Origin of the sequence: Streptomyces sp. NPDC002734, assembly GCF_040295685.1 — a bacterium.
GTDB lineage: Bacteria > Actinomycetota > Actinomycetes > Streptomycetales > Streptomycetaceae > Streptomyces.
In genome coordinates this window covers 1-56,911 of the sequence record NZ_JBEOVU010000032.1, presented here as the reverse complement: position 1 = coordinate 56,911, position 56,911 = coordinate 1, and the positions used below count along the sequence as shown (strand labels likewise).

The following is a 56,911-nucleotide window of genomic DNA, read 5'->3' as shown; positions in this document are numbered from 1 at the left end:
TGACGTGGTCGATGCGCAGCGCCCCCGCGTGCCGGAAGCAGGCCCGCAGCAGGTCCCGCAGCGGGGCGTAGCCGGTCTCGGCGAGCCGGTCGGGCCGCCAGGGCGGCAGCCCCCAGTCCTGTCCGTGGGCGTTGAACGCGTCGGGCGGGGCGCCCACCGACATGCCGGCGGCGAAGCAGTCCCGCAACGCCCAGGTGTCCGCTCCGCCGGGGTGGACGCCGACGGCGAGGTCGTGGATCAGGCCCACGCCCATGCCGGCCTCGTGGGCGGCGCGCCGGGCGGCGGCGAGCTGTTCGTCGGTGAGCCAGGTCAGCCAGCGGTGGAGGTCGACGCGGTCGGCGAGCTCGAGCCGCGCCCGGGAGGTCTCCGGGGACCGTGGGTCGCGCAGCCGCTCGGGCCAGCGGTGCCAGTCGGGTCCGTGCACCTCGGCGAGGGCGTACCAGGTCGCGTGGTCGTCCAGCGCGCGCCCCTCCCGGGCCACGAACGCGGCGTACGCGGCGCGGCGGCCCGGCGCGAGGGGCACCGCGCGCACCAGTTCCAGGGCGCGGCGCTTCAGGTCCCAGACGGCGTCGCGGTCGATCGACGCGTCCTTCTCCAGCACGCCCTCGCGCAGCCGGGCGGCCTGCTCGGCCAGGGCGCGCAGCGCGGGGCGTTCCTCCTCGGCGACGTGGGCGAACTCGGGGACGTCCTCGACCCGCAGGTAGAGGGGGTCGGGAAAGCGACGGGAGGACGGCCGGTATGGGGAGGGGTCCACGGGCGGGCCGGGCACGCTCGCGTGCAGCGGGTTGAGCTGCACGAAGCCGACGTCCAGGGCGCGCCCCGCCCAGCCGGCCAGGTCGGCGAGGTCGCCCAGGTCGCCCATGCCCCAGGAGCGGTGCGAGAGCAGCGAGTAGAGCTGGACCAGCAGTCCGCGGTGCCGCCCCTCCACGCCGGGCGCGCGGTCGGGGGCGACGATCAGGTGGGCCTCGCCCGCGCGGCCGTCGGGCGCGGTGACGGCGAGCCGGTGGACGCCGTACGGCAGGTCCTCGAGCGCCGCGGGACCGGTGCGGGTCTCCCCGTCCTCGGTGACCACGCGGACCTCGGCGCCCTCGGGCAGCTCGGGCACCCGCCCGGGGCGGAGCACCACGGTGGGCGGCAGCAGCCGCTCGGCCAGTTCGCGCTCCCTGGTCGCCAGCGCGGCGGCGGGGTCGGCCGTGTCCACACCCAGCGCGGCGAGCGCCGCGGTCACCGCCTCCTGGGGCACGGCCACCGCGCGGTCCGGCGCCGGCCGGTACTCGGTGGCCACCCCGTACGACTGCGCGAGCCGCGCCAGCGGCTCTCCTGGTACCGGTCCGGCCACGGTTCCTCCTCGTCGAGGTCGAGCACGCCCGCACAAGTGGCTACCCACCGGACGCCGGACCAGACATGCCCTCCCCCGAACGGGTGCCCCCGCGGCCGCGGGGGCACGGGGGCGGGCAGCCTGCGGCGGAGGGCGCCGGGTGCGCGAAGGCCCGGATCGGTGGCAGGTGTCAGGCGGACACGCCGTCGATCCGGGCCAGGGCCTCGTCCGCGCCGTAGGGCCGCAGGTACGGCAGCCAGCGCGGGTCCCGGTGGCCGGTGCCGATGATGCGCCAGGCCAGGCCGGTGGGCGGGGCCGGTTTGTGGCGCAGTCTCCAGCCCAGCTCCATGAGGTGGCGGTCGGCCTTGGTGTGGTTGCAGCGACGGCAGGAGGCCACCACGTTGTCCCAGACGTGCTGCCCGCCGCGGCTGCGGGGGATCACGTGGTCGACGCTGGTGGCGACGCCGCCGCAGTACACGCAGCGGCCGCCGTCCCGGGCGAAGAGCGCCCGTCGGGTGAGAGGCACCGGCCCCCGGTAGGGGACGTGGACGAACCGCTTGAGCCGGACCACGCTGGGGGCCGGCAGGGAGAGAGTCGCGCTGTGCAGGTGGGCGCCGGACTCCTCGAGGCAGACTGCCTTGTTCTCGAGGACGAGGACGAGCGCGCGGCGGAGCGGTACGACGCCGAGCGGCTCGTACGACGCGTTGAGGACCAGGACGTGCGGCACGGTGCCTCCTTGTACGCCGGCGGCGCGTGGCTCGCGCCGGGACGATCTGCAGTCAGTTTCCCCTCTGCCCTGGTCGCGGCGCCACCACGTGGCAACAACAGGGTGGCCGCCCGCGGAGTGGTCCTGACCACAGCGGGACCACTCCGGCCCCGCCCGGCGCAGGGTGTCCCACGGCGCACGAGGTCACCCCTTATCCCTTCCTCATCCTCTGGTGAGGCCCGTCTCTCTTCCCCGGGAAGCGGCGAAGCCACCCGGTTTGCCCCGTTAGTGTGGTCGGGCTGCCCCTTCGGCCTCCGTGGCCGTCGCCGTGCCCCCGCCGGGGCAGCCACCGCACCTGGAGGTATCCCACCGTGTCCCCCGTGTCCCTGTCCGCCGCCTTCCCGGCCGCCGGCCCGGACCCGTCCACGACCGCCCCCGCCTCGTCGACCACCCCCGCCCCGACCCCGACCATGCCGTCCCTGGAGGAGGCGCACGCGCGTGCCTCCGAGGCGGCGGGCTGGTTCCAGGAGAACTGGGCGTCGTGGCTGGCCGTGGGCCTGCGGATCGTGCTGATCGTCGCGGTCGCGCTGGTCCTGCGGATGCTGGTCCGCCGCGCGATCACCCGCCTGATCGACCGGATGAACCGCAACACCTCCGCCACCGAGGGCAGCACCCTGGGCGGCCTGCTGGTCAACGCCGAGCGGCGGCGTCAGCGCTCGCAGGCCATCGGTTCGGTGCTGCGGTCGGTGGCGTCCTTCGTCATCCTCGGCACGGCCTTCCTGATGGTGCTCGGCGCCTTCCAGATCAACCTGGCGCCGCTGCTCGCCTCGGCGGGTGTGGCCGGTGTCGCCATCGGTTTCGGCGCGCGCAACCTGGTCACCGACTTCCTCTCCGGCGTCTTCATGATCCTCGAGGACCAGTACGGCGTCGGCGACACCATCGACGCGGGCGTGGCCACCGGCGAGGTCATCGAGGTCGGCCTGCGGGTCACCAAGCTGCGCGGCGACAACGGCGAGATCTGGTACGTCCGCAACGGCGAGATCAAGCGGATCGGCAACGCCTCCCAGGGCTGGGCCACGGCCGGCGTGAACGTGACCGTGCGGCCCGAGGAGGACCTGGACCGGGTGAAGTCGGTGCTGGGCGAGGTCGCCGAGCGGATCGCCAAGGAGGATCCGTGGAACGAGATCCTGTGGGGTCCCGTGGAGGTGCTGGGTCTGGACGACGTGCTGCTGGACTCCATGGTGATCCGGGTGACCGCGAAGACCATGCCCGGCAAGGCGGTCACCGTGGAGCGGGAGCTGCGCTGGCGGATGAAGCGGGCGCTGGACGCGGCGGGCATCCGGATGCTCGGCGTCCCGGAGCAGGCGACCGTGGAGCCGCTGGTGGACCCGACGGCGGGCATGGCCGCGCCGTCCGCGTTCGCCAGCAGCAGCTCGCCGCAGTCGGTGGCGGCGTCGCCGATCCCCCCGAAGGGGCTGTAGCGGCGCCTGCACGTCGAGGGGGCGGCGCCCGGATCTCTCCGGGCGCCGCCCCCTCCCCCGTTCCCCCGTTCCCCCGTTCGGCAGTGGCTCAGGCGTGCCGCAGCTCCGACGGCCGGACCGTGCGGCGCAGCAGCGGGATGCCGGTCGCCGCGGCGAGCAGGGCGACGGCGTAGATCACGAAGGGGAGCGGCAGCGCGGCCCAGGGGAAGGCGGACACCCCGGCGTTGGCGGCCTCCGCGTACCAGGCCCCCAGCGCCGTCCCGAGGATCCCGGTCAGCAGGACGGCCGGCGCCAGCGGGAGCGCCGTCTCCAGGATCAGCGCCTTGGCGAGGACCTTCCGCGGCACCCCGGCCGCCACCTGGGCGGCGAGCCCGTCCCGCCGGCTCGCGACGGACTCCGCCGTGCCGACGGCGAGCGAGGCGAGGACGAACAGCAGGCCCAGGACGATCGCCGCGGCGGTGAGGGCGAAGCCGGTGCGGTAGAAGTCCATGTCGTACCCGCCCGGGTACCGGCTCTCCTGCAGGGCCACGACGTCCAGCACCGTGCGGCGGATGCCGACGTAGGCGGTGGCGACGGCGGTGAGCACCATGACGGCGGCGTGGGTGCGGGCGGTGGCCCAGGGGTCGTCCACCAGCCGCTCCCCGGCGATCAGCGACGCGGGGTCGTCCGTGCGGGCGGCCATCCGGCGGCCCATCCGGCGTGCGCAGACCCCGCTCAGCCACACCGTGCCGACGGACACGAGCACCAGCAGGCCCAGGACGAGCATCGGCCCGGTCATCGCGTAGTCGCGGTGCGCCTGGGCCGGGACGGACACCAGCGCCAGCGCACCGGCGATCAGCACCGCGGCCACCAGCAGCGTCAGGACCGTGCCGCGCCCCGGCCCCTGGGGACGCGCACGCCGCACCTCGCCGAGCGGGGAGGCGATCACCCGGCGCAGAGCCAGTACTCCGCAGGCCGCTCCGAGGCCAGGAACCAGTACCGCCACCAGTGCCATCGCCGGCCAGGCCAGCACGTGCGGCTGCCCGTAGGAGAGCACGGTCGGCACGACGACAGCCGTCGCGACCAGGGACCCCAGCAGACAGGCGAGTCCGGTCTCCAGGCCGGCGACGCGTCGGGTGCGGGAGGGCGAGGCGCCGGCCAGCCGCAGCCCCGCGAGCCGCTTGTCCCGGTGCACCGCCCCGATGCGCGTGCACTGGCCGAGGAAGCCGAGCACCGCCAACAGCAGAAGCAGCAGGGTCATGACAGCTCCGGTGCGCTCCCCCGGCTGGTTGAGCAGCCCTGCCGCGACCGACATGCTGTGCTGCCCCCGCAGCGACCCGATCACCACCGCCGCCATGGCCAGTCCCGTCGCCGCGATCGCCCCCAGCGCCGTCAGCCCGAACCGCCACCACTCCCGCCGGTCGGACCCCTGGGTGAACAGCCAGGCCAGCTTCACGTCCTCGGTCATATCGCGCCTTCCATCGCTGCGGCACGGCCGTCGGCCAGCCGGATCTCGCGGTCCGCGTACGCGGCCACCTGGGCGTCGTGCGTGATCAGAAGTACCGCCGCGCCCGAGGCGCGGGCGGCGGAGACGAGCTCCGCCATGACCTGTTCGCCGGCCAGGGAGTCCAGCGCCCCGGTCGGCTCGTCGGCGAAGACGACGCGCGGTCCGGTGACCAGCGCGCGGGCCAGCGCGCCCCGCTGGGCCTGGCCGCCGCTGAGCTCACCGGGCCGGGCGTCCCCCCGGTCACCGACGCCGAAGCGCTCCAGCCACTCGCCGGCCCGGGCGCGGGCCTCGCGCCGGGAGGTGCCGGCGAGCATCAGCGGCAGGGCCACGTTGTCGGTGAGCGTGAGCTCGGGGATCAGCTGCCCGAACTGGAACACCACGCCGAAGTCGGTGCGGCGCAGCGCGCTCAGCCGGTCCTCCGCGCAGGTGTCGAGCCGCAGTCCTTCGTAGTGGACGCTGCCGCCGTCGGGGCGGACGATCCCGGCCATGCAGTGCAGCAGGGTGGACTTGCCGCTGCCGCTGGGGCCGGTGACGGCGAGGATCTCTCCCGCGTGGAGTTCGGCCGAGGCGCCGCGCAGGGCGTCGGTGCGGCCGTGGGTCTTGACGAGGTCTCGGGCCGCGAGCAGCGGGCCGGTGGTGATGCTCATCGTGCGGTGACCTCCGCGGTCAGGGTGGCGAGCCGGTCCGCTGTGGTGCTCATCCAGCGGAGGTCGGCGTCCAGGTGGCTGAGGGCGTAGTCGGCCGAGAGGACGGTCGCGAGGTCGGCCCCGGGAGTGGTCTTGACCTTGGTGAGCTCCCGCATCCGCGCCATGTGGGCGGCGCGCTGGTCGCGCAGATAGGCGGCCGGGTCGCCGCCGGCCAGGATGGCGACGACGACCTTGGCGAAGATCTCGTTGGCGACGAACGGCGCGGGCGGGGCCGTCTCCGCGGCCCAGCGGGCGAGTTCACGCTCGCCGTCGTCGGTGGCGCGGTACATGGTCCGCTCCGGACCGCCGTCGGAGTCGGTCCCCTCGACCTTGGCCAGTCCGTCGCGCACCAGCCGCTGCAGCGTCGTGTACACCTGCCCGTACGCCAGGGGGCGGGCCTGCGGGAACCTCTCGTCGTGCCTCCTCTTCAGGTCGTAGCCATGGCTCGGCCCGGTGGAGAGGAGGCCCAGCAGGATGTGACGGGTGCTCATGTCCGTCAGTATGCACCACGTACATGTACTGAGTGAATAGTCGATCGGCGCTCGTGTGGTGTTGAGCCGGGCGGGGCGACGTGGAAGCGTGATCGCAGCCGACCGGACCGGGAGAAGGGTGACTTTCGTGCTCATCGACCTCAACGCCGACCTCGCCGAGGGCTTCGGCCGGTGGGAGCTCGGTGACGACGACGCGCTGCTGACCGTGGTGACCAGCGCGAACGTGGCGTGCGGGTTCCACGCGGGTGACCCTTCGGTGATCCGCCGGGCCTGCGAACGGGCCGCCGCCGAGGGCGTCGCCGTGGGCGCGCAGGTGGGGTACCGAGACCTGGCCGGGTTCGGGCGGCGCTTCATCGACATGGAGCCGCGGGCCCTGGCCGACGACGTGCTCTACCAGATCGGCGCGCTGGACGCCCTGGCCCGCGCCTCCGGCACGCGGGTGCGGTACGTGAAGCCGCATGGGGCGCTCTACAACGCGATCGTGCGGCACGAGGAGCAGGCCGCCGCGGTGGTCTCGGCGGTGCGGGACTGGGACCCGGCCTGCGCGGTGCTGGGCCTGCCGGGGTCGCGGTGGCTGGCGCTGGCCGCGGAGGCGGGACTGCGGGTGTTCCGGGAGGCGTTCGCGGACCGGGCGTACACCCCGGAGGGGACGCTGGTGCCGCGGCGCGAGGCGGGCGCGGTGCTGCACGAGGCGCGGGAGATCGCCGAACGGTGCGCGCGGATCGCCCTCGGCGAGCCGGTGGCGGCGGTGGACGGCACGCCGTTGCGGATCGAGGCGGACTCGCTGTGCGTGCACGGGGACAGCCCCGGCGCGGTCGCGGTGGCCCGGGCGGTGCGGGAGCGGCTGGCGGAGGCGGGCGTGACGCTGCGGGCGTTCGCCACGGGCGGGGAGGACTGAGTGCGCGTCCTGCCGTGTGGGGACCAGGGCCTGCTGGTGGAGACGGACTCGCTGGAGGAGGCGCTGGGCCTGTACCGCTCCCTGGAGCGCGCCTCGCCGCCCGGCGTGACGGACCTGGTCCCGGCCGCCCGCACGGTCCTGCTGCTCCTGACCCCGGAGGCGGACCCCGCCCTGGTCGAACGTGAGGTGCGGAAACGGGACTTGACGGGAGCCGAGCGTGAACGGGGCCCGCTGGTCCGCGTTCCGGTGCACTACGACGGTGAAGACCTGCGTGAGGTGGCGGACTTGACCGGCCTGTCGGTGCGGGAGGTGGTGCGGTTGCACACCGGCTGTGAATGGACCGTCGCCTTCGGCGGGTTCGCGCCCGGCTTCGCGTATCTGACGGGCGGGCCGCGGGAGTTGCGGGTCCCTCGCCGGGCCGAGTCGCGGACCCGGGTGCCGGCCGGCGCGGTGGGGCTGGCCGGGGAGTTCAGCGGGGTCTACCCGCGCAGTTCGCCGGGCGGCTGGCAGCTCGTCGGGCGGACGGAGCTGGCGATGTGGCGTGAGGACCGCGATCCGCCGGCCCTCCTGCGGCCGGGGGCGCGCGTGCGGTTCGAGGAGGTGCGGCCCGGGTGACGGCGGCGCTGGAGGTGCTGGCGACCGGTCCGCTGGCCACCGTGCAGGACCTGGGGCGGCCGGGGCTCGCCGCGGTGGGCGTGGGGCTCTCCGGCGCGGCCGACCGGGGCTCCCTGCGGCTGGCCAACCGGCTGGTGGGCAACGAGGAGGGCGCGGCGGGGGTGGAGGTCACCTTCGGCGGCCTGTCCGTCCGGGCGCTGCGGCCGGTGACGGTGGCCGTGACCGGTGCGGTGGGTCCGGTGGACGGTGGCGCGGTGAACGCGGTGACGCACCTGGCCGCGGGCAGCCGGCTCACGCTGGGGACGCCGGCGGAGGGGCTGCGCAGCTACCTCGCCGTCCGGGGCGGGATCACGGTGCCCGAGGTGCTGGGGTCGCGGTCGCGGGACGTGCTCGCGGGGCTCGGGCCGGAACCGCTCGCGGTGGGCGACGTGCTCCCTGCAGGTCCCGCGTCGGGCCCGCCGCCCTGCGTGGACCTGGCGCCGGTGGCCGCGCCGACCGCCGGCGAGGTGGTGCTGCGGGTGTGGCCGGGGCCGCGGGACGACTGGTTCTCGCCCGCCGCCGTACGGGAGTTGCTGTCGGCGACGTGGACGGTGGGAGCGGCTTCCGACCGCGTGGGCATGCGGCTCGACGGGCCCGCGCTGGAGCGGGTGCGGGAGGGCGAGCTGCCCAGCGAGGGGATGGTCCCGGGCGCGCTGCAGGTTCCGCCCGGGGGACGCCCGGTCCTCTTCCTCGCCGACCACCCCGTGACCGGCGGCTACCCCGTGCTCGCCGTCGTCCTGCGCCGTGACCTCGACCGCGCCGCCCAGGCCCGGCCGGGCCAGCCCCTCCGCTTCGTCCTCCCGGCGGGCCGTCCCCCCGACGCCTGAACACCGCGAGCGGCGCGCCGCCGCCCCGGGACCTCCGCCGTGCCGGCCGCCGGCGGTGCGCAGGAACCGTGCGGCAGGCCGGGGGCGTGTGGTGTCGTGGCGGGGCAAGCCGCAGGATCCCGCAACGACCGTGCGTCATCGCCCTGTCACGGCGATACTTGCGGCGACACGATGACCTAGGGGGAGGTCTCATGACGTATCCACAGGCGCCCGGCGCCGTCCCGCCGCCGCCCGCGGCCCCACCGCCCCCGCCACCGGTCCCGGCTCCCGCCCCGTCGGCCCCGCCGCCCCGGCGGACCACCGCCGTGGCGGAGACCGCCACCCGGGTGCGGGCCGCCGCGACCACCGAACCGGGCCGGCTGCGGATCCTCGGCGCGGTCCTCGCGCTGTTGGTGGTCGCCTTCGGCGCCGTCGCCACCTGGCAGACCTCCGCCCGCAGTTCGGCCGCCGACGACGTGCTGCACCACAGCGGCCCGCTGAGCTCGGCCGCCGCCGACGTCTACCGGGCGCTCGCCGGGGCCAACACCGCGGCCTCCGACGGCCTCCTGGCCGGCGGCAACGAGACCCCCGACAGCCGTGAGCGCTACGAGCGGGACATCCGGACCGCGGCCTCGGGCCTCGCCACCGCCGCCGCCAGCTCCGACCCGGACTCGGCGTCCGGCCGCACCGTGGCGCGGCTCAACGAACTGCTGCCCCGCTACAAGGGTCTGGTGGAGCGCGCCCGCGCCAACAACCGGATGGGCTACCCGCTGGCCGGGGCCTACCTGCGGTACGCCGACGACCTGATGCAGGACAAGATGCTCCCGGCCGCCGAGGACCTCTACCACCAGGAGAACCAGCGCCTCACCGAGGACTACGCCGACGCCACGCCCTACCCGTGGTTCGCCCTGGGGCTCGGCGCCGTGGCGCTCGTCGCGCTGGGCCTGGCCCAGCGGCGCGAGTACCGGCGCACCAACCGGGTGCTCAGCCCCGGCCTGGTGACCGCCACCGCGGCCACCGCCGTGGTGCTGCTGTGGCTGCTGGCCGGGCACTCGCTGGCCCGGGCCGGGCTGAACGACTCCTACGAGCACGGCGTGAAGTCGCTGAACGTCCTGAACGACACCCGGGCCGCCTCCCTCCAGGCCCGCGGCGCGGAGAACCTGACGCTGATCAGCCGGGGCGCGGAGACGGTGCGGGTGTCCGACACCGTCCGGCGCGACAAGTTCGAGGTGGCGTTCGAGAAGTCCATGACGGGCCTGTCCCGCGGCCTTCAGGCGGCCGGTCACCTGGCCGACGACCCGCAGGGCGCCGAGCCGGTCGACAAGGCGCACAGCAGCATGCTCGAGTGGCGCAAGCGTCACAAGGAGGCCCGGGCGGCCGACGACGCGGGCGACTACCAGGAGGCCCTCGACCGGATCATCGGACCGGACGAGAAGTCGCCCACCCGGGTCTGCTTCGACAACGTCGACCGGTCCCTCCGGCAGGCGCTGGAGCACGAGGAGAAGGAGTTCGAGCAGGCCGCGTCCGACGGACGCGCCGCGCTGACCGGCCTGCCCGTCGGCGCCGCCGCCCTGGCCGTGCTGGCCGCGGCGGCCGGGCTGCTGGGCATCGGCCGCAGGCTTTCGGAGTACCGGTGAACGGGGGAACGGCGATGCGGCGTCATCAGGGGAACGGGGACGAGGGCGGCGCCCGTGCGCGGCGGCGCCTTACGCGGCGGGGCCGGCGGGTCGCGGGCGTCCTGGCCGGCGTCTGCGCCCTCGCCGCGGCCGGGGCCCTGCTCCTCCCCCGGCTCCCGGGCGCCGGAGCGGACGCCGACGCGGGCCGCACCACGGGCTCGCGCGCGACCGACGGCACCCGCGGCCCAGGCGACGGCACGGAGGGCGGCAGCGGGAGCGGCACCGGCCGCGGCCGCTTCGCCGCCGACGAGAAGTGCGAGCGCCCCGAGGCCCGCAGCCCCGCCCCGTCCAGGGACGAGAGCGGAGAAACGATCCGCGGGATCAAGGAACGCGGCTACCTGCGCGTCGGGGTGGACCAGAACAGCTACGGCTGGGGCTACCGCGACCCCAACAGCACGCAGGAGCGGGTGGAGCTCTCCGGCTTCGACATCGACCTGGCCCACCGGATCGCCGACGCGATCCTCGGCCACCGCGCGCCCGGCGAGCCGTCCAACATCCGCTTCGCCGCCGTCCCGACCAGTGAGCGCATCCCGGCCGTGCAGGACGGCCGGGTCGACATGGTGGTGCGCACCATGACCATCACCTGCGACCGGCTGGACCAGGTCGCCTTCTCCGCGCCCTACTTCACCACCGGCCAGCAGGTCCTCGCCCCGGCGCACTCCGGCATCACGGGCTACGACCGCTCCCTGGCCGGGAAGCGGATCTGCACCGCGGAGGGCTCCACGGCCCGTCTGCGGCTGGAGCGGGACAAGGCGGCGGGGAAGCCGGCGGTCGCGAAGGCGGACATCGGCCCCGTCGTCCCCAACCAGCTGGACTGCCTGGTGCGGCTCCAGCTCGGCGAGGTCGACGCGGTGGTCACCGACAGCGCGCTGGCCGCCAGCCAGGCGGCCCAGGACCCGTCGGTGACGCTGATGGGCGAGGAGTTCACCGAGGAGTACTACGGCGTCGCGATGTCGCTCGAGTCGGAGGACCTGGTCCGCCGGGTGAACGCCGTGCTGCGCGACTACGTCGCGGACGGAGGCTGGAAGCGGGCCTACGACGAGTGGCTGGAGGCGACCATGAAGAAGCCCGCCGACCCGCCTCCCGCCGTCTACCGCGACTGACCCCTGCCCGCCCTGGGCAGGGTCCGAACGGCGCGGGCCGACGGAGCCCCGGGCCGACCGACCGCACGCACCGACTGCGCACTGAGAGGTGATCGATGGGCGACACGGGACACGCCCCGGGTCCGGTGATGGACCGGGACGAGGTGGACCGTGCGCTGGCGCGGCTCGGCGCGGAGCACGAGGCCATGGAGTCCTCGCTTCTCGCGCTGCAGGACCACGCGGGGCGCAGACTGCTCGAAGGGGCCGAGCTCACCGGAGCCACGGAGGAACGCTGGAAACGGGCGGAGGCGTCGATCACCCTCCTGTGGACCTGGTTCGACGCCTACACGGACACCCTGCGCACCGCCCGTGAGCTGCGGGCCCGCCGCCGCTGGGCCGGGCGCGAGGACCTGGTGGCGCTCACCGAACTGCTGCGCGGCCCGAGCGTCACGGTGGCCGGCGCCGCCACCGTGGAGACCGGCGCGCTCGCCGGGACCTCGGCCGTGCGCCTCAGCCGCCGCTACACGCTGGCCGCGCTGGTCGACCGGATGAACGGCCTGTACGCCGCCGCGCTGGACATGGTGGTGGCCGCCGACGCGGTCTGGTCGGCGCTGCCCGCGCGGATCGACATGCTCTCCGCCGAGCTGCGCCGCACCCGGGAGCTGGCCCGCTCGGTGGGCGTGCGTCCCGGCGAGCACCCGGCCGGCGACGACCTGGAGCGGATCACGCGGGCCCTGACCCGGCTGCGCGGGACGGTGATCTCCGACCCGCTGTCCTTCTGGACGCCGGACCGGGGCAGCTCGGCGCCCGGCGCGGGCCGCCCGGACACCACCGTCTACGACCGGTACGCACGCGAACTCGAGGACGTGCGGCGGGAGATCGAGGCGGTGCTGACGGTCCGGCAGGACGCGGAGTCGCGGCTGATGCGGCTGCGGGACGTGCTCAGCCGCGCGGACCGCACACTGGCCGAGGCGCGGCTGGCGCGCGGCGAGGTGCTGGCGAAGATCGCCGCCACCGAGGTGCCCGCGGTGAGCGGGCCGCCGACCGCGCTCCAGGAGGAGCTGTCGACGGCGGCGGAGTACCGGCGCCAGGGCCTGTGGCACCGGCTGTCGCCGCTGCTGGAGGACCTGGAGCGCCGGGCGGAGGAGGAACTGCTGCGCGCCCGCGAGTCGTTGACCGCGGTGACCGCGCCGCTGGCGATCCGCGCCGAGCTGCGCGGACGGCTGGACGCCTACCGGGCGAAGGTGGCCCGGCACGGGCTGGCGGAGGACCCGCTGCTGGTCGAGCGGTACGACATCGCGCGGCGGATGCTGTGGAGCGCCCCCTGCGACCTGCGGGTGGCCGAACAGGCGGTGCTGCGCTACCAGCACACGGCGGTCGAACTGCTGCGGCCCGTGATGCCCACCCAGGACGGGGCGGGGCGGCCGCGGGAGGCCCAGACGTGAGCGCCGACGGAGGGGGAGTTGTGCGGAGGTACGGGGCGTGAGTGACGTGAAGTGCCAGCGGCCGGGCTGCGAGGGGGCCTACGAGGACGTCGGCGGCGGCGAGTTGTACTGCGACCACTGCGGGCTGGCGCCGGTGGTCGCGCCGGACGGCATGGTCGGCGCGGCGCCCACGGGCATCACGGGCCGCATGCCGGGGAGTTCGGGTCGGCCCCCCGGCCCGGGCGACCCGTCGGCCGGCCAGGCGCCGGCCGGCCAGGACCCGGCCCCCACGGCGCCCTCGAACGGCCCCGTCGGCCCGGGCGATGCGGGCGGCACCGCCGGCCCGGGCGGTGCGGCCGGCTCGACGGGGTCCGTGCCGTCGTCGCGGTCGTCACGTTCCTCGTCCCGTTCCCGCCGGTCGGTCTCCGGCCGGCTGTCGGGAACGCTCGGCGGCGCCGCCACGGTCGGCGCGGTGTCGGTGCGCAGCTCCGGCGCCCAGTCGGGCGGTTCGCGCCGCGGGCGGCTGGGCGCGGGCCTGGTCGACGTGCCCGCCGTGCCGCGGCCCGACCCCCGGGCCATGGTGCTGGAGGACCCGCGGGTGCCCGAGCGCAAACGGTTCTGTTCCCGCTCCGACTGCGGCGCGCCCGTGGGCCGCGCCCGCGGCGACCGCCCGGGCCGCACCGAGGGGTTCTGCACCAAGTGCGGCCACCCCTACTCCTTCGTGCCCAAGCTGCGCGGCGGCGACGTGGTGCACGGCCAGTACCAGGTGGTGGGCTGCCTGGCGCACGGCGGACTCGGCTGGATCTACCTCGCCGTGGACCGCGCGGTCTCCGACCGGTGGGTCGTCCTCAAGGGCCTGCTGGACACCGGCGACCAGGACGCGATGGCCGCCGCGATCTCCGAGCGGCGCTTCCTCGCCGAGATCGAGCACGCCAACATCGTGCGGATCTACAACTTCGTCGAGCACCTCGACCAGCGGACCGGGTCCCTCGACGGCTACATCGTCATGGAGTACGTCGGCGGCAAGTCGCTGAAGGACATCGCCAACGGCCGCCGCACGACGGAAGGCAGGCGCGACCCGCTGCCGGTGGAGCAGGCCTGCGCCTACGGCATCGAGGCGCTGGAGGCCCTGGGCCACCTGCACAGCCGCAACCTGCTGTACTGCGACTTCAAGGTCGACAACGCGATACAGACCGAGGACCAGCTGAAGCTGATCGACATGGGCGCGGTGCGCCGCATGGACGACTACGAGTCGGCCATCTACGGCACCATCGGCTACCAGGCGCCCGAGGTCTCCACGCTGGGCCCCTCCGTCGCCTCCGACCTGTACACCGTCGCCCGCACCCTGGCCGTGCTCAGCTTCGACTTCCACGGCTACACCACCGTGTACGCCGACTCGCTGCCCGACCCGGACGACATCGAGGTGTTCCGGCGGTACGAGTCCTTCTACCGCCTGCTGGTGCGGGCCACCGACCCGGACCCGGCGCGCCGCTTCTCCTCCGCCCAGGAGATGGCGGAGCAGCTCACCGGCGTGCTGCGCGAGGTGGTCTCGCTGCGCACGGGACGGCCACGGCCCGCGCTGTCCACCCTGTTCGGCCCGGAACTGCGGGTCACCGACAGCCAGTTGTTCGACGCCGTCGATCCGGTGGTCTCCCGCCTGGGCGTCCGCGCCGACCCGCCGGGCGGACTGCTCGCCCGGCGCCGCCGCACCGCGGCCCCGCTGCCCGCCTCCGCGCCGGTCTTCCCGGCCCAGCGCGGTCCGGTCCTCGCGCCCCCGCCCGACGCGCCGCCGGCACCCCCGGTGTCACCCGGACCGGTGAAACCGGTGGACGCCGCGGCCGCCGCGCTGGCCCTCCCGGTGCCCCTGGTGAACCCCGACGACCCCAACTCCGGCTTCCTGGCCGCGCTGACGACCGCCGCTCCCCAGGAGCTGATCGCCGCCCTCGCCGCGGCGCCCACGCCCTCCCCCGAGTCCCGGCTGCGGCTGGTGCGCGCCCGGCTGGAGGCGGGCGAGGCGGCGGCGGCCGTGGAGGAGCTCACCGGTGTGGCCGCCGAGGAGCCCGACGACTGGCGGGTGGTCTGGTACCGGGGCGTGACGTCCCTGGTCACCGGCGAGTACGTGGCCTCCGCCCTGGCCTTCGACGCCCTCTACGACGCCTTCCCCGGCGAGCCCGCGCCGAAGTTGGCACTGGGTTTGTGCGCCGAGGTGCTGGGGCAGTTGGACAACGCGGCCGAGTACTACCGCCTGGTCTGGTCGACCGATCCGAGCTACGTGAGCGCGGCGTTCGCACTGGCCCGGGTACGGCTCGCGTCGGGCGACCGGGAGGGCTCGGTGGCCGCACTGGAGTCCGTGCCGGAGGCGTCGATCCACTACACCGCGGCCCGGGTCGCCGCCGTCCGGGCGCGTCTTCGGGGGCGTACGGTGGTGGGCGCCGACACGCGGTTCCTCGACGATCTGACCGCCGCCGCCGCGCAGGTGGAGGCGCTGGACGGATACGGCCTGGACGCCGTGCGGCGCGAGCGGCTCTCCGCGGAGGTGCTGGGCTGCGCGCTCGACTGGGTACTCTCCGGAGGCCGGGGCTCCGCACCGGCGGCGTCCGGACGCGGGGTACTCGGCGAAGTACTGGACGAGCGGGGACTCCGTCTCGGCCTGGAACGTTCGTACCGCACGCTGGCCCGTCTCGCGGACGGCGGCGAGGAGAGGATCGACCTGGTGGAACGCGCCAACCGTTACCGTCCCCGGACGTGGGTGTAGTGGTGCCTCCGATGACTGCCGACAAGCACCGTCTGTCCGCCTGTCCGGGCTGCACCGAGCCGGTGGAGCCGGCCGACCTCTTCTGCGGCGCCTGCGGCATGGACCTGTCCGCGGCGGCGGCCCCGGCGGCCGACACGCCGACGGTCGCCCTGCAGACGCGCGACGACACGCCGTCCGCGCCGCACGCCGCCCCCTCGGCCGCCGCCCCGCCGGCCGCCGCCGATCCCGGGACCGACAGCTTCACCCTGCAGCCGCCCGCCCCGCGCTCCGCGGACCCGCGGGAGGCCGTGGCGGCCGCCCCCGGCGCGGGGCAGGCCTGCGTGGCGTGCCGGGCCGGCCGGGTCGACCGGGACGGATACTGCGAGAACTGCGGCCACGCCCAGCCGCGCGAACGGGACCACATGGAGCAGGAGTCCGGGCCCGTCGCCGCGGTCAGCGACCGCGGGCTGCGCCACCACCGCAACGAGGACGCGTTCGCGCTGGCCGTCGCCGCCCTCCCGGACGGCACCCCGGCCTCGGTGGCCGTGGTCTGCGACGGGGTCTCCTCGGCCACCCGGCCCGACGAGGCCTCCGCGGCCGCCTCCCGCACCGCGGCCGACACGCTGCGCGAGGCGCTTCCCCGCGGCACCCACCCGCAGACCGCGATGCACGAGGCCATCCTGGCCGCCGCCCGCGCGGTCGACGCGCTGGCCGGCGAGCCGTCCGAGGCCCGCGAGCACGCGGTCCAGCAGAACGCCCCCGCCTGCACCCTGGTCTCCGCGGTCGTCACCGACGGCCTGCTGGTGGTCGGCTGGGTCGGCGACAGCCGCGCCTACTGGATGCCCGACGACCGCTCGGCCCCGGCCCGGCTCACCGAGGACGACTCCTGGGCCGCGCAGATGGTGGCGGCCAACCTGATGAGCGAGGCGCAGGCGTACGCCGACGAGCGCGCCCACGCGATCACCGGCTGGCTGGGCGCCGACTCCTACGAACTGGACCCGCACACCGCCTCGTTCAAGCCGGACCGGCCCGGTGTGGTGGTGGTCTGCACGGACGGCCTGTGGAACTACGCCGAGGCCGCCGGGCAGATGGCCGAGATCCTCCCCGCCGACGCCGCGACCCGCCCGCTGCACAGCGCCCGGGTCCTGGTCGGTCACGCCCTGGACGGAGGGGGCCACGACAACGTAACAGTGGCGGTGGTGCCGTTCCCCGGGCCCGCCAAGGGGGCAGGATCCGGCTGAGGCGTGCCTGGCCGAGGGAGCCGCGGGCGCGCGAGGGGGCGAAACACGCATGGCGATTCTCTCGAAACCCGACGTGCCACGGTTCTCCGTGGACGTCTACCAGAACGAGTACCTGCCGGAGGGGGCCGGCGAGGTCAACGCGGTGGTGACCGTCACGGCGAGCGGCGGGGGAACCCTCACGGGCCCCGCCTTCGCCGGCGGTCCCGGGGGTCACGGCGGTCCGGGCGGGGGGCCGGACGCCGCCGTGGTGATCATGGTGGACTGCTCCGGCTCGATGGACTACCCGCCGGCCAAGATGCGCGGCGCCCGGGAGGCCACCGCCGCCGCGGTGGACACGCTCCGCGACGGGGTGCGGTTCGCGGTGGTCGGCGGCACGCACGTCGCCCAGGAGGTCTACCCCGGCGAGGGGCGGCTCGCGGTCGCAGGACCGGAGACCCGTGAACAGGCCAAGCAGGCGCTGCGCCGGCTCACCGCGGGCGGCGGCACCGCCATCGGCACCTGGCTGCGGCTGACGGACAGCCTGCTGTCGTCCGCCGACGTGACGATCCGGCACGGCATCCTGCTCACCGACGGCCGCAACGAGCACGAGACCCCCGAGGCCCTGACGTCGGCGCTGGAGCACTGCGCCGGGCGCTTCACCTGCGACGCGCGGGGTGTGGGCACCGACTGGGAGGTCAAGGAGGTGACCGCGATCGCCTCCGCGCTGCTGGGCACCGCCGACATCGTCGCCGACCCGCAGAACCTCGCGGCCGACTTCACCTCGATGATGGAGACGGTGATGGGCAAGGGCGTCGCCGACGTCGCGCTGCGCCTGTGGACCCCGGCGGGCGCGCGGCTGCGCTTCGTCAAGCAGGTCGCGCCCTCGGTCGAGGACCTGACGGACCGCCGCAGCGAGGCCGGACCGCGGGCCGGGGACTACCCGACCGGGTCATGGGGCGACGAATCGCGCGACTACCACGTCTGTGTGGAGGTGCCGCCCGCCGAGATCGGCCGGGAGATGCTCGCCGCCCGCGTCTCGCTGGTGGTGCCGCGCCCCGACGGCGGCGCCGACAGCCTGGGCGCGCAGGGCCTGGTGCGGGCGGTGTGGACCGACGACCTGGCGGCCTCCACCTCCATCGATCCGCAGGTGGCGCACTACACCGGACAGGCCGAACTGGCCGCGGCCATCCAGCAGGGACTGGAGGCCCGCAAGGCGGGCGACGCGGACGCCGCGACCGCCAAACTCGGGCGGGCCGTGCAGCTGGCCGGACTGTCGGGAAACGCCGATACGGCGAAACTGCTTTCGAAGGTGGTGGACGTGGTCGACGAAGCGGCAGGTACTGTGCGACTGAAGACGAAGGTCGCGGAAGCCGACGAGATGACACTGGAGACCCGGTCCACCAAGACCGTACGGGTCACACAGCGACCGCACGAGAGTTGAGAGAGCCGGCCACCGAGCGGCCGGGGGGAGAGGGGGAAGCGCCGACATGCCGACCTGCCCGAACGGACACCAGTCGGGTTCCGACGACTGGTGCGAGGTCTGCGGTCACCGCATGGCGGGTGCCGTGCCCCCGCCGCCTCCGCCGACCGCCGGCGGATACGGTTTCCCGCCGCCGGGCGGCGGCCAGGGGGGCCGCGCCCCGGAGCTCTGCCCGCAGTGCCGCACGCCCCGCGAGGGGATGGCGCCGTTCTGCGAGGAGTGCCGGTGGAACTTTCTCACCAACACGGCGACCTCCTACACGCCGCCGCCCCCGTCCTACGGCGGGGGCCCGGGCGGTCCGGGTGGTCCCGGCGGCCAGGCGCCGCCGCCTCCCGGGGGGAGGGCGTACCAGCCCGACCCGTCGGAGTACCAGGCCTCGCGGCCCTCGCAGCTGAACCGTCCCGCCGAGCCGCTGGGCGGCGAGGCCGGGGGCGCGCCGGCCTCCTTCCAGCAGGGGCGTCCGGGCGCGGGCGGGCCGCCGCCGTCCTTCTACGAACCCGGGCGTGGTCCCGGGGCCCCGGCGGGCGACGACTGGACGCTGCCGCCGCCTGGGGGTCCGGGCGGTCCCGGCCCCGGCGGTCCGGGTGCGCCGGGCGGCTACGGGAACCCTGGTGGTCCCGGCCCGGGCGGTCCGGGTGATCGTGGCGGTTACGGAGGCCCTGGCGGTCCCGGTGGGCCGGGGAGCGGTCCTGGCGGCTTCGGCGGCCCTGGTGGCCCCGGTGGCCCGGGTGAGCGCGGCGGCTTCGGTGGGCCCGGCAACGGTCCCGGTGGCCCGGGCGGCCCTGCGGACCCGTTCGGTCCCGGTGGGCCTGGTGGCCCCGGTGGCCCCGGTGGCCCCGGTGGCCCCGGCAACCCGTTCGGTCCCGGCGGCCCGGGCGGCCCTGGTGGCGGCCCCGGTGGTCCTGCGCACCCGTTCGGCGACCCGGACGGCCCCGGCGGCCCCGGCAACCCGTTCGGCCAGGGTGGACCGGGCGCGCCCGGCGGCCCCGGGGGTCAGGGCGGTCCCGGTGGGCGTGACGCCGCCTTCGGCGGTCCCGGCGCGGGTCCCGCGACCCACCCCGGTCCCCCGCCGTGGCCCGGTGCACCCGGCCAGGGTCAGCCCGGTCCCGGCCCCTCGCACGGTCCGGGCCCCGGTGCTCCGGGCGGTCCCGGTGGCGGGTACGGCTACCCGCAGCCCGGTCCGCCGCAGCAGGCGACCTGGACGGCGACCGTCGGACCGGACCGCGCCTACTTCATGGCGATGATGCAGCGCTCCGGACCGGAGGCCGCCGGGCTCAACCTGCCCGCGTACTCCCCGGAGCAGCACCTGACCCTCACCGGTCCGCAGGTCACCGTCGGACGCCGCCGGCACTCCACCGGCGACACCCCCGACATCGACCTGGCCGTGCCGCCGGAGGACCCGGGCGTCTCGCACCAGCACGCGGTGCTGGTGCAGCAGGCCGACGGGACCTGGGCGGTCATCGACCAGAACTCCACCAACGGCACCACGGTGAACGGCGCGGAGGAACCCATCCAGCCGTTCGTCCCCGTCCCCCTGCGGGACGGCGACCGTGTCCACGTCGGCGCCTGGACGACCATCACCGTCCACCGCGGCTGACAGACCGCCCGCACCCGGTCCCCGCGCCCTTCGGACCTTCGTCCACAGGGCCTGGGGACCGGGTGCGGCCGTCTGAGACGATGGAAGGGTGAAAGAGATTCGGCGCGGCACACTGCAGACGGAGTCCTTCTACGAGCAGGTCGGCGGTGAGGAGACCTTCACCCGTCTGGTCCGCCGCTTCTACGAGGGGGTCGCCGAGGACCCGGAACTGCGGGCCATGTACCCGGAGGAGGACCTGGGCCCGGCCGAGGAGCGGCTGCGGCTCTTCCTCATCCAGTACTGGGGCGGTCCCACGACGTACAGCGAGCAGCGCGGTCATCCCCGGCTGCGGATGCGGCACGCCCCGTTCACGGTGGACCGCGCGGCACACGACGCCTGGCTGCGGCACATGCGCGCGGCCGTCGACGACCTGGATCTCACCGAGGAGCAGGAGCACACGCTCTGGAGCTACCTGACCTACGCGGCCGCCTCCATGGTGAACACCGCCGAGACGGACTGACCCCCGCCTCCCTCGTGGGGGCCGGTCAGAGGACGCCGACGCCCAGGCCGCCCAGGCGGCCGGCCCGGCGCACGGCCACGGAGCCGTAGGGGGTGCGCAGCCTCAGCCAGGAGCCGCAGGACAGGATCTGCGGGTCCGGCCCGGGGCGCAGGAAGCCCAGGGACTGCGCGGCGTGCACGGCCCGGACGGGGAGACCGGTGCCGTCGACGGTGCGGGACCATATGCGGCGCCCGGTGCCGTCCAGTGCGGAGCGGGTGCGTTCCTGAGGGGGGATCTGCTCGACCAACGCGCGGAACTCGGCGACCGCCGCGGCGACCAGCCCCCGCAGCGCCTCCCCGGTCGGCGCGCTCTCGGTGCGCCAGCCGCCGCGCGGCGGCAGCAGCCCGGCCCACGCCGGACCGGTGACGGCGGCCGGGACGACGACCGCGGCCGCCCCCTCGTCCACCGCCTCCAGCAGCTCGCCCGCGGAGACGGTCACGTCCAGGGGCCCGGCCGACTCGGCGAGCCGCACCGCCCGCACCGCGAGGACCTCGAAGGACGCGGGGCTGCCGTAGACGGCCAGCGCCTCCCCGGCGCCCTGGAGCCGCACCGCCGCGGCGCGGTCGTAGTGGAGCAGCCGGGTGAGGAACGCGCAGAGGTCCGCGGCCTCGCCCTCGTCGGCGAACCGGAGCTTCGTCATGAACCGGCGGCCTCGTCGTCCTGGTACTTCTCCAGGAAGTACCGCTCGCCCTCCGTCAGCCGGCGCGGCTGCTGGAGCGCGAAGTCGAAGGGCACCATCACCGTCGACGCCCTGGCGTACACCAGGTCCGGCTCCTCGCCGGACCCGGTGTCCTTGACCTCGTAGGCGAGGGTGAACGAGGCCGCGCGGACCTTCGTCACCCACACCTCGACGTCCACCGGATCGTGCCGGTGGACCAACTGCCGCTTGTAGTCGATCTCGTGCCGGGCCACCACCGTCCCGCGCGCGAAGGCATGGTCCTGGTCCGGGTGGAACAGCATGTCCACCCGGGCTTCCTCCAGGTAGCGCAGGAACACGACGTTGTTGACGTGTCCGTACGCGTCCATGTCGCTCCAGCGCAGGGGACAGCGGTAGACGTGGCGCACGAGTCGATCAGTCCCGGGTCAGCTTCTTGTAGGTGGCACGGTGCGGACGCGCCGCGTCCGGGCCGAGCCGCTCGACCTTGTTCTTCTCGTAGGACTCGAAGTTGCCCTCGAACCAGAACCACTTGGACTCGCCCTCGTAGGCGAGGATGTGCGTCGCCACGCGGTCCAGGAACCACCGGTCGTGGGAGACGACCACGGCGCAGCCCGGGAACTCGAGCAGCGCGTTCTCCAGCGAGGACAGGGTCTCGACGTCGAGGTCGTTGGTCGGCTCGTCGAGGAGCAGCAGGTTGCCGCCCTGCTTCAGGGTGAGCGCCAGGTTCAGGCGGTTGCGCTCACCGCCGGAGAGCACGCCGGCCGGCTTCTGCTGGTCCGGGCCCTTGAAGCCGAACGCGGAGACGTAGGCGCGCGAGGGCATCTCGACCTGGCCGACGTTGATGTAGTCGAGGCCGTCGGAGACGACCTCCCACAGCGTCTTCTTGGCGTCGATGTTGGCGCGGCTCTGGTCGACGTAGCTGATCTTGACCGTCTCGCCGACCTTGATGTCGCCGGAGTCGGGCTCCTCGATGCCCTGGATCATCTTGAACAGCGTGGTCTTGCCCGCGCCGTTCGGACCGATGATGCCCACGATGCCGTTGCGCGGCAGCGTGAAGGACAGGTCGTCGATCAGGACCTTCTCACCGAAGGCCTTGCGGAGGTTCTGCACCTCGACGACCACATTGCCCAGGCGCGGGCCCGGCGGGATCTGGATCTCCTCGAAGTCCAGCTTCCGCATCTTGTCCGCCTCGGCGGCCATCTCCTCGTAGCGCGCCAGACGCGCCTTGGACTTGGCCTGCCGCCCCTTGGCGTTGGAGCGGACCCACTCCAGCTCCTCCTTGAGGCGCTTGGCGCGCTTGGCGTCCTTCTGGCCCTCGACCTTCAGGCGGGTGGCCTTGGTCTCGAGGTACTTGGAGTAGTTGCCCTCGTAGCCGTGCAGACGGCCGCGGTCGACCTCGCAGATCCAGCCCGCGACGTTGTCCAGGAAGTACCGGTCGTGGGTCACGGCGACGACGGTGCCGGCGTACTGGGCGAGGTGCTGCTCCAGCCAGTTCACCGACTCGGCGTCGAGGTGGTTGGTGGGCTCGTCGAGGAGCAGCAGGTCGGGCGCCTCGAGCAGCAGCTTGCACAGCGCGACGCGGCGGCGCTCACCACCGGAGAGGTTGCTGACCGGCCAGTCGCCGGGCGGGCAGCCCAGGGCGTCCATGGCCTGCTCCAGCTGGGCGTCCAGGTCCCACGCGTTGGCGTGGTCCAGGTCGTCCTGGAGCTTGCCCATCTCCGCCATGAGCTCGTCGGAGTAGTCGGTCGCCATGAGCTCGGCGATCTCGTTGAACCGGTCGAGCTTGCCCTTGATCTCGGAGACGCCCTCCTGCACGTTCTCCAGGACCGTCTTGTCCTCGCTCAGCGGCGGCTCCTGCAGCAGGATGCCGACGGTGTAGCCGGGGGTCAGGAACGCGTCGCCGTTGGAGGGCTGCTCCAGACCGGCCATGATCTTGAGGACGGTCGACTTTCCGGCGCCGTTCGGGCCGACGACGCCGATCTTCGCCCCGGGGAGGAAGGAAAGGGTGACGTCGTCGAGGATCACCTTGTCGCCGTGCGCTTTGCGCGCCTTGCGCATGGTGTAAATGAACTCAGCCAAGAGAAACCGTCCGGCAGCTCGAAACTCGCGGTGGGCAGATACACCCCATCTTGCCGTACCGCCACCCCAGGACGAAAACGGCCCGTCCGGGCGACGCCGCGCGGCGAGCGCGCGCAGCGTCGCCGGTCCGTCACTCGGGGTGGGCGTCCTCGCGGGGGCGGCGGGCGACGCTGAGGACCGCGGCGCCGACGACGAGGAGGCCCGCGCCGATCGAGATGAACAGTTCGGTGCCGTCGCCTCCGCCGGTGGTGGCGAGGTCCTCGCCTGCCGGGGGTGCGGCGGTGGGCAGCGGGCTGGGCGCCCCGGAAGCCGTCCGGGTCCGCACCGAGGCCGCCGCGGCGCTCTCGGTGAGGCAGTCGAGGACGCCGCCGAAGACGACCGGGCGCATCGTCGCGCCGTCCGCCGCCTCCACGCCGACGGTGTACGCCTGGTCCTCGGCCAGCGGCTGGGAGACCGTGCGCCGCTCGCCCGGGGCCAGCACGTAGTCGGCGCCGGCCACCCGGTAGGCGAGGTCCTCGTCGCCCCGGTTGAGCAGGGTGACGTCGAGGCCGGACGCCTTGCCGGACCCCTCCGCCTCGCAGCGCTCGCGCCCCCACACGGCGGGCACGGCGCCGCCGCGGCGCCACGCCGCGGTGGCGGTGGCGCGCACGGTGGTCTCACTGGAGGCGGCGACCACCTGGGCCTGGCTGCGGCTGTCGGAGGTGAGGGCCCGCCCGACCGGCACGGTGGTGGTGGCCTCGACGGTGAGCGTCGCCGCTCCGTCGTCGGCCTCGGCCGGGACGTCGACGTACAGCTTGTCGCCGTCGTCCACCGTCTCGAGGGTTCCGCCGTCCCTGTCGGTGATCCACGCCGGGCTGTTGTCGGCGGGCGGCAGCACCGTCACGTCGTCGGCGCCGGTGCGGACGGTGAGCGGCCCCATGAGGCCGCCGGGCCGCCCGGCGGCCGCGGGCGGGTCGAGCCGGAGGGAGGCGCGGGGCTCCTTCTGCGTGCGGGCGTTCTTCACCAGGTAGTCGGCGAGCCGCTCGGCCTGCGGGTCGGCGGCCGTCACGTCGGCGCCGTCGGAGAGGCGCCAGACGGCGACCTGCGTGCCGGCCGCGGCGTCCTGCTCGGTCAGCCCCTTGGCGCGGGCCCGCTCGGCGAGGTCGGCGAGGTCGTCGACCTGCGGGTAGGAGTGCCGCAGCACCCAGACGATCCGTCCGGCGTCGCGGTTGCCCGCGAGCGAGGTGCCCCGCCAGTCGCTCTCCTGATAGACGACGCCCGGCTGGGTGGTGCGCTCGATGTCGACGCCGTAGGTCTGCAGGGTTCCGCCGCCGTCCACGGAGAGCTCGAACAGCCCGGCCGGGACCTCCCGGTCGCCGTCCTCGCCGTGGATCACCGCTGTGCCGAACGCGCGCAGGTCGCCGGCGACGGCCGAGGCCCCGCCCGCGTTCCACTGCGGCGTCGTGGGACCGCCCGCATCACCGGTGGCGGCGACCGCGACGGCCGCGCCCTGAACGGCGAGCAGGCCGGACAGCAACGACACCACGGCGCCACGGACCGCGCCGGACCGGCGCGCGCGCCCCGTCTGCGACGACGACGAACTCACGGAACTCCCCTCCGGTCAGGGCCTGGTGACGCGGGCCTCGGGAGCCGTACGCGGCGTCATCGACCCATGACCCACTCCGGCATCCTAGGGAAGCCCCGGCGGCGTCCCGCGGGAAGCCTGGTACGGGAGAGGTTCCGACTCGCAATTGTTACCGCCCGAAGCGGGACCAACCGGAGCCAACCCGGACGACCTCCGGTGACGTCATGTCAACAGGGCCGCGCCCGTCGACGCTTGTACGCCCCACGGATCGTCCGGCACGCCGGGAGGCGCACCCGGCCGGGTCCACGCGGCCGCCTGTCGCGCCCCCGGGGCCTGCCGGGTCGCGCCTGCCCCGGCGTCGTGCGGCGGGGCCTGGGCCGGCGCCTCGGTCCGGGTGGTGCGACGGAACGCCGAGGTGCCGCGGGCCAGGTCGTGTCCCACCGCGGCCGCCTCGATGTCCGCGTCAATGCGGCTTTGGCCGTCGCGCGTCTCGGTGCGCACCTTGAGCCTGCCGTGGACCACCACCGGGTCCCCCACCGACAGCGAGGCGGCCACGTTCGCCGCCAGGGAGCGGCGGGTCCACACCGTGAAGAAGTTGGTGTGCCCGTCCACCCACATGGCCTTCTCCCGGTCCCAGTAGCGGGGTGTGGCGGCCAGCCGGAAGCGGGCGACGTGACCCCGCTCGTCCTCCCGGTGGACCGGTTGCGTCGCCACGTTCCCCACCGCGCAGATCACCGTCTCGTTCATGGCTCGTCCCTTTCGCCCAGGACGCCGACGGGCCCGTCCCGTTCGGCTTCCCCACCAGGGTGCGGCCGAAGGGACGGGCCCGTCGCGGGCTGTGGACTCAGAGCGAGACTGTGGACAACTCCCCCACCCGGGAGGGTGAACGGCTGCCGCCGAGGCCGCCGGCGCCCACCGGCACGGCCCCGCTGACCACCCCGTACTGCTCGCGCACCTCGCGGTGGCGGGCGACCTCGTCGGCGATCGGCTCCAGCACCTTGATCCGGCCGCACTCCTCGGCCGCCTCGCGCAGCAGCAGTTCGGCCTCCAGTCCGTAGCGCCGCGCGGGGGCCCGCGCGGCCGCCCGGCAGGCCCACTCGACCGCCGGCCCGCCCACGATGCCGATCACCATCAGCAGGACCGGGACGCCCAGTTCGGCGCCGAGCACGCCGACGATCTGTCCCAGCAGCCAGAGTCCGCCGACGACCTGGACCAGCGTCATCGCCGCCTGCACCAGCACCGCCGCGGGCCACCAGAAGGGCCTCGGCGTGCGTCCGGGCGGCGCCGACCTCCGGGACAGTTCGTCCAGTTCCTCGGGCAGCCCCTCGGCGGCCCGCAGCGCGGCCTCGCGCACCGCCTGCGCCCAGGGTTCGGGCATGCCCCGGCAGGCGCGTTCGGTCACCGTGCGCACCGCCTGTTCCACCCGCTGCCGGGCCGTCGCCTCGTCGTCGGCGGGCTGGCTCACGGCGAACCGCCGGGTGGTGAGCGGGGCGCGCCGCCCCTGGTACCAGCGCCACAGCCGCAGCCACGGCGTGCCGCAGGCCTGGTTGGCGCCGCGCATCCAGGCGCGTTCGGCGGCCTCGCCGGCGGCCCGGGAGCCCACCGCCGCGGCCAGTCCGTCGGCGAACTCGTCCTGCGCCTCCTCGCTGAGCCCGGCTCGCGCGCCCGTGGTGTAGGCGGGCCGCAGCCGGGCCGCCGCGGCGTCCACGTCGGCGGCGATGCGCCGGGCGGCGGCGCCCCGTTCGCGCACGAACCGGCCGAGGGCGTCCTTCAGGTCGTCCACGCCGTCGCCGGTCAGCGCGGACAGCGCCAGCACGGTCGCGCCGGGCTCCCCGTGCTCGCTGAGGGCGATGCCGTCCTCGTCGAGCAGCCGTCGCAGGTCGTCGAGGACCTGGTCGGCGGCCTCCCCGGACAGCCGGTCGACCTGGTTGAGCACGACGAAGGTGATCTCCGCGTGCCCGGCCATCGGCCGCAGGTACCGCTCGTGGAGAACCGCGTCGGCGTACTTCTCCGGGTCGACCACCCAGATCACCGCGTCGACCAGCTTCAGCAGCCGGTCGACCTGCTCGCGGTGCTGGACGGCGGCCGAGTCGTGGTCCGGCAGGTCGACCAGGACCAGACCGTTCAGCCGCTGCTCGTCCTCCGCGTTCTGCAGCGGGCGGCGGCGCAGGCGTCCGGGGATGCCGAGGCGGTCGATCAGCGGGGCCGCGCCGTCGCTCCAGCTGCAGGTCAGCGCGGCGGCGGTGGTGGGGCGCCGGACGCCGGTCTCCGAGATGGCGACCCCGGCCAGGGCGTTGAACAGCTGCGACTTGCCGCTGCCGCTGGCGCCCGCGATGGCGACGACGGTGTGCCGGCCGGAGAGCGCGCCGCGCTCCGCGGCCCGGTCCAGGACCTGACCGGCCTCGGCGAGGACCCGGCTGTCCAGGCGCGCCCTGGACATGCCGATCAGCTCACGCAACGCCTCGAGCCGGCCCCGGAGCTGGCTCCCGTAGACCGGTTCGGCCGCCTGCGGCGTGGAGGCGGCGGGGGCGGACGGCGTCACCCGGGAGATCAGCGGCGGGGAGCCGGGTGGCCGCGGGGCGGTGGTGGCGAGGCCGGCACGGCGGACGAGCGACCCGCCGGGGCCGGGGAATCCGGGTGCGGCGGCGCCCCTGCGGACCCCGAAGCGGTCCTCGGCCCGGACCCCGCCGCCGGCTGCGTCGACCCTGGGGCGGACCGTTCCTGGCGTCTCGACCCGGACCCTGCGCACGTGCGTCCCGGGAACCCCGCCCGGGTCCTCCTCAGTCTCCTGCGCCTCACGTTCCTCACGCGTCACGTGCCCCTCGCGCGTCCCGGGTTCCTCCGGCGCCACACGCGTCTCGTGGGTCCCCCGCTCCTCGCGCGCCTCTCGCGGGTCGGCGTCACGGCCGCCGCCCTCCGGGCGGCTACCGCCGGGCGTCCCGTCGTCGTTCCGCGGCGTGTCACGGCGGGCGGAGGTCCGCCGGCGCGAGGCGTCACGCCCGAACGCGCCGCCGTCGCCCGCGCCGTCGCCCGCGTCGGAGTTCACGTGCGGGTTCACGTCGGAGTCCGTCCCGTGGCCGGCGGCCGGGTCCGCCTCCTCGTCGGCGTGGGCGCTCTCCCGGCTCCCCCGTCCGTCGGGTTCCCGGCCGGGGTCGCCCCCCTCGCCGGGACGGTCGGGTCGGTCGGGGCGGTCCGTCGGGTCGTGGTCAGTGACGGCGGTCACCGGTCACCTCTCCTTCTGCAGTACGGACAGCGCGGCGATCAGTTCGGCCTGCGGTTCTGCGTGCACGTCGAGGGCCTCCAGCGGCGACAGCCGGCGTTCGCGTTCGGCGCCGATCACGCGGTCCACCAGGGAGGTGAGCAGCCGCGATCCTCGGTCACGCAGCCTCAGCGCCCCGTGCGGGCCGATCCGTTCGGCCAGCCGTTCGCCGGAGGAGCGGGCGCGGCGGCCGCCCAGCAGGGCGGTGACCGCCAGCGCGGCCACCGCCTCCGGGTCCGGCGCGGCTGCGCGTTCCAGTTCGCGCACCTCATCCTCGGCGTACTCCTCGATCTCCCGCCGCCAGCGCCGCACGGCCATCCCGATGCGGTGCTCCGCGCTCTCGCCGCCGTCCGGCGGGGCGTCACCGAGCAGGCCGGGCGCTCCGGCCGCCGGCTCCCGCCGCCAGGTCTCGTCGGCGCGTTCGTCGGCGGCGGTCACGGCGCACAGCAGCAGCTCGGTCAGGCTGTCGCAGAGCGCGTCGAGCAGCTCCGCGGGGTCGCAGTCGAGGGGGTAGGCCCGCCACCGCTTGAGCGCGTCCCCGGCGAGAACGGCGCCGGCCTGGATGCGGCCGCGGACCCGGGTGTGCTCGGCCTCGTACGCCTTGTCCACGGCGTTGGTGAGCCGCAGCGCGGCGGCGTATTGCGCGGCCGCGGCTCCGGCCAGCTCCGGCATGCGGGTCCGCAGCGAGTCCAGCACGCCCCGGGCGGTGCGGGTCACGGCGTGGCCGCGGGCCGCCGGGTCCTCGGCGAGCCCGGTCAGCCACTCGCGCAGCGGCGCAACGGCGGTGGCCGGCAGCAGGCCCCCGCCGGAGGCCGACTCGGGCAGCTCCGGCACCGTGAAGCGGGGCACGTCGCCCAGTCCGGCCTTGGTGAGCAGCGCCGCGTACTGGCGCGACACCTCGTTCACCACCTGGTGCGGCACCCGATCGAGGACGGTGACCAGCGTGACGTCGTACTGCTTGGCGGCGCGCAGCATGTTCCAGGGCACCGCGTCGGCGTACCGGGAGGCGGTGGTCACCATGATCCAGACGTCGGCGGCGCAGACCAGTTCGGCGGCCAGCACCCGGTTCTCGGCGACCAGGGAGTCCACGTCCGGGGCGTCGATCAGGGCGAGCCCGCGCGGGAGCGTCTCGGCCGTCTCGATCCGCAGCGCCCGCTGCGTCGCGGCGCCGCCCTTGCGTTCGCCCCGTCCGGTCCGGGTCACGCGCAGGCCTCCGCGCCGGCCCGGCACCGGATCCTCGGCCGGGTCGTCTCCCCTGACCCGGGCGAGCCGGGGCAGCACCCGCATGCCGCTGAACCAGTGGCAGTCCTCCGGGTGACAGACCAGCACCGGGGTGCGGGTGGTCGGCCGGAGCACCCCGGCCTCGCTGACCTGCCGGCCCACCAGGGAGTTGACCAGGGTCGACTTCCCCGCACCGGTCGAACCGCCGATCACCGCGAGCAGCGGAGCCTCCGGATCCCGCAGGCGCGGCACCAGGTAGTCGTCGAGCTGGGCGAGCAACTCGTCCCGGTTGGCCCGGGCCCGTGGGGCGCCCGCCAGCGGCAGCGGGAAGCGTGCGGCGGCGACGCGGTCCCGCAGGGCGGAAAGAGCGTCGAGCAGCTGAGGCCGTACGTCCAAGGTCACCACATGTGAAGAATGCCCAACTTTACGGACTTTCTGAAGCATATGGGCATGTCTGCGTGCCGCCGTCTCCGGATACCGAAGGGACGACCGGGTCGCATGCATAACGAGTGCACAACACCCGGCGCGTCAGGCGCGAAAAGCGCTGCGCGAACCGGTACTGCCTGGGATCATCAGGACCGCTTCACCGAACCTCCACAAGGAGCCACGGAGGCGAGGCGATGGGGACGCGCAGGATGGGACGCCTATCCTTGTCCCCGGCAACGTCACGGACATGCCCGGACCCGGGCACCACGACAGAGGCCGGCACACCGGCCCCCGTAGCTCAGTGGATAGAGCAGGCGCCTTCTAAGCGCTTGGCCGCAGGTTCGAGTCCTGCCGGGGGCGCTCACACCTCCTGACCAGCGGAAACGCTGGTCATTCTTTTTTCCGGCCCCGATCGCCGCAGCGCTGGGCCAAGCGCCTTGCCGGGCATCGACCCGGCGGCGCGATCACGCCGGCTGCTCCAGGGTGATCACGACCATCACCGGCAGGTCGCCGTCGTGCTGGACGGCGCCGGCGGTGAGGGCGCGGCCCTCCAGGTTCCATCCGCGCAGCGCGATGTACTCGTCCTCGCCGGTCGCCTTCCGCCCGGTCGGGGTGAGGCGTCCCGCGAGCGAGGATCGCTCGATCAGCGGTACCACCGCGGCCAGCACCCGTTCGCTCTCCTCGTGGACGGCGTCCACGTCGTCGAAGTAGCCCGAGGCGTCGACGTCGCGGATCCAGACGGCGAACGAGACCTCGATCGCCCCGTCGTCGAACGGCAGGATCCACGCCCGGACGCCGTCCTTGTCCCAGCCCGTCGGGACGCCGTCCCCGGAACGGGACCGGCCGCCCGGCGTCCACCCGTTCGCCGCGAAGCACCGCGCGGCGCCGGCGACCGTGAGCGGCAGAAGCCCGCGGAGTTCCTCCAGCACGCCGGTCGCCGCGGCCACGCCGTGGGCGACGGTCACGGCACCCGGCTCTCCCCCGCCGTCACTCCGGCCTCCGCACGACGAGCGTCTGCCACCACACCTCGGCCCGGCCCAGCCCGTCCGTGTGGTTCTCCGTGAGGCGCGCGAGCTCCAGCCCCTGCTCGGCGGCGTGGGCGGCCGCCTCCTCGGCGGGGACGTCGAACATCACCCTGTCCCGCGGCGGGGCGCCGCGGCGCAGGGAGAGGACCAGCAGGCCACGCGGGGCGAGGAGTTCGGCCAGACGGGCCATGGCGGCGGACCGCTGCCCGGACGTGAGGTGCATCCACACCGCCGTCGCCATGATCAGGTCGAACCGGCCGGTCAGCCGTTCCAGGCGGGGAAGGGAGTCCTCGACCCAGGTCACTCCGGGGGCCGGGTGCCGCAGCCGGGCCACCTCGCGCATCTCGCGGACCGGCTCCACCGCCACCACCTCGTGGCCGCGCGCCGCCAGCGCCTGGGCGTCGCGCCCCGTGCCCGCGCCGATGTCGGCCACCCGGGCCGGTGCGGGCGGGAGCAGGTCCAGCACGTCGGCGTGGATCTTCTCGAAGGGCACGCCCCCGTACCGCTCACCGAGGTCGGCCGCGTTGCTCGCGTAGTAGGGCTGGACGCCCGTGTCCTGGGTCATGGCGTCACGGTAGGCGAGCCCTCGGACACCCGGGCGGATCTTCACGGATCTCCGGAATCGCGACCGGCGAACCGCCCGGACGTTTCTCTCCGGAGGCATGATTCACCCGTCCGGCGGTGGTGTTCCGCCTGTTCGGAGGCATGGTTCGTCCATCGGTGACGCCCTCCTGTTCAAAACGGGTGATTGCCTCGAACCATGCCGTTACCAGGACGACCGAGGCGCGTTGAAGGGGGAGTGCGGCGGCGTTGACCTGCTGCCGACCTCACCGAGTAAGAAGGAGTACGTGATGTCTCGCATCGCGAAGGCTGCCGTTGTCGCTCTGGGCACGGGTGCTGTGGTTCTGGGTGGCGCCGGCATGGCGCTGGCGGACGCCGAGGCCGAGGGCCAGGCCGTCGGTTCCCCGGGTGTCATCTCGGGCAACGTGATCCAGGTTCCGATCAACGTCCCGATCAACCTGTGCGGCAACACCATCAACGTCATCGGCCTGCTGAACCCGTCCGCGGGCAACGTCTGCGCGATCGACAGCGAGTTCGAGAAGGACCATGGCAAGAAGGACCACCACAACAAGAGCCACGGCTACGGTCGCTGACCAAGCCGCTCCGCTCTTGCGGTAATGCGAAGAGGGCCTCGACGGTTTCCCCGTCGGGGCCCTCCCGCGCGTCCGGACCGCGCTGAGCGCCCGTGGTGCCCCGGAGCCCCGAGGCCCGCGAGGGGCCACGGGGCACGGGCACGGGGCACGGGCACGGGGCACGGGCGGGAGGCCGTCGTCAGGCGTAGACGTAGATCTCCGCGACGTTCTCCATCTCGGCCGGGGTGAACTCCCAGGGCGGGACCGGCTCCGAGCGCGCGACGATGCGGCCGAACTGGCTGTCGCGCCGCCCCGGCGGCCGGGCCGGCAGGTACCGGGAGCGGCGGTGCCGCTGCTGCCAGCGGGTCCACAACAGGTCGACGTAGGCGTGGTGGAGCCAGAACGCCGGGTCGTTGACGGACGCGGCCCCCAGCATCGTGCCGCCGATCCAGCGGTGCACCCGGTTGTGGTTGCGCCAGGAGGCCGAGCCCGCGCCGCGGCCCCAGCCCTCGATCTTGTTGCGGAAGCCGCGCGTCGCGGTCGAGTCCCAGGGCGCGGCGTCGTACACCGGGTCCTGCAGCGCCGAGGCGACGTCGCGCGCCGTGGGCAGCGCGATCGGATCGTGCGACCGGCCGAGGTCACGGGTGAGGTAGTCGGTGTCGGTGACGTTCACGTCGAGGACCCAGCCCTCGCGGCGGGCGAACGGCCCGGTGGTCACCTGGCGGTCGGAGCGTCGGCCGTTGCCGCCCAGCAGGTCCTCGGTCCACGGCGTCCCGGCGGCGCTGCGGTTCCTGGTCCAGTCCCAGTAGGGCAGCGTCACGGCGGAGTCGATCCGCTGCAGCGCCTCCTCGAACTCCAGCAGGAAGAGACGGTGCCAGGGCAGGAACGACGGGGTCATGTGGGCGGCGCGCAGACCGCTCTCCCCGTCGGGGGCGAAGTGCTCGATGTGCGTCAGCACGAACCGGTCGTACTCACCCCGGCGTTTGAGCTCCAGGACCGCCCCGACGAACCGGCGGCGCTCCCCGGTGGTGAGTCTGCCGACGTTCTTACGCGTGTACACCATGCCCGTGCCCCTCCCCCGTGGCCCCGCCGGTCCTGGGAACGCCCGCGCCGCCCGCGGAACCGTGGGAGAGGCCGCTGAGCCGTTCCCCGGGCCGCAGTTGGTCCACGGCGGCGCGGGCCGCCTCCCTGGGGGTGGGGTAGGAGCCGTAGTGGTCGACCATGCTCAGGTACGAGCCGTCGGCACGGCGCATCAGGTGCAGCGGCTGGTCGTCCAGCGTGACGTGCCAGTCCGTGCCGGTCCCGGAGGAGGCGACGCGGGTGCGGCTGCGGAAGCCGTGGATCCGGCGGCCCCGGTAGACCTCGTCGAAGACGGCTTCGGCGGCGGCGCCGGGCGCCCCGGGCGCTCCCCGGTGGTGCCGGTCCGCGCGCGGCCCGCCCCCGGCCGGGGAGGGAGCCGGGGAGTGGGCGGTCTGCGGCCGGGAGGCGGCCGCGGCGACGACCGGTGCGGTCACGGCGGCGAACGCCGTCGCCAGCAGGAGACGCAGTGCGCCCCGCCGGCTCCTCAGGACGGGCATCGTGGTTCTCCAGCAGATCCGTCGGTGGTGACGTGCGAAGACTCCCGGCCGGGCGGGCGGCACGGGAGGACGGGCGGCGGCGGGGGAACAGGCGTGGGCCGGCTCCGCCCTTCCGGCGGAACCGGCCCGGCCGGCGAGCTCCCGGCAGGCGTCAGCCGCCGGCGGGAAGACCGCCGAGCAGTCCGCCGCCGTTCTTGTTCAGCTGCTCCGTCATGCCGTTGACCGCGTTGAGCGGGGAGCCCTCGGACTCGGTGTCGAGGAGGTTCCCACCTTCCTGGTGCTGGATCGGCATCAGCGGACCCGCGAGCTCGGTGACCGAGCCCAGCGCGGAGCCGGGCTCCTCGGCGGCGGAGGCGGTCCCGGAGACACCGGCCGCGGCGGCCAGCGAACCGACGAGGACGGCGGCTGCCTTCAGAGACTTCATCGTGTTCCTTTCATGCCGTGGCGGACCGGCGACGCGTGCCGCCACGACGGGCTTTCGACTCTCCGTGCCCAACGAGCCACATCGCTCGGGGAAACCCCACCGGCGCGCACCCGGCCGAAAGGGGCCCCCTACGCGGACCGGCCGCCCCTCCGCGGGAATGACGGAAGGGCGGCCGGTGGCGAGCCGTGGGGCAGGTCAGCAGGCGCCGACGCGTCCGCGGCGGTACAGCAGGGCGCCACCGCCGATGAGCGCGGCGGCCGCGGCGGCCGCCGCGGCGGTCCCGGCGGCGCCGGTCTCGGCCAGCTGCGGGCCGTCGTGGCCGTGCGGCACCGGGGCGGGCGGCACCGAGCGGTCGTCGGCCGGAGGCTTCTGGTCGTCGGTGGGCGGGTTCTCCTGGCCGGGGGCCGGAGGCTTCTCGTTGTCGCCCGGAGGGTTCTCCTGGCCGCCGCCCGGAGGCTCCTCGTGGCCGTAGCCGGGCGGGTTGTCCGGGTGGTGCGGGTGGTGGCCGCCACCCGGGTTCCCGCGGCCGTCGTCGTCGTCCGCCTCGACGTCGGTCAGGCAGGTGTTGCCGACCGCGGGGTTGAGGAGGGCGATGACGTCGATCGTGTTGCCGCAGACGTTGATCGGCACGTTGACCGGCACCTGGATCACGTTGCCGGACACGACACCGGGGGAGTTGGCGGCCTGCGCCTCCGCCTCGGAGTCGGCGAAGGCCGGGGCGCCGTAGGCGGCGAGGAGGCCGGTTGCGGCGGCGGCCATGACCGCGCCCCTGCTCAGAGACTGTCGCACTACTGATGATCTTCCTGCTCGGAGAATCGGGGAGGGCCGGCTCCGGCATACCCCGAGGGCACGTTGGAGCCGGCCCGGGTACTGCCGAGTGGCCGGTACGTCAGTTGATGCTGCAGAAGTTGCCGATGGCGGGGTTCAGCAGGCCGATGACGTTGATCGTGTTGCCGCACAGGTTCAGCGCGACCTCGACCGGCACCTGGATGACGTTGCCGGAGAGCACACCCGGGGAACCGACGGCCTGGCCCTCGGCCTCGGCGTCGGCGAAGGCCGGGGCGGCGATGGAAGCCGCCATCAGGGCGCCCGCAACGACTGCAATGCTCTTCTTCATGAAGTTTCCCTTCTCAACGGTCATGCCCCTGTGTCGGCCTGAACCGAGTGTGTCGGCCTGAACCGAGCGAGCTCACGAGCGGCTCGCACCATGACCTGCCGAGAAGTAGAACGAGGTGACCGCCAGGAGGAAACTCCGCAGAGCACCCGAACCGGGAATTCACCCGAATGCCAGGTGTAGTGTGACAAATCATCAGCCCCTCAGGGCGTCCTGCGGTACAGCTCCTCGATCTGCTCCTTGTACGCCTCCGCGACCGCGTGCCGCTTGACCTTGAGGGACGGCGTGAGCAGCCCGTTCTCCTCGTTCCACTCCCCCTCGACGAGGACGAAGGAGCGCACCGACTCCGCCCGGGAGACCGCCCGGTTGGCGTGGTCGACGGCCTTCTGCACCTCGGCCCGGATCCGCTCGTCCCGGACCACCTCGGACATCGGGGTGTCGGCCGGCCTGCCCCGCACCTGGAGCCAGTGGGCGACGGCCTCCGGGTCCAGGGTGACCAGCGCGCCCACGAACGGGCGGTTGTCGCCGACCACCATGCACTGGCCGACCGGCGACCGGCTGCGCATCCGGTCCTCCAGCACCGCCGGGGCCACGTTCTTGCCGCCGGAGGTGACGATCAGGTCCTTCTTGCGGCCGGTGATGGTCAGGTAGCCGTCCTCGTCCAGCGCGCCGAGGTCACCGGTGGCGAACCACCCGTCGCGCAGCACGGCGTCGGTCGCCTCCGGGTTGTTCCAGTACGAGCCGAAGACGATGCCGCCCTCGACCAGCACCTCGCCGTCCTCGGCGATCCGGACCGCCGTGCCGGGGACGGGGCGTCCGACGGTGCCCGGGCGCGGTTCGAGCGGCGGGACCACGGTGGCGGCGGCGGTGGTCTCGGTGAGGCCGTACCCCTCGTAGACCAGGACGCCGGCCGCGTAGAAGAACAGGTTGAGCTCGCGGTCGAGCGGGGAGCCGCCGCTGATGGCGTACCGCAGCCGGCCGCCCAGTTCCTTGCGGATGCGGCGGTAGACCAGCAGGTCGTAGAGCGCCCAGCCGGCCCGCAGGGCGAGGCCGGGACCTTCGCCCTGCCCGAGGAAGCGGCGCAGGTGGGCCTCGGCGAATCGGACACCGAGGCGTTCGGCGCGGTCGAAGGAGGCGCCGCGGCCGATCTTCTCGGCGGTGGCCCGGCCGGTGTCGCGGATCTTCTCGAACAGGTATGGCACGCCGACCAGGAAGGTGGGCCGGAACTCCCGGAACAGGGGCCGCAGTTCGTCGGGCTTGATGCTGGGGCAGTGGCCCAGTTCGATACGGGCCATCTGGCAGGCGATCTGGATGGTCCGCCCGAGGATGTGGGCCAGCGGCAGGAAGAGCAGGGTGGAGGCGGCCCGGCCGGTGGCGGCCTTGAACACCGGGTGGAGCAACTCGACGGTGTTGGCGGCCTCGGCGTGCAGGTTGGCGTGGGTGAGGACGCAGCCCTTGGGGCGCCCGGTGGTGCCCGAGGTGTAGCAGAGGGTGGCGACGCTGTCCGGGCCGAGGCCGGCGCGGCGTTCGGCCACCGCGGCGTCGGGTATCCGTCTGCCGAGGGCGACGAGTTCGGCGACGCCGCCCCCGTCCAGCTCCCACAGCCGCGGGGGCGCGGCCTGCGTCCCCTGGAGCACGACGGCGGCGAGTTCGGCGCTCTCCACGACGACGAAGCGGGCGCCGGAGTCCTCGAGGATCCACTCCACCTGCTCCGGGGCCGAGGTCGGGTAGACCGGGACGGTGCGCCCGCCGGCCGCCCAGACCGCGAAGTCCAGCAGGGTCCACTCGTAGCGGGTCCGCGACATCACGGCGACGCCGCCGCCGGGTTCCAGGCCCGCCGCGATCAGCCCCTTGGCGACGGCGGTCACCTCGCGGGCGAACTCCTCGGCCGTCACCGGCGTCCAGGTCCCGTCGTCGCCGCGGCGGCGGAGCACCACGGCGTCCGGGGCCTCGGCGGCGTTGGTGAACGGCAGGTCGGCGATGCTGCCGCGTTCGGACGGCGCGGCCAGGGCGGGGGTGCGCGCCTCGCGCACGACACCCTGCTCGTCCCGGACGGTCTCCACGGCGGCGGCGCGGCCGCCCATGCTCCGCCGTGCCCGCTTCATCTCGCTGCGTACGCCCATGTGCGCTCCCCGGTCCGGCGTTTCGGGTGTCGGGCCGCCAACTTACTCGTGCGTAAAGAAGAGTCAACGGGTCCGGCGTGAAGGCGTCGGGAAGATGCGGGGTGGCGAAAAACCGACTGCGGGCCTGTCGGTGGTGGCGGTTAGAGTCGTGGGAAGGGTTCGGCGGCACCGGGGGCGAGGCGGGCCGGCCCGAATGACCGTCCGTCGGTTCTGGGTTCGCCGGTTCGTCCGGTCGTCGTGAGGTGGGGCGCATGAAGCTGCGGTACACCGCGGCGTGGGTGGGGTGCACGGTCGCCGCGCTGATGGTCACGTACGCGGCGGGAGTCGCGCCGGACGGCGCGGGCCCCGCGGAGGCGGAGATTCCGGGCGTCAGTTCCGAGGGCCCGAGGGGCCAGGGCGCCGCCCTCCCCCTCCCGTCCCCGACGGCCGCGGCGCACTGACCGGCGCACCCCCGCCCTCCCGGGAGAGGGACGGGGGCGAGCCGGGGACGGCGGGCCGGGTCAGTGGTTGCGGGGGAAGCCGAGGTCCACGCCGGGCGGCGTGTCGGCCGGGTCGGGCCAGCGGGTGGTGACGACCTTGCCGCGGGTGTAGAAGCGCGTGCCGTCGTTGCCGTAGATGTGGTGGTCGCCGAAGAGCGAGTCCTTCCACCCGCCGAACGAGTGGTACCCCACCGGCACCGGGATCGGGACGTTGACGCCCACCATCCCGGCCTCGACCTCCATCTGGAACCGGCGCGCCGCCCCGCCGTCACGGGTGAAGATCGCCGCGCCGTTGCCGAACGGTGAGGCGTTGACGAGCGCCAGCCCCTCCTCGTAGGTCTCGGCCCGCAGCACGCACAGCACCGGGCCGAAGATCTCGTCGCGGTACGCGTCGGCGGTGACCGGCACCCGGTCCAGCAGCGAGATGCCGATCCAGTGCCCGTCCTCGTACCCCTCGACGGTGAAGCCGGTGCCGTCCAGGACCACCTCGGCACCCTGCGCGGCGGCGCCCCGCACGTACGAGGCCACCTTGTCGCGGTGGGCGCGGGTGATCAGCGGACCCATCTCGGAGACCGGGTCGTGGCCGGGGCCGATCACGACCTTCTCGGCGCGTTCGCGGATCCGGCGCACCAGCTCGTCGCCGATCGCACCGACGGTGACCACCGCCGAGATCGCCATGCACCGCTCCCCCGCCGAGCCGTAGGCGGCGGAGACCGCGGCGTCGGCGGCGGCGTCCAGGTCGGCGTCGGGCAGCACCAGCATGTGGTTCTTGGCGCCGCCGAGCGCCTGGACGCGTTTGCCGTGGGCCGCGGCGGTGGTGTGGATGTGCCGGGCGACGGGCGTGGAGCCCACGAAGGAGACCGCCCGCACGTCCGGGTGCTCCAGCAGCCGGTCGACGGCGACCCGGTCGCCGTGCACGACGTTGAACACCCCGTCCGGCAGGCCGGCCTCCGCGAGCAGCGAGGCGAGCAGGTTCGCGGCCGAGGGGTCCTTCTCGGAGGGCTTGAGCACGAAGGTGTTCCCGCAGGCGACGGCCAGCGGGAACATCCACAGCGGCACCATGGCGGGGAAGTTGAACGGCGTGATGCCGGCGACCACGCCCAGCGGCCGGCGGATCGCGGCCACGTCCACCCGGTTCGCCACCTCGGTGGACAGCTCGCCCTTGAGCTGGACGGGGATGCCGCAGGCCAGGTCGATGATCTCCAGGCCGCGGGCGACCTCGCCGAGGGCGTCGGAGTGCACCTTGCCGTGCTCGGCGGTGATCAGCCGGGCGATCTCGTCGCGGTGGGCGTCCACCAGGGCGCGGAACCTGAACAGGATCGTGGTGCGGGCGGCCAGCGAGGAGCGGCCCCAGTCGGCGAACGCCGCCTCGGCGGCGGCGACGGCCGCGTCCACCTCCTCCGCGGTGGCGAAGGCGACCTGCGTGGTGACGGCGCCGGTGGCGGGGTCGGTGACCGGGCCGAACCTCCCGGACGTCCCCTCGACGGTCCTGCCGCCGATCCAGTGGTGGAGGGTCTGGAGGGTCTTCGTCATGCGGGACTCCTTCGCAGTCGACAGCTCGCCGGACCGTCCATCACACCAGGACCGGGCCGGGGAACGCTCCCGACACAGTGTGTGCCTCCACAGCCCGGCGCCGACACCCCGCGCCCGGCGGGTCCTGGCGGGCCCGTGGCCGTTGTGGCACCCCGCGCCGGGCGGGCCCCCGGCCGTCGGCGCGCCCTGCCGGCCTCCTTCTTTGGCGTATACCCCCTGGGGGTATAGTCTGGGTACCAGAGGGCGACAACGCCATCCCATCGATCAGGAGTAACGACATGACCCAGTCGACCGACACCCAGGGAACCGTCACCGCCGTCTACAAGGTCACCGGCATGAGCTGCGGCCACTGCGAGGGCTCGGTCTCCGGCGAGCTCTCCCGCATCCCGGGCGTGGAGTCGGTCAAGGCCGTCGCCTCGGCCGGTGAGGTCACCGTGGTCTCGGCCGCCCCGCTGGAGGAGGAGGCGGTCCGCGCCGCCGTGGACGAGGCCGGCTTCGAGTACGCCGGCCGCGCCTGACCGCCCGCGGCACGCGCGCGACAGCGCACACCCGCGCTCACGCTCGCGACGCCGCGTCCCGCGTCACCCCCGTCATCGCCCAGGAGGACCGAATGTCCAGCACCGTCACCACGACCGGGACGGCGGACCCGGTCGCGGACGCGCCCCGCTCCGAGGTCGAGCTGCTGATCGGCGGCATGACCTGCGCCTCGTGCGCCGCCCGGATCGAGAAGAAGCTCAACCGGATGGACGGCGTGGAGGCCACGGTCAACTACGCCACCGAGAAGGCCCGGGTCTCCTACCCCGAGGGGGTATCGGTCGGCGACCTGGTCGACACGGTGGTGAGGACCGGGTACACGGCACAGCCGCCTCCGCCGCCGACGCCCGCGCGAACCGCCGGGCCGGACGTCTCCGCCGGGCAGGCGGCCGAGGGGGACGACGACCCCGAGGTGACCGCGCTGCGGACCCGGTTCACGGTCTCCGCGGTCCTCGGACTGCCCGTCGTGCTCCTGGCGATGATCCCGGCGCTGCAGTTCGACAACTGGCAGTGGCTCTCCCTCACCCTGGCCGCCCCGGTCGTGGTGTGGGGGGCGCTGCCGTTCCACCGCGCCGCCTGGACCAACGCCCGGCACGGCGCGGCCACCATGGACACCCTCGTCTCGCTGGGCACCCTGGCCGCCTTCGGCTGGTCGCTGTGGGCGCTGTTCCTCGGCGACGCCGGCATGCCCGGCATGCGGCACGCGTTCTCGCTCACCGTCTCCCGCGGCGACGCCTCCGCGACGCTCTACCTGGAGGTCGCCGCCGGGGTCACGGCGCTGATCCTGCTGGGCCGCTGGCTGGAGGCGCGTTCCAAGCGGCGCGCCGGGGCGGCGCTGCGGGCGCTGATGGAGCTGGGGGCCAAGGACGTCGCGGTGCTGCGCGACGGCCGTGAGACCCGGATCCCGGTCGACGCGCTGGCGGTCGGCGACCGGTTCGTGGTGCGGCCGGGTGAGAAGGTCGCCACCGACGGCGTGGTGGTGGAGGGTTCCTCCGCCGTGGACGCCTCGCTGCTGACCGGTGAGTCGGCGCCGGTGGACGTCTCGGTGGGCGACGCGGTCACCGGGGCGACCGTCAACGCGGGCGGCAGGCTCGTCGTGGAGGCCACCCGGGTGGGCTCCGACACGCGGCTGGCCCGGATGGCCGAGCTGGTCGAGGAGGCGCAGAACGGCAAGGCCGAGGTGCAGCGGCTGGCCGACCGCATATCGGGGATCTTCGTCCCGGTGGTGCTGCTGATCGCGCTGGGCACCCTGGTCGGCTGGCTGCTGGCCGACGGCGACGTCACGGCGGCGTTCACCGCGGCGGTGGCGGTGCTGATCATTGCCTGTCCCTGCGCGCTCGGTCTGGCGACGCCCACGGCGCTGATGGTCGGCACCGGGCGGGGCGCCCAGCTCGGCATCCTGATCAAGGGCCCCGAGGTGCTGGAGTCGACCCGCCGGGTGGACACCGTGGTGCTCGACAAGACCGGCACGGTCACCACCGGCTCGATGACGCTCCACGAGTCCCACGCCGCCGAGGGCGTCGAGGAGGCGGAGCTGCTGCGCCTGGCGGGCGCGGTGGAGCACGCCTCCGAGCATCCGGTGGCGCGTGCGGTGGCCGCCGGAGCCCAGGAGCGGGTGGGTCCGCTGCCCGCGGTGGAGGACTTCGTCAACCTGCCCGGCCGGGGCGTACGCGGCCGCGTGGAGGGGCGTGAGGTGACCGTCGGGCGGCTCACGGCGGACGGGGCGGCCCCGGAGCTGCCCGAGGCCCTGGAGCGGGCCAAGGAGGCCGCGGAGGACGCCGGACGCACCGCGGTGGTGGTCTCGTGGGACGGCGCGCCGCGCGGGGTCCTGGCGGTCGCCGACACCGTGAAGCCGACCAGCGCGGAGGCGGTGGCCGAGCTGCGCCGCCTGGGGCTGCGTCCGGTGCTGCTGACCGGTGACAACCGGCGGGCGGCGGTCTCGGTGGCCCGCTCGGTGGGTATCGACGAGGCGGACGTCGTCGCGGAGGTCCTGCCCGAGGACAAGGTGGAGGCGGTGCGCCGGCTCCAGGCGGAGGGCCGCACGGTGGCCATGGTCGGCGACGGCGTCAACGACGCGGCGGCGCTGGCGGCGGCGGACCTGGGCCTGGCCATGGGCACGGGCACCGACGCGGCGATCGAGGCGAGCGACCTCACGCTGGTCCGCGGGGACCTGCGGGTGGCGGCGGACGCGATCCGGCTCTCCCGGCGGACGCTGGCCACCATCAAGGGCAACCTGTTCTGGGCCTTCGGCTACAACGTGGCGGCGTTGCCGCTGGCGGCGGCGGGGCTGCTGAACCCGGTGATCGCGGGTGGCGCGATGGCCTTCTCGTCGGTGTTCGTGGTCAGCAACAGCCTGCGGCTGCGCGGCTTCCGCTGAGCCGGCCGGGGCGCCTTCCCGGGGCGCCCGCGGACGGCCTTCGGACGGCCTTCGGCACGGTCCGCGGCGCGGTCCTCGCCACGGCTTTCCGCGCGACCGGCCGGCCCGGTCGCCCGACCGGGCCGCACCCCTGGTCAGGCGGCCCGGCCGGGTGACCGAAAAACGGCTTGCGGCAAATCCGTCGTCCTCTGGATCTGCCACCCGTTCCTCACATAAGCTCTTCACAAGTCTCGCGCGCCATCTTCATGCGTCGCTGACCGGCTCGTTCTGCCGGACAACCGCCGCGGACAGGAGACCGCGGGAGATGCAGATCACAGTGATGTCAACGTAACCCTTCAGTGCATTCGAAGGTCTAAGTTGGCGGTGCCGGAAGCATCTTGGGGGGTGTGACCGGCATCTGCGGAGACGTCTTGGGGGACGCCTCCGGAGCTGCGTTGCCGGGGCACGTGCGACCGGGGAGCTTTGAGCGGCCCTCCCGACGCCACGGGTCCCGGCAGACCGCACAACGCGTGCCGTCCTGACGGCGCGCGCAGCGTTTCAGGCGCTGCCCGTGGACGCCCGGGCCCGGATCCCGTGGGGGGAATCCGCACCGGGGCACAGAAGGGCGCCCTGTACGTCGGCCCGTGGGGGGACCGGCGGCAGGGCGCCCTTCGTCTTTCTCCGTCCGGTCTCGCCGTCCGGAGGGCCATGGCCCCCTGGGGGCGAGGGGGCCGCAGCGGCCGCTCCCTATCCGTGGACGTCGATCTCGTAGCCGTGCCCGGTGCCCACGGGGCAGCCGAAGACCCGAAGGTCTCCCCACCGGCCGACGGTGATGCCCGTGCCGTGGTCGCTGGCCACGGTGAACAGCAGACGCATGGAGGCGTCGCAGGCACGGCAGCGCACGTCCAAGGGGGCGGCCACGTGCCAGGTGGGCCACCCGCCGAACTTGCACCCCGCGACGCGGGTGATGACGTCGGCCCCGTTGTCACCGCCGGTCTCCGCCACCAGCCGGTCGAGGTCCTTCGCGATGTCGTCCGGCAGCTCCTGCGGGTCGGGGAAGTCCGTCAGCGGTACCGGTGTCAGCGTGTGCGGCACCGGCGAGAAGCCGTAGTCCTCGTCCTCCTGCCGCACGGGGGCCGGGGGCCGGAGGGGATCCCCCGACAGGTCGGCCGCCCGCCGCCATCGGATCTCCACGACGGGGTTGCCGTCCGCCTGCGGAGGCGGAGGATCCCAGTGCGTGTTCGGGCACCAGAGGAGCTGGAAGACGTCGGCGTCTCCCGGCCACCAGTCTCCTGGAGCGTCCCGCCGGAAGACCTGCACCACGGGGATCATCGCCACGGGCGGCAGCCCGGACGGCTCCCGTTCGTCGGGCACGGAGCAGTGCGGCCAGGGTTCGTCCGCGGGCCAGAGCATCGGACCGGCGATCGAGCTGTCGTGGAGGGCCGGCGCCCGCTCCGTCGGGTGGAGGACGACCGCCGGCCGTGCGTAGGGGGCGAGGCCGGGAACGGCTGTGACGATCGCGTCGGCGGACGGCCTGTTCGCGTAGGGCAGCATGGCCGGAGCCTAGGGTGCCGCCCTGAGTACCGGCGCCGCAGGTGCCGCCCTGGGCGCCGGCGCCGCAGGTACCGCCGCGCGATGCCCCCCCCGGACGCGCCGGAGCCGCCCCGGTCGGAGAGGACCGGGGCGGCTCCAGTGGCAAGCGGGGGGGGCGGCCGGTCAGGCGCGCTCCTCCACCGGGACGAAGTCGCGCTCGACGATGCCCGTGTAGATCTGGCGCGGGCGGCCGATGCGGGAACCCGGCTCCTTGATCATCTCGTGCCACTGCGCGATCCAGCCCGGCAGGCGGCCCAGCGCGAACAGCACGGTGAACATCTCGGTCGGGAAGCCCATCGCCCGGTAGATCAGACCCGTGTAGAAGTCCACGTTCGGGTACAGGTTGCGGGAGACGAAGTAGTCGTCGGACAGCGCGTGCTCCTCGAGCTTCAGCGCGATGTCCAGCAGCTCGTCGGACTTGCCGAGCGCCGAGAGCACGTCGTGGGCCGCGGCCTTGATGATCTTGGCGCGCGGGTCGAAGGACTTGTACACCCGGTGGCCGAAGCCCATCAGGCGGACGCCGTCCTCCTTGTTCTTCACCTTGCGGATGAAGGAGTCGACGTCGCCGCCGTTGGCCTGGATGCCCTCGAGCATCTCCAGCACCGACTGGTTGGCGCCACCGTGCAGCGGGCCCCACAGGGCGCTGATGCCGGCCGAGATGGACGCGAACATGTTGGCCTGCGAGGAGCCGACCAGGCGGACCGTGGAGGTGGAGCAGTTCTGCTCGTGGTCCGCGTGCAGGATCAGCAGCTTGTCGAGCGCCGAGACCACGACCGGGTCCAGCTCGTACTCCTCCGCCGGCACGGAGAACGTCATGCGCAGGAAGTTCTCGACGTAGCCGAGGTCGTTGCGCGGGTAGACGAACGGGTGGCCGACCGACTTCTTGTACGCGTGCGCCGCGATCGTCGGGAGCTTGGCGAGAAGGCGGATCGTGGAGAGGTGTCGCTGCTTCTCGTCGAACGGGTTGTGGCTGTCCTGGTAGAAGCTGGACAGCGCCGAGACCACCGAGGACAGCATCGCCATCGGGTGGGCGTCCCGCGGGAAGCCGCGGAAGAAGTTCTTGACGTCCTCGTGCAGCAGGGTGTGCTGCGTGATCTCGTTCTTGAACGTCGTGAGCTCGTCGACCGTCGGAAGCTCGCCGTTGATCAGCAGGTAGGCGACCTCCAGGAAGGTCGACCGCTCGGCCAGCTGCTCGATCGGGTAGCCGCGGTAACGCAGGATGCCCTGCTCACCGTCCAGATAGGTGATCGCGGATTTGTAGGCGGCGGTGTTGCCGTAGCCGCTGTCCAGGGTCACCAGACCGGTCTGGGCCCGGAGCTTCGCGATGTCGAAGCCCTTGTCGCCGACGGTGCTGTCGACCACCGGGTAGGTGTACTCGCCGTCGCCGTACCGCAGTACTACAGAGTTGTCGCTCACGTCTTCCCTCACCGACCTAGTCCTCATCTTCGAGGTGCCCTGACCGCCTCTACCTTCCCCCAACTGGCTCTGGCGAGTGCACTCGGGGTCGACCATCGGGCCCATCGGCGGCACTCAGTGCCGTCAACCTGTTCATCCTGCCCGTCGCGGGCCGGTTGCGGAAGGCCACTGTGACCTTTGCGACCCATTTGATCGATCATTTTTATCGAAAAGAATCCTCACACCGGCGGTCGGGGCCCCGGGAGCCGCCCCGCACCGGAAAGCCTGTGGTCCAGCGCCGTGCAGCGCCGCCCCGCCGAGACGGTGCGCACCGCCTGCCCGATGGCTTTGCGGGAGCCAACGAGCACGACCAGTTTCCTGGCCCGGGTCACCGCCGTGTAGAGCAGGTTGCGCTGGAGCATCATCCACGCGCCGGTGGTCACCGGGATCACCACGGCCGGGTACTCACTGCCCTGCGAGCGGTGGATGGTCACCGCGTAGGCGTGGGCCAGTTCGTCGAGCTCGTCGAAGTCGTAGGGAACCTCCTCGTCCTCGTCGGTGAGCACCGTGAGCCGCTGCTCGTCGGGGTCGAGCGACGTGACGACACCGACCGTGCCGTTGAAGACCCCGTTCTTCCCTTTTTCATAATTGTTACGGATCTGTGTGACTTTGTCCCCCACACGGAAGACCCGTCCGCCGAACCTCTTCTCGGGCAGGTCCGGGCGGGCCGGGGTGACGGCCTGCTGCAGCAGGCCGTTGAGCGCGGCGGCGCCCGCCGGGCCACGGTGCATGGGGGCGAGCACCTGTACGTCACGGCGGGGGTCGAGGCCGAAGCGGGCGGGCAGCCGCCGGGCCGCCACGTCCACGGTGAGGCGGCCGGCCTCCTCGGTGTCCTCCTCCACGAACAGGAAGAAGTCCTTGAGGCCGTCGGTGACCGGATGGTGCCCGGCGTTGATCCGGTGCGCGTTGGTGACCACGCCGGACTGCTGCGCCTGGCGGAAGACCTTGGTCAGGCGCACCGCCGGGACGGGGCTGCCGTCCGCCAGCAGGTCCCGCAGCACCTCGCCGGCGCCGACGCTGGGCAGCTGGTCCACGTCGCCGACGAACAGCAGGTGGGCGCCGGGGGCGACGGCCTTGACCAGCTTGTTGGCGAGCAGCAGGTCCAGCATGGACGCCTCGTCGACCACCACCAGGTCGGCGTCGAGCGGGCGGTCCTGGTCGTAGGCGGCGTCCCCGCCCGGCTTGAGCTCCAGCAGCCGGTGGACGGTGGAGGCCTCGGCCCCGGTCAGCTCGGCGAGCCGCTTGGCGGCCCGGCCGGTGGGCGCGGCCAGCACCACCTTGGCCCGCTTGGCGCGGGCCAGTTCCACGATCGAGCGGACCGTGAACGACTTGCCGCAGCCGGGCCCGCCGGTGAGCACGGCGGCCTTCTCGGTGAGGGCCAGCTTCACGGCGGCCTCCTGCTCCGGCGCCAGCTCGGCCCCGGTGCGGGTGCGCAGCCAGCTCAACGCACGGTCCCAGTCCACCTCGCGGAACCAGGGCATCCGGTCGTCGTCGGCGCGCAACAGCCGCAGCAGGCGGGAGGCCAGCGCCTGTTCCGCCCGGTGGAAGGGGACCAGGTAGACGCCGGTGACCGGGCTGCCGTCGTCGTCCGGTCCGGGGACCTTCTCGCGGACCACTCCCGGCTCCTCGCCGTCCGGCCCCGGCTCGGCCAGCTCGGCGAGGCACTCGATGACCAGGCCGGTGTCCACCTGGAGCAGCTTGACCGCGTCGGCGATCAGGCGTTCCTCGGGCAGGAAGCAGTGGCCCTGGTCGGCGGACTGGGAGAGCGCGTACTGGAGCCCGGCCTTCACCCGCTCCGGGCTGTCGTGCGGTATGCCGACGGACTGGGCGATCTTGTCGGCGGTGAGGAAGCCGATGCCCCAGACGTCGGCGGCGAGGCGGTAGGGCTGGTTCTTGACGACCGAGATGGAGGCGTCGCCGTACTTCTTGTAGATGCGCACGGCGATGGAGGTCGACACCTCGACGGTCTGGAGGAAGAGCATGACCTCCTTGATCGCCTTCTGCTCCTCCCAGGCGGCGATGATCCGCTGGGTCCGCTTGGGACCGAGGCCGGGGACCTCGATCAGGCGCTGCGGCGACTCCTCGATGACGGTGAGGGTGTCCGTTCCGAAGTGGCGGGTGATGCGGTCGGCGAAGACCGGGCCGATGCCCTTGACCAGGCCGGATCCCAGATAGCGGCGGATGCCCTGGACCGTGGCGGGCAGGACGGTCGTGTAGTTCTCGACGTGGAACTGCTTGCCGTACTGGGGGTGGGAGCCCCAACGGCCCTCCATCCGCAGCGACTCCCCGACCTGGGCGCCGAGCAGCGCGCCGACGACGGTGAGCAACTCGCCCGGGCCCGAGCCGCGGCCGGTGTCGACCCGGGCCACGGTGTAGCCGTTCTCCTCGTTCGCGTACGTGACGCGCTCGAGCACGCCTTCGAGGGTGGCGAGCCTGCTGGTGGGCGGAGTTGCCATGCTCCGACGTTACCGCCGGGCGGCGACAACGCCGGGGGCCTGTGGAAAACCCCCGGGTGAGGGGCGGTCAGCTCTTGCGGGCGACGTCACGCGCCCACAGCACCAGGGGGACCTGGAGGGGCAGCCGGCCGTAGGCGACGGCCTTCATCGAGGCGGGGCGGCGGCTCCAGTCGCGGGCCATCTTCACGTTCGCCGGGAAGACGCCGACGAAGAAGGCGGTGGTCGCCAGGGCCGCGGTGCGCCGGGTGCGGGGCGCGGCGAGGCCGGCGGCCAGGGCGAGTTCGGCCGCGCCGCTGGCGTAGGTCCAGGCTCGGGCGGAGCCGGGGAGGCCGCGGGGGACGATCCCGTCGAACACGCGGGGACGGGCGAAGTGGGCGGCGCCGGCCGTGGCGAGGAGGGCGGCGAGGGCGAGGGGCGAGCGGGACATCGAGGTCTCCTCAGAACGGTGTGGAGCGATGCTACTCGCGGGTAGCTCCGCGGTGACGGAGATGCGCCCGCTTCCGCGAAACGTCTCGCCCCCTCGCGCGCCGACCGGCGCGGCCACCCCGCTCACCCGAGCGAGCTATCTCACAACAGGCCCTCAGACCCTTGCCAGCCGCCCGTGTAATCGTTTCCAATCACCCGTGTAAACGTTTCCACAAGGAGGTGGAACCGCTCATGCCTGGCATCAAGGACGTCGCGGCCCGCGCCGGAGTCTCCGTCGCCACCGTGTCGCGTGCGCTCAACCGGCACCCCTCGGTGAGCGAGGACGCCCGCGCCCGGGTGCTGGCCGCGGTGGAGGAGCTCGGGTACCGCCCCAACGCGGTGGCCCGGTCACTGCGCACCGACCAGACCCGCACCCTCGGGCTGGTGATCAGCGACGTGCTGAACCCGTACTTCACCGAGCTCGCCCGGGCCGTGGAGGAGGAGGCGCGCGCCCTCGGCTACAGCGTGATCATCGGCAACGCCGACGAGCGCCCCGACCTGCAGGACCACCACATCCGCAACCTGCGGGACCGCCGGATCGACGGCCTGCTGGTCTCCCCCACCGACGGCGGCACCCCCCTGCTGCTCGACACCGCGCGGGCTGGGACCCCGGTCGTCTTCGTGGACCGGTGGATCCCCGGCGCGGACGACGTGGACGTGCCCGTGGTCCGTTCCGACGGCCGGGACGCCGTGCGGGAGCTGGTCGCCCATCTCCACCGCCTCGGTCACCGGCGGCTCGCCATCATCGCGGGCCCGGCGGCCACCACCACCGGCAGCGAGCGGGTCGAGGCGTTCCGCGAGGCGCTCGCCGCGCACGGTCTGGAGCTGCCCGACGCCTACATCGGCCAGGGCGACTTCCAGGCCGAGAGCGGCCGGCGCGCCACCGAGCGGTTCCTGGACCTGCCCGAGCCTCCGGAGGCCGTGTTCGCCGCCGACAACCTGATGGCGCTCGGCGCCCTGGACGCCGTGCGCTCGCGCGGCCTGCGGGTGCCGCACGACATCGCCCTGGCGGCGTTCGACGACATCCCCTGGTTCGTGCACACCGACCCCCCGGTCACCGCGATCGCCCAGCCCACCGGCGAGCTCGGCCGTGCGGCCGTGCGCGCCCTGGTCGACCGCATCGAGGGCCGGGCCGCCCGGTCCGTCACCCTTCCCGCCCGGCTCGTCGTCCGCCGCTCCTGCGGCGAGGACGGCCCTGACACCGGGACCGGTCCGGAGAACGGGACCGACCCCCAGAAGAGGAGCAACCCGTGAGCGACACGGACGAGTTGCTGCGCATCGAAGGAGTGCGCAAGGCCTTCCCCGGCGTGGTCGCGCTCGACGGCGTCGACTTCGACCTGCGGCGCGGCGAGGTGCACGTGCTGCTCGGCGAGAACGGCGCGGGCAAGAGCACGCTGATCAAGACGCTTTCCGGCGCCCACCGCCCGGACGAGGGCCGCATCCTGGTCGACGGCCGGGAGGTGACGATCGGCGGCGCGCAGGACGCCGAGAAGCTCGGCATCGCCACCATCTACCAGGAGTTCAACCTGGTCCCGGATTTGACCGTGGCCGAGAACATCTTCCTGGGCCGCCAGCCCCGCAGGTTCGGCATGATCGACCGCCGCCGCATGGAGGCCGACGCCGCCGAGCTGCTGGAACGGGTAGGGGTGCGGGTCTCGCCGCGGGCCCGGGTGCGGGAACTGGGCATCGCCCGCCTGCAGATGGTGGAGATCGCCAAGGCGCTCAGCCTGGACGCCCGCGTGCTGATCATGGACGAGCCGACCGCGGTGCTCACCTCGGAGGAGGTCGAGAAGCTGTTCTCGATCGTCCGCCGGCTGCGCGAGGACGGTGTGGGCGTCGTCTTCATCACCCACCACCTGGAGGAGATCGCCGCCCTCGGCGACCGCGTCACCGTGATCCGCGACGGCCGCAGCGTCGGCCAGGTCCCGGCCTCCGCACCCGAGGACGAACTGGTCCGCCTGATGGTGGGCCGCTCCATCGAGCAGCAGTACCCGCGCGAGCGGGCCACGGCCGGCGAGCCGCTGCTGCGGGTGGAGGGGCTGACCCGCGACGGCGTCTTCCACGACGTGTCCTTCGAGGTGCGGGCCGGCGAGGTCGTCGGCGTCGCCGGCCTGGTCGGCGCGGGCCGCACCGAGGTGGTGCGCGCCGTGTTCGGCGCCGACCCCTACGACGCGGGCACGGTGACGGTGGCGGGGAAGGGCCTGCGCCGCCACGACGTCAACGCCGCGCTGGACGCCGGGATCGGGCTGATCCCGGAGGACCGCAAGGGCCAGGGTCTGGTCCTCGACGCCTCCGTGGCGGAGAACCTCGGCCTGGTGACCCTCCGGTCGTCGACGAAGGCCGGGCTGGTGGACCGCAAGGGCCAACGGCAGGCCGCCGGGCGGATCGCCGAGCAGCTCGGCGTCCGGATGGCCGGTCTCGACCAGCAGGTGCGCACGCTGTCCGGCGGCAATCAGCAGAAGGTCGTCATCGGCAAGTGGCTGCTCGCCGACACCCGGGTGCTGATCCTCGACGAGCCGACCCGAGGCATCGACGTGGGCGCCAAGGTCGAGATCTACCAGCTGATCAACGAACTCACGGCCGCCGGAGCCGCGGTCCTGATGGTCTCCAGCGACCTGCCCGAGGTGCTCGGCATGAGCGACCGGGTGCTGGTGATGGCCCAGGGCCGGATCGCGGGCGAACTGCCCGCCGACGAGGCGACCCAGGACGCGGTGATGGCCCTCGCCGTCTCCACCCGGCCCACGCAGTCCCCGCAGTCCACGCACACCACGCACGCCACCGGCGAAGAGGCCGGGAACGCAGGAACCAAGGAAGGGAAGGCCGACCGTGGCCACTGACACGCTCAAGAGCAGGCCGGGCGCGAGTGGCGCCGGCGGCCTGCGCCGCATCCTGCTCGACAACGGCGCGCTGACCGCGCTGATCGTCCTGGTGGTCGCCATGTCGGCGCTCTCCGGCGACTTCCTGACCGCGGACAACCTGCTGAACATCGGCGTCCAGGCGGCGGTCACCGCGATCCTGGCCTTCGGTGTCACCTTCGTGATCGTCTCGGCGGGCATCGACCTGTCGGTGGGCTCGGTGGCCGCGCTGTCGGCGACCGTGCTGGCCTGGACGGCCACCTCCGAGGGCGTGCCGGTCGTCGTCGCCGTGATCCTGGCCGTCGCCACCGGCCTGGCCTGCGGCCTCGTCAACGGTGTGCTGATCTCGTACGGGAAGCTGCCGCCGTTCATCGCCACCCTGGCGATGCTGTCGATCGCGCGCGGTCTGTCGCTGGTGATCTCTCAGGGCAGCCCGATCCCGTTCCCCGAGTCGGTCTCGCACCTCGGCGACACCCTCGGCGGCTGGCTGCCGGTGCCGGTCCTGGTCATGGTCGTCCTCGGCCTGATCACGGCGCTGGTCCTGGGCCGCACCTACATCGGCCGCTCCATGTACGCCATCGGCGGCAACGAGGAGGCCGCGCGGCTGTCCGGCCTGAAGGTCAGGAAGCAGAAGCTGGCGATCTACGCCCTGTCCGGTCTGTTCGCCGCCGCGGCGGGCATCGTGCTGGCCTCCCGCCTGTCCTCCGCGCAGCCTCAGGCCGCGCAGGGCTACGAGCTGGACGCGATCGCCGCGGTCGTCATCGGCGGCGCCTCGCTGGCCGGTGGCGTCGGCAAGGCCTCCGGCACGCTCATCGGCGCGCTGATCCTCGCCGTGCTGCGCAACGGTCTCAACCTGCTCTCGGTCTCCGCGTTCTGGCAGCAGGTCGTCATCGGTGTGGTCATCGCGCTCGCCGTCCTGCTGGACACCGTCCGCCGCAAGGCCGGCGCCACCCCGGCGGCCGCCTCCCCGGCGGGCGGCGGCGGGAACCGCGGCAAGCAGGCCGTGACCTACCTGCTGGCCGCCGTGGTCGCGGTCGCGGTGGTTGCCTCGATGTCCTTCCTGCACAACGGCTCCGACTCGGCCGCCAAGCAGAAGGTGGGTCTGTCGCTGTCCACCCTGAACAACCCGTTCTTCGTGCAGATCCGCCAGGGCGCGGAGCAGGAGGCGAAGAAGCTGGGCGTGGACCTGACCGTCACCGACGCGCAGAACGACGCCTCCCAGCAGGCCAACCAGCTGCAGAACTTCACCAGCTCCGGCCTGTCCACCATCGTCGTCAACCCGGTGGACTCCGACGCGGCGGGCCCCTCGGTGCGCTCCGCCAACAAGGCGGACATCCCGGTGGTGGCCGTGGACCGCGGCGTCAACAAGGCGGAGGTGGACACGCTGGTCGCGTCCGACAACGTCGAGGGCGGCCGGATGGCGGCCCGCGCGCTGGGCGAGAAGCTGGGCGGCAAGGGCTCCATCGTGATCCTCCAGGGCCAGGCGGGCACCTCCGCCAGCCGTGAGCGCGGCCAGGGCTTCGCCGAGGGGCTCGAGGAGTTCCCCGGCATCGAGGTGGTCGCCAAGCAGCCCGCGGACTTCGACCGCACCAAGGGCCTGGACGTCATGACCAACCTGCTCCAGGCGCACCCCGACGTGCAGGGCGTGTTCGCCGAGAACGACGAGATGGCGCTCGGCGCCGCGAAGGCCCTCGGCTCCCGTGCGGGCAAGGACGTCCAGGTCGTGGGCTTCGACGGAACCCCGGACGGCCTGAAGGCCGTCGAGACGGGCACCCTCTACGCCTCGGTCGCCCAGCAGCCCACCGAGCTGGGGAAGATCGCCGTCCGCAACGCGCTGGACGCGGCCGAGGGCAAGGACCTCAAGGACCTGGTCAAGGTGCCGGTGAAGGTCGTCACCAAGGAGAACGTCGGCTCGTTCGGCGGCTGACGGTCCGAAGAGGCAACGGGTCCGGACGAGGAAGCCGACGGTCCGGGTGAGGAAGACGAGGGAGACAGTGATGTTCGACTACGACCTGGTGGTCGTCGGGTCGGCCAACGCCGACCTGGTGATCGGCGTCGAGCGGCGGCCCGCCGCCGGCGAGACCGTGCTGGGTTCGGACCTCGCGGTCCACCCGGGCGGCAAGGGCGCCAACCAGGCGGTCGCCGCGGCCCGGCTCGGGGCGCGCACGGCCCTGGTGGCCCGGGTGGGCGACGACCCGCACGGGCGGCTGCTGCTGGACTCGCTGTCCTCCTCCGGCGTGGACACCGCCGCGGTGGCGGCCGGCGGGGCGCCCACCGGCGTCGCGCTGATCACCGTGGACCCGTCGGGTGACAACAGCATCGTGGTGTCGCCCGGCGCCAACGGGCGGCTGACGCCCGAGGACGCGCGGACGGCGTCCGAGCGCGTGCTGCGCCGCGCGCCGGTGGTCTCGGCGCAGCTGGAGATCCCGCTGGAGACGGTGACCGAGGCGGTGCGCCTGCTGGCGCCCGGGACGCGGTTCGTGCTGAACCCGTCGCCGCCGCGGGAGCTCCCCGCGGAGCTGCTGGCGGCCTGCGACCCGCTGATCGTCAACGAGCACGAGGCGCGGGTGATCGCCGGCGACGGGCCGCTGGGCGACTCCCCCGAGGAGTGGGCCCGGGCCCTGCTGGCGCTGGGGCCGCGCTCGGTGGTGGTCACCCTGGGCGCGGAGGGCGCGGTGACGGCCGAGGCGGCGGGACGCGCGGCCCCGGCGGACCCCTCGGCGCAGGGCGCGGCGGACCCGTCGGCGCAGGGCGCGGCGGCCCAGGTCGACGTCACGCGGGTGCCGTCGGTGAGGGTCGAGGCCGTGGACACCACCGGCGCGGGCGACGCGTTCACCGCGGCGCTGGCCTGGCGGCTGGGCCTCGGCGAGTCCCTGCCGGCGGCGGCCGCCTACGCGGCGCGGGTCGGCGCGGCGGCGGTCACCCGGGAGGGCGCCCAGGCGTCCTACCCGACGGCCGAGGAGGTCGACGCGCTGTGAAGCGGTCCGGGATCCTCAACCGCCACCTGGCGGGCGCCCTCGCGGAGCTGGGCCACACCGACGAGGTGCTGGTCTGCGACGCGGGCATGCCGATACCGGCGGGCCCACGGGTGGTGGACCTGGCGTTCCGCGCCGGGGTGCCGTCCTTCGCACAGGTGCTGGACGGGCTGCTGGAGGAACTGGTCGTGGAGGGCGCGGTCGCCGCGTCCGAGGTGCGGGACGCCAATCCGGCGGCCTCCGCGCTGCTGGCCGGCCTGCCCGCGCTGCGCCTGGTCCCCCACGAGGAGCTCAAACTGCGTTCCCGCGACGCCCGGCTGGTGGTCCGCACCGGCGAGGCGGCCCCGTACGCCAACGTCCTCCTGCGCTGCGGCGTGTTCTTCTGACCGGCCGGGTCGAGGACGGTGCGCATGACGAAGGGGCCCGGTCCTGTGGACCGGGCCCCTTCGGTTTCTCCCCCCGCCAGAAGCTTTTCCGATCCCCCCGGATCCCCCTCCAGAACTCCTGACGCCGACTAAGACCGGCGAGGTGGGGCGGAGGTTGTACGGCCGGACAAGATTTTTTCGAGTTTCTCGCGAACCTCGGTCCAGTCCTCCGCGAGGACCGCGTGGACGGCCGTGTCGCGCAGCCGGCCCTCCTCCCCCGGGACCCGGGAGACGCCCCAGCCGCGCAGCACTCCCTCGGGCCGGGCCCCCACCCGTTCCATCGCGGCACGGGACCGGGCGTTGCGGGCGTCCGTCATCAGGTCCACCCGGCCGACGCCCCAGCCCTCGAACGCCTGCCGGAACAGCAGCAGCTTGGCCTCGGTGTTGACGCCGGTGCCCTGCGCCGAGCGGCCCAGCCAGGTCCACCCCACCTCGACCGCGTCCAGCCGCCCGGGTGTCCGCCAGGCGCGCGGCGTGCAGAAGGAGGTGCAGCCGACGGCGCGGCCGGTGGCCAGGGACATCTGCGCGTAGGGCGCGACCGTGCCCTCCTCGGCGCGGCCCCGCTGGGTGGCGATGTAGTCCGGGACCTCGTCCGCGCGGGGCACCCAGGTCCAGGTGAAGGTGGACCGGTCCTCCTCCGCCGCGAGGGCCAGGTCAGCCGCGTGCCGCGGGTGCAGCGGCTCCAGCCGTACCCGTGAGCCCTCCAGGGTCGGGGCGGTCAGCCGGAAGGTCATCCGGGTCCTCCTTCGTCGGTGCGTCCGCCGTGGAGTCTGCACCACCGGCCCCGACGGCGACCACGCGGCTGCGGCCCGGGCGGACGAGGGAGGTCATGGCGACGCCGGCGACCAGCAGGGCGGCGGCGGCCCAGCGCAGCGGGCTCACCGTCTCGTCCAGCAGGAGCCATGCGGAGGCCATCCCGAAGACCGGCACCAGCAGCGAGAACGGGGCCACCGTGGAGGCCGGGTGGCGCTTGATCAGCCAGCCCCAGGCGCCGAAGCCGAAGACGGTGCTGACCCAGGCGATGAACAGGATCACCCCGACGCCCTCCATGTCGAGGTCGCGCAGGGCCGCCAGGTCGCGGTCGGCGCCCTCGGTGAGCAGCGAGAGGGCCAGCAGCGGGAGCACGGGCACGGTGCTCACCCAGACCATGAAGTTGAGCGCGTCCGGCGGGGACGCCTTGCGGGTGAGGACGTTGGACACGCCCCAGCAGGCGCCGCCGAGGATCACCAGGGCGAAGGCGTGCAGCGGCCCTGTCGTTCCCTCGTCGACGGCCGCCACCGCTATCCCGGCGACCGCGACCGTCATGCCGGCGACCCGCAGCCCGGTGAGCCGTTCGCCGAGCACGGCGAAGGCGAACAGCGCGGTGAAGACGGCCTGGATCTGCAGGACCAGCGAGGTGAGCCCGGCGGGCATGCCCTGGTCCATGCCGACGAAGACCAGCCCGAACTTGGCCACGCCCAGGGCGAGGCCGACGCCCACGATCCACTTCCAGGCGACCTTCGGCCGCCCGACCAGGAAGACGGCCGGCAGGGCGGCGAGGAGGAACCGCAGCGCGGACAGCAGAAGGGGCGGGAAGTGGTCGAGGCCGACCTCGATCACCACGAAGTTGACGCCCCAGGTGGCCGCCACGCACACGGCCAGCAGGAGATGAGTAGGTCGCATGCGTCGAGCATCCGTCGCCACCACCGTGAAGCACCAGCGATGATTACTGCACGGGTGGATGTAGGAACGCTGAATCGACGGGCGGTGTCCGTCGCGAGGGAGGCCGGACCATGCTGGACCTTCAGCGGTTGCGCGCGCTGCACGCGGTCGCCGTGCACGGAACCGTCAACGCGGCGGCGGAGTCGCTGGGTTACACGCCCTCCGCGGTGTCCCAGCAGATCGCCAAGCTGGAACGCGAGACCCGCACGGTGCTCCTGGAGCGGCAGGGCCGGGGCGTGCGGCTCACCGAGGAGGCGCGTCAGCTGGCCGAGACGGCGCGGGAGCTGCTGGGCCTGGTGGAGCAGGCGGAGGCGGCCCTGGAGGAGCGGCGCGGGGAGCCGTCGGGGCGGCTGACGGTCGCCGCCTTCCCCTCGGCCGCCCGCGGGCTGATGCCGGGGGTGCTCGCGGACCTGTCGGCGCGTCACCGGGCGCTCGACGTGCGGCTCAGCGAGGTGGACCCGCACCTGTCGGTGGGCATGGTGGCCAAGGGCGCCGTCGACATGGCGGTGACGCACGACTGGGACGTGGCCCCGATGGCGCTCCCGCCGGGGCTGGCGCGGCGGCGGATTGGCGAGGACCACAGCGACCTGCTGGTCCCGCGGGGGCATCCGCTGGCCGGCCGGGCCGGGGTGCGGGGCGAGGAACTGGCGGGCCAGGACTGGGTCTGCCAGCCGCCGGGGCGGGTCTGCCACGACTGGCTGCTGCGGACCATGCGGTCGGCCGGGCACGAGCCGCGGGTGGTCCACACCGCCGACGAGAACCCCACCCTGGTGGCGCTGGTGGCGGCCGGGCTCGGGGTGGCGGTGATCCCCCGCCTGGGTCGCGGGCCGCTGCCCGAGGAGGTGGTGACGGTGCCGATGGAACCGGTGCCGGTGCGGCGGCTGTACGCGGTGTGGCGGCAGGAGGCGGCCCGCCGTCCGGCCGTCACGGAGACGGTGCGCACGCTGCGGTCGCGATGGCGGGGCATGACCGGGGAACCGTGAGCGGCGGTGGCGCGTCCAAGGGCCGCGCTGCCGGAGCAGTCACCGCGGAGCGGCCGACCGGCCACCTGTGGGGGCCGGTTTCCCCCTCCCTCCCCGCCCGCGGACCGGCAGCCCGGCCGTCACCGGCGCCGCCCCCTCCTGCGCGCCGCGTCGTCTGCCTGGTCGTGGCCGTCGCCCTGCTGGGCCTTCTCGTCCTGGCCCTCCTCGCCCCGGAGAGGTTC

The 56,911-nt window shown here is 74.1% G+C and carries 50 protein-coding genes and 1 tRNA gene (1 of these 51 cut by a window edge); 24 read left to right on the top strand and 27 right to left on the bottom strand.

All coding sequences use genetic code 11. The annotated features are described in order from the left end of the window. Nucleotides 1-1,339: the 5' portion of a 4-alpha-glucanotransferase gene (gene malQ, locus ABT026_RS25110; protein WP_351117415.1), read on the bottom strand. Its footprint begins 734 nt before the window's first position; only the first 1,339 of its 2,073 coding nucleotides appear in the window; it begins with the start codon at nucleotides 1,337-1,339; its stop codon lies off the left edge, out of view. A gap of 169 nt (nucleotides 1,340-1,508) precedes the next feature. After that, nucleotides 1,509-2,045: an HNH endonuclease gene (locus tag ABT026_RS25105; protein WP_351117414.1), complete on the bottom strand. Its 537-nt coding sequence runs from the start codon at nucleotides 2,043-2,045 to the stop codon at nucleotides 1,509-1,511. A 359-nt stretch (nucleotides 2,046-2,404) separates the two neighbouring features. On the opposite strand from ABT026_RS25105, the gene ABT026_RS25100 reads away from it, so the two are divergent. Beyond that, on the top strand, nucleotides 2,405-3,505 hold the full coding sequence (locus ABT026_RS25100; protein WP_351117413.1) for a mechanosensitive ion channel family protein: 1,101 nt from the start codon (nucleotides 2,405-2,407) through the stop codon (nucleotides 3,503-3,505). Nucleotides 3,506-3,593: 88 nt separating this feature from the next. Here the strand turns inward: ABT026_RS25100 and ABT026_RS25095 are convergent, their stop codons facing one another. Genes ABT026_RS25095 through ABT026_RS25085 form a run of 3 tightly spaced genes read right to left on the bottom strand, consistent with a single transcriptional unit; the run spans nucleotide 3,594 to nucleotide 6,168 of the window. Continuing rightward, a complete protein-coding gene (locus ABT026_RS25095) occupies nucleotides 3,594-4,952 on the bottom strand; it encodes an ABC transporter permease (RefSeq protein WP_351117412.1) in 1,359 nt (452 codons plus the stop codon). After that, nucleotides 4,949-5,638 (bottom strand): ABC transporter ATP-binding protein, encoded by a 690-nt coding sequence (locus ABT026_RS25090; RefSeq protein ID WP_351117411.1) that lies wholly within the window; start codon nucleotides 5,636-5,638, stop codon nucleotides 4,949-4,951. The genes ABT026_RS25095 and ABT026_RS25090 overlap by 4 nt, the downstream gene beginning before the upstream one ends. Next, a complete protein-coding gene (locus ABT026_RS25085; protein ID WP_351117410.1) occupies nucleotides 5,635-6,168 on the bottom strand; it encodes a PadR family transcriptional regulator in 534 nt (177 codons plus the stop codon). Before ABT026_RS25085 ends, ABT026_RS25090 begins: the two co-directional genes overlap by 4 nt. A 118-nt stretch (nucleotides 6,169-6,286) precedes the next feature. Between ABT026_RS25085 and ABT026_RS25080 the strand changes: the two genes are divergently transcribed. From ABT026_RS25080 to ABT026_RS25030, 11 genes are all read left to right on the top strand, one after another. Further along, nucleotides 6,287-7,066, top strand: a complete 780-nt coding sequence (locus ABT026_RS25080) for a LamB/YcsF family protein (RefSeq protein ID WP_351117409.1) — start codon at nucleotides 6,287-6,289, stop codon at nucleotides 7,064-7,066. Further along, nucleotides 7,067-7,681, top strand: coding sequence for a 5-oxoprolinase subunit B family protein (locus ABT026_RS25075; protein WP_351117408.1), 615 nt, complete (start codon nucleotides 7,067-7,069; stop codon nucleotides 7,679-7,681). Further along, nucleotides 7,678-8,547, top strand: coding sequence for a 5-oxoprolinase subunit C family protein (locus ABT026_RS25070; protein ID WP_351117407.1), 870 nt, complete (start codon nucleotides 7,678-7,680; stop codon nucleotides 8,545-8,547). Before ABT026_RS25075 ends, ABT026_RS25070 begins: the two co-directional genes overlap by 4 nt. Before the next feature lie 191 nt (nucleotides 8,548-8,738). Further along, entirely contained in the window at nucleotides 8,739-10,163 is a 1,425-nt protein-coding gene (locus tag ABT026_RS25065) for a GlnX family signal transduction membrane protein (RefSeq protein WP_351117406.1), read from the top strand. A gap of 14 nt (nucleotides 10,164-10,177) precedes the next feature. Beyond that, complete coding sequence (locus ABT026_RS25060; protein ID WP_351117405.1) at nucleotides 10,178-11,305, top strand: glutamate ABC transporter substrate-binding protein; 1,128 nt, start codon at nucleotides 10,178-10,180, stop codon at nucleotides 11,303-11,305. Nucleotides 11,306-11,400: 95 nt separating this feature from the next. Beyond that, on the top strand, nucleotides 11,401-12,729 hold the full coding sequence (locus ABT026_RS25055) for a hypothetical protein (RefSeq protein WP_351117404.1): 1,329 nt from the start codon (nucleotides 11,401-11,403) through the stop codon (nucleotides 12,727-12,729). A gap of 37 nt (nucleotides 12,730-12,766) precedes the next feature. Next, nucleotides 12,767-15,463, top strand: coding sequence for a tetratricopeptide repeat protein (locus ABT026_RS25050; RefSeq protein ID WP_351117403.1), 2,697 nt, complete (start codon nucleotides 12,767-12,769; stop codon nucleotides 15,461-15,463). 11 nt (nucleotides 15,464-15,474) lie between these two features. After that, nucleotides 15,475-16,683, top strand: coding sequence for a PP2C family protein-serine/threonine phosphatase (locus ABT026_RS25045; protein ID WP_351117402.1), 1,209 nt, complete (start codon nucleotides 15,475-15,477; stop codon nucleotides 16,681-16,683). Nucleotides 16,684-16,732: 49 nt separating this feature from the next. Next, nucleotides 16,733-18,103, top strand: coding sequence for a vWA domain-containing protein (locus ABT026_RS25040; RefSeq protein WP_351117401.1), 1,371 nt, complete (start codon nucleotides 16,733-16,735; stop codon nucleotides 18,101-18,103). 46 nt (nucleotides 18,104-18,149) lie between these two features. Next, nucleotides 18,150-19,739, top strand: a complete 1,590-nt coding sequence (locus ABT026_RS25035) for an FHA domain-containing protein (RefSeq protein ID WP_351117400.1) — start codon at nucleotides 18,150-18,152, stop codon at nucleotides 19,737-19,739. Nucleotides 19,740-19,827: 88 nt separating this feature from the next. Continuing rightward, nucleotides 19,828-20,238 (top strand): globin, encoded by a 411-nt coding sequence (locus ABT026_RS25030; protein ID WP_351117399.1) that lies wholly within the window; start codon nucleotides 19,828-19,830, stop codon nucleotides 20,236-20,238. 25 nt (nucleotides 20,239-20,263) lie between these two features. Here ABT026_RS25030 and ABT026_RS25025 read toward each other — a convergent pair whose 3' ends face one another. The 7 genes from ABT026_RS25025 to ABT026_RS24995 form a co-directional block, all read right to left on the bottom strand. Then, entirely contained in the window at nucleotides 20,264-20,917 is a 654-nt protein-coding gene (locus ABT026_RS25025; protein ID WP_351117398.1) for a DUF8010 domain-containing protein, read from the bottom strand. Then, nucleotides 20,914-21,342 (bottom strand): acyl-CoA thioesterase, encoded by a 429-nt coding sequence (locus ABT026_RS25020; RefSeq protein ID WP_351117397.1) that lies wholly within the window; start codon nucleotides 21,340-21,342, stop codon nucleotides 20,914-20,916. Before ABT026_RS25020 ends, ABT026_RS25025 begins: the two co-directional genes overlap by 4 nt. Nucleotides 21,343-21,349: 7 nt before the next feature. Then, nucleotides 21,350-23,014, bottom strand: a complete 1,665-nt coding sequence (ettA, locus tag ABT026_RS25015) for an energy-dependent translational throttle protein EttA (RefSeq protein WP_351117396.1) — start codon at nucleotides 23,012-23,014, stop codon at nucleotides 21,350-21,352. Nucleotides 23,015-23,144: 130 nt separating this feature from the next. Continuing rightward, nucleotides 23,145-24,599: a thioester domain-containing protein gene (locus ABT026_RS25010; RefSeq protein WP_351117395.1), complete on the bottom strand. Its 1,455-nt coding sequence runs from the start codon at nucleotides 24,597-24,599 to the stop codon at nucleotides 23,145-23,147. A 201-nt stretch (nucleotides 24,600-24,800) separates the two neighbouring features. Beyond that, entirely contained in the window at nucleotides 24,801-25,325 is a 525-nt protein-coding gene (locus ABT026_RS25005) for a single-stranded DNA-binding protein (protein ID WP_351117394.1), read from the bottom strand. A 97-nt stretch (nucleotides 25,326-25,422) separates the two neighbouring features. After that, on the bottom strand, nucleotides 25,423-27,801 hold the full coding sequence (locus ABT026_RS25000; RefSeq protein WP_351117393.1) for a GTPase: 2,379 nt from the start codon (nucleotides 27,799-27,801) through the stop codon (nucleotides 25,423-25,425). Between the two features lie 3 nt (nucleotides 27,802-27,804). After that, complete coding sequence (locus ABT026_RS24995) at nucleotides 27,805-29,463, bottom strand: dynamin family protein (protein ID WP_351117392.1); 1,659 nt, start codon at nucleotides 29,461-29,463, stop codon at nucleotides 27,805-27,807. Between the two features lie 308 nt (nucleotides 29,464-29,771). Between ABT026_RS24995 and ABT026_RS24990 the strand changes: the two genes are divergently transcribed. Continuing rightward, nucleotides 29,772-29,844, top strand: a tRNA-Arg gene (locus tag ABT026_RS24990). A 104-nt stretch (nucleotides 29,845-29,948) separates the two neighbouring features. On the opposite strand, the gene ABT026_RS24985 is transcribed toward ABT026_RS24990, so the two are convergent. Further along, complete coding sequence (locus ABT026_RS24985; protein WP_351117391.1) at nucleotides 29,949-30,449, bottom strand: hypothetical protein; 501 nt, start codon at nucleotides 30,447-30,449, stop codon at nucleotides 29,949-29,951. Between the two features lie 22 nt (nucleotides 30,450-30,471). Further along, nucleotides 30,472-31,074, bottom strand: a complete 603-nt coding sequence (locus tag ABT026_RS24980) for a class I SAM-dependent methyltransferase (RefSeq protein ID WP_351117390.1) — start codon at nucleotides 31,072-31,074, stop codon at nucleotides 30,472-30,474. A gap of 286 nt (nucleotides 31,075-31,360) precedes the next feature. Between ABT026_RS24980 and ABT026_RS24975 the strand changes: the two genes are divergently transcribed. Beyond that, nucleotides 31,361-31,663, top strand: a complete 303-nt coding sequence (locus ABT026_RS24975) for a chaplin (protein ID WP_351117389.1) — start codon at nucleotides 31,361-31,363, stop codon at nucleotides 31,661-31,663. A 178-nt stretch (nucleotides 31,664-31,841) separates the two neighbouring features. Here the strand turns inward: ABT026_RS24975 and ABT026_RS24970 are convergent, their stop codons facing one another. The 6 genes from ABT026_RS24970 to ABT026_RS24945 form a co-directional block, all read right to left on the bottom strand. Further along, the gene (locus ABT026_RS24970) at nucleotides 31,842-32,705 is read right to left on the bottom strand and encodes a tyrosinase family protein (protein ID WP_351117388.1); all 864 of its coding nucleotides are present in this window, start codon (nucleotides 32,703-32,705) and stop codon (nucleotides 31,842-31,844) included. Continuing rightward, a complete protein-coding gene (locus tag ABT026_RS24965; RefSeq protein ID WP_351117387.1) occupies nucleotides 32,689-33,219 on the bottom strand; it encodes a tyrosinase family oxidase copper chaperone in 531 nt (176 codons plus the stop codon). The genes ABT026_RS24970 and ABT026_RS24965 overlap by 17 nt, the downstream gene beginning before the upstream one ends. 151 nt (nucleotides 33,220-33,370) lie before the next feature. Continuing rightward, on the bottom strand, nucleotides 33,371-33,643 hold the full coding sequence (locus ABT026_RS24960) for a hypothetical protein (protein ID WP_351117386.1): 273 nt from the start codon (nucleotides 33,641-33,643) through the stop codon (nucleotides 33,371-33,373). 195 nt (nucleotides 33,644-33,838) lie between these two features. Beyond that, a complete protein-coding gene (locus ABT026_RS24955; RefSeq protein WP_351117385.1) occupies nucleotides 33,839-34,402 on the bottom strand; it encodes a chaplin in 564 nt (187 codons plus the stop codon). 130 nt (nucleotides 34,403-34,532) lie between these two features. Next, nucleotides 34,533-34,760 carry a chaplin gene (locus ABT026_RS24950; protein WP_108955271.1) on the bottom strand — a complete coding sequence of 76 codons (228 nt, stop codon included), beginning with the start codon at nucleotides 34,758-34,760 and terminating at the stop codon, nucleotides 34,533-34,535. 200 nt (nucleotides 34,761-34,960) lie between these two features. Next, nucleotides 34,961-36,880 carry an AMP-dependent synthetase/ligase gene (locus ABT026_RS24945; protein WP_351117384.1) on the bottom strand — a complete coding sequence of 640 codons (1,920 nt, stop codon included), beginning with the start codon at nucleotides 36,878-36,880 and terminating at the stop codon, nucleotides 34,961-34,963. A gap of 251 nt (nucleotides 36,881-37,131) precedes the next feature. Between ABT026_RS24945 and ABT026_RS24940 the strand changes: the two genes are divergently transcribed. Then, nucleotides 37,132-37,320, top strand: a complete 189-nt coding sequence (locus tag ABT026_RS24940) for a hypothetical protein (protein WP_351117383.1) — start codon at nucleotides 37,132-37,134, stop codon at nucleotides 37,318-37,320. Between the two features lie 60 nt (nucleotides 37,321-37,380). Here ABT026_RS24940 and mmsA read toward each other — a convergent pair whose 3' ends face one another. Continuing rightward, the gene (gene mmsA / locus ABT026_RS24935) at nucleotides 37,381-38,892 is read right to left on the bottom strand and encodes a CoA-acylating methylmalonate-semialdehyde dehydrogenase (protein WP_351117382.1); all 1,512 of its coding nucleotides are present in this window, start codon (nucleotides 38,890-38,892) and stop codon (nucleotides 37,381-37,383) included. Between the two features lie 278 nt (nucleotides 38,893-39,170). Here mmsA and ABT026_RS24930 point away from each other — a divergent pair, with 278 nt between their 5' ends. Both ABT026_RS24930 and ABT026_RS24925 read left to right on the top strand, forming a co-directional pair. Next, nucleotides 39,171-39,410 (top strand): heavy-metal-associated domain-containing protein, encoded by a 240-nt coding sequence (locus ABT026_RS24930; protein ID WP_108955267.1) that lies wholly within the window; start codon nucleotides 39,171-39,173, stop codon nucleotides 39,408-39,410. Nucleotides 39,411-39,502: 92 nt separating this feature from the next. Further along, complete coding sequence (locus ABT026_RS24925; protein WP_351117381.1) at nucleotides 39,503-41,803, top strand: heavy metal translocating P-type ATPase; 2,301 nt, start codon at nucleotides 39,503-39,505, stop codon at nucleotides 41,801-41,803. Nucleotides 41,804-42,529: 726 nt separating this feature from the next. Here the strand turns inward: ABT026_RS24925 and ABT026_RS24920 are convergent. The 4 genes from ABT026_RS24920 to ABT026_RS24905 all read right to left on the bottom strand — a co-directional run bounded on the left by ABT026_RS24920 (nucleotide 42,530) and on the right by ABT026_RS24905 (nucleotide 47,713). After that, nucleotides 42,530-43,336 (bottom strand): hypothetical protein, encoded by an 807-nt coding sequence (locus tag ABT026_RS24920; protein ID WP_351117380.1) that lies wholly within the window; start codon nucleotides 43,334-43,336, stop codon nucleotides 42,530-42,532. A gap of 162 nt (nucleotides 43,337-43,498) precedes the next feature. Further along, nucleotides 43,499-44,791, bottom strand: coding sequence for a citrate synthase (locus ABT026_RS24915; protein WP_351117379.1), 1,293 nt, complete (start codon nucleotides 44,789-44,791; stop codon nucleotides 43,499-43,501). Between the two features lie 218 nt (nucleotides 44,792-45,009). Then, on the bottom strand, nucleotides 45,010-47,286 hold the full coding sequence (recD2, locus tag ABT026_RS24910; RefSeq protein ID WP_351117378.1) for an SF1B family DNA helicase RecD2: 2,277 nt from the start codon (nucleotides 47,284-47,286) through the stop codon (nucleotides 45,010-45,012). Nucleotides 47,287-47,353: 67 nt separating this feature from the next. Beyond that, complete coding sequence (locus ABT026_RS24905) at nucleotides 47,354-47,713, bottom strand: DoxX family protein (protein ID WP_351117377.1); 360 nt, start codon at nucleotides 47,711-47,713, stop codon at nucleotides 47,354-47,356. Nucleotides 47,714-47,943: 230 nt separating this feature from the next. Here ABT026_RS24905 and ABT026_RS24900 point away from each other — a divergent pair, with 230 nt between their 5' ends. From ABT026_RS24900 to rbsD, 5 genes are all read left to right on the top strand, one after another. Then, a complete protein-coding gene (locus tag ABT026_RS24900) occupies nucleotides 47,944-49,005 on the top strand; it encodes a LacI family DNA-binding transcriptional regulator (protein WP_351117376.1) in 1,062 nt (353 codons plus the stop codon). Beyond that, nucleotides 49,002-50,588: a sugar ABC transporter ATP-binding protein gene (locus tag ABT026_RS24895; RefSeq protein ID WP_351117375.1), complete on the top strand. Its 1,587-nt coding sequence runs from the start codon at nucleotides 49,002-49,004 to the stop codon at nucleotides 50,586-50,588. The genes ABT026_RS24900 and ABT026_RS24895 overlap by 4 nt, the downstream gene beginning before the upstream one ends. Beyond that, a complete protein-coding gene (locus ABT026_RS24890) occupies nucleotides 50,578-52,533 on the top strand; it encodes an ABC transporter permease/substrate-binding protein (protein ID WP_351117374.1) in 1,956 nt (651 codons plus the stop codon). Before ABT026_RS24895 ends, ABT026_RS24890 begins: the two co-directional genes overlap by 11 nt. Before the next feature lie 70 nt (nucleotides 52,534-52,603). Further along, nucleotides 52,604-53,584 carry a ribokinase gene (locus ABT026_RS24885; RefSeq protein WP_351117373.1) on the top strand — a complete coding sequence of 327 codons (981 nt, stop codon included), beginning with the start codon at nucleotides 52,604-52,606 and terminating at the stop codon, nucleotides 53,582-53,584. After that, nucleotides 53,581-53,967, top strand: a complete 387-nt coding sequence (rbsD, locus tag ABT026_RS24880; protein ID WP_351117372.1) for a D-ribose pyranase — start codon at nucleotides 53,581-53,583, stop codon at nucleotides 53,965-53,967. Before ABT026_RS24885 ends, rbsD begins: the two co-directional genes overlap by 4 nt. 128 nt (nucleotides 53,968-54,095) lie before the next feature. On the opposite strand, the gene ABT026_RS24875 is transcribed toward rbsD, so the two are convergent. Together ABT026_RS24875 and ABT026_RS24870 are read right to left on the bottom strand one after the other, a co-directional pair. Then, nucleotides 54,096-54,740, bottom strand: coding sequence for a GNAT family N-acetyltransferase (locus tag ABT026_RS24875; RefSeq protein ID WP_351117371.1), 645 nt, complete (start codon nucleotides 54,738-54,740; stop codon nucleotides 54,096-54,098). Then, nucleotides 54,661-55,668 (bottom strand): EamA family transporter, encoded by a 1,008-nt coding sequence (locus ABT026_RS24870; protein ID WP_351117370.1) that lies wholly within the window; start codon nucleotides 55,666-55,668, stop codon nucleotides 54,661-54,663. The genes ABT026_RS24875 and ABT026_RS24870 overlap by 80 nt, the downstream gene beginning before the upstream one ends. 110 nt (nucleotides 55,669-55,778) lie before the next feature. Here ABT026_RS24870 and ABT026_RS24865 point away from each other — a divergent pair, with 110 nt between their 5' ends. Both ABT026_RS24865 and ABT026_RS24860 read left to right on the top strand, forming a co-directional pair. After that, the gene (locus tag ABT026_RS24865) at nucleotides 55,779-56,690 is read left to right on the top strand and encodes a LysR family transcriptional regulator (RefSeq protein ID WP_351117369.1); all 912 of its coding nucleotides are present in this window, start codon (nucleotides 55,779-55,781) and stop codon (nucleotides 56,688-56,690) included. Between the two features lie 158 nt (nucleotides 56,691-56,848). Then, a partial coding sequence (locus tag ABT026_RS24860; protein ID WP_351117445.1) for a potassium-transporting ATPase subunit F occupies nucleotides 56,849-56,911 on the top strand: 63 nt, incomplete at its 3' end.

Coding starts and splice junctions, on each gene's coding strand:
- recD2 (WP_351117378.1), bottom strand. CDS start 47,286: ATGGCAACTCCGCCCACCAGCAGGCTCGCCACCCTCGAAGGCGTGCTC.
- ABT026_RS25055 (WP_351117404.1), top strand. CDS start 11,401: ATGGGCGACACGGGACACGCCCCGGGTCCGGTGATGGACCGGGACGAG.
- ABT026_RS25035 (WP_351117400.1), top strand. CDS start 18,150: ATGCCGACCTGCCCGAACGGACACCAGTCGGGTTCCGACGACTGGTGC.
- ABT026_RS25060 (WP_351117405.1), top strand. CDS start 10,178: ATGCGGCGTCATCAGGGGAACGGGGACGAGGGCGGCGCCCGTGCGCGG.
- ABT026_RS24955 (WP_351117385.1), bottom strand. CDS start 34,402: ATGGCCGCCGCCGCAACCGGCCTCCTCGCCGCCTACGGCGCCCCGGCC.
- ABT026_RS25090 (WP_351117411.1), bottom strand. CDS start 5,638: ATGAGCATCACCACCGGCCCGCTGCTCGCGGCCCGAGACCTCGTCAAG.
- ABT026_RS25005 (WP_351117394.1), bottom strand. CDS start 25,325: ATGAACGAGACGGTGATCTGCGCGGTGGGGAACGTGGCGACGCAACCG.
- ABT026_RS25025 (WP_351117398.1), bottom strand. CDS start 20,917: ATGACGAAGCTCCGGTTCGCCGACGAGGGCGAGGCCGCGGACCTCTGC.
- ABT026_RS24970 (WP_351117388.1), bottom strand. CDS start 32,705: ATGGTGTACACGCGTAAGAACGTCGGCAGACTCACCACCGGGGAGCGC.
- ABT026_RS24885 (WP_351117373.1), top strand. CDS start 52,604: ATGTTCGACTACGACCTGGTGGTCGTCGGGTCGGCCAACGCCGACCTG.
- ABT026_RS24920 (WP_351117380.1), bottom strand. CDS start 43,336: ATGCTGCCCTACGCGAACAGGCCGTCCGCCGACGCGATCGTCACAGCC.
- ABT026_RS25045 (WP_351117402.1), top strand. CDS start 15,475: ATGACTGCCGACAAGCACCGTCTGTCCGCCTGTCCGGGCTGCACCGAG.
- ABT026_RS24960 (WP_351117386.1), bottom strand. CDS start 33,643: ATGAAGTCTCTGAAGGCAGCCGCCGTCCTCGTCGGTTCGCTGGCCGCC.
- ABT026_RS24950 (WP_108955271.1), bottom strand. CDS start 34,760: ATGAAGAAGAGCATTGCAGTCGTTGCGGGCGCCCTGATGGCGGCTTCC.
- ABT026_RS24875 (WP_351117371.1), bottom strand. CDS start 54,740: ATGACCTTCCGGCTGACCGCCCCGACCCTGGAGGGCTCACGGGTACGG.
- ABT026_RS24905 (WP_351117377.1), bottom strand. CDS start 47,713: ATGTCCCGCTCGCCCCTCGCCCTCGCCGCCCTCCTCGCCACGGCCGGC.
- ABT026_RS24945 (WP_351117384.1), bottom strand. CDS start 36,880: ATGGGCGTACGCAGCGAGATGAAGCGGGCACGGCGGAGCATGGGCGGC.
- ABT026_RS24925 (WP_351117381.1), top strand. CDS start 39,503: ATGTCCAGCACCGTCACCACGACCGGGACGGCGGACCCGGTCGCGGAC.
- ABT026_RS25095 (WP_351117412.1), bottom strand. CDS start 4,952: ATGACCGAGGACGTGAAGCTGGCCTGGCTGTTCACCCAGGGGTCCGAC.
- ABT026_RS24940 (WP_351117383.1), top strand. CDS start 37,132: ATGAAGCTGCGGTACACCGCGGCGTGGGTGGGGTGCACGGTCGCCGCG.
- ABT026_RS24870 (WP_351117370.1), bottom strand. CDS start 55,668: ATGCGACCTACTCATCTCCTGCTGGCCGTGTGCGTGGCGGCCACCTGG.
- mmsA (WP_351117382.1), bottom strand. CDS start 38,892: ATGACGAAGACCCTCCAGACCCTCCACCACTGGATCGGCGGCAGGACC.
- ABT026_RS25040 (WP_351117401.1), top strand. CDS start 16,733: ATGGCGATTCTCTCGAAACCCGACGTGCCACGGTTCTCCGTGGACGTC.
- ABT026_RS24980 (WP_351117390.1), bottom strand. CDS start 31,074: ATGACCCAGGACACGGGCGTCCAGCCCTACTACGCGAGCAACGCGGCC.
- ABT026_RS24900 (WP_351117376.1), top strand. CDS start 47,944: ATGCCTGGCATCAAGGACGTCGCGGCCCGCGCCGGAGTCTCCGTCGCC.
- ABT026_RS24965 (WP_351117387.1), bottom strand. CDS start 33,219: ATGCCCGTCCTGAGGAGCCGGCGGGGCGCACTGCGTCTCCTGCTGGCG.
- ABT026_RS24975 (WP_351117389.1), top strand. CDS start 31,361: ATGTCTCGCATCGCGAAGGCTGCCGTTGTCGCTCTGGGCACGGGTGCT.
- ABT026_RS25085 (WP_351117410.1), bottom strand. CDS start 6,168: ATGAGCACCCGTCACATCCTGCTGGGCCTCCTCTCCACCGGGCCGAGC.
- ABT026_RS24865 (WP_351117369.1), top strand. CDS start 55,779: ATGCTGGACCTTCAGCGGTTGCGCGCGCTGCACGCGGTCGCCGTGCAC.
- ABT026_RS25065 (WP_351117406.1), top strand. CDS start 8,739: ATGACGTATCCACAGGCGCCCGGCGCCGTCCCGCCGCCGCCCGCGGCC.
- ABT026_RS24930 (WP_108955267.1), top strand. CDS start 39,171: ATGACCCAGTCGACCGACACCCAGGGAACCGTCACCGCCGTCTACAAG.